Here is a 57,671-nt window from a genome sequence, read left to right as displayed (position 1 = left end):
GAAGACAATGGCATCGCGCATGGTGTTCCCCGGCTGGAATGAGCCGGACATCCAGTGGGCTGCCGATTCCCGCCACGTTGTGTATTCTGTGCAGGATCTCGACTTCAACTCCGACGTGTTCATCCTTGATGCGCTCGATCCGGACGCAGTGCCACAGAACATCTCAATGCATCCTGATCTTGATGAATCGCCGCAACTCAGCGCCGATGGCAAGGTAATCACATTCCTCTCGGACCGCGACTCAGACAACTTTTCGTTCAACGTCTACGCGGTCTACCTCGACAAAGAACTCGAGGGCATGACCGACTATGAACTTGAGGAGCACTTCGAGAATGCGGCAAAGGAAGCCAAGAAGCGAAAAATGATCGATCCGGTTGATTTCGATGCAGAATACGAGGAGCCTGACGCACTGACATTCGATACCGATGACGCGTATCTGCGCATTCGCAGAATCGTCTCGTCCTCATCATCCAACGGAAACCTTGCCATCCTGCCCGGCGGTGATCGCATCATTTTCTCCGAGGGTGGCGGATTGAACTCGGTCAACTATGCTGGTCGTGACCGCAAATCGATCGTGACAGGAAGCGCTGGCTCGGTCTCTGTTTCTCTTGATGGCTCAAAGCTCTTCTTCAACCGCTCTGGAGAACCAGCCAGTGTCGGATCCGGCGGCGGCTCTGTTAAGGCATACCCCATGTCGTTCACCGACTGGATAGACCTGACAGACGATCACAAACAGAAGTTCCGTGAAGCTGCTCGACTTCTGCGCGACGGGTTCTACCACCCCACGCTAAAGAATCTCGATTGGGATGGCATTTCCGCACGATACGCGGAACTGGCTGCAGGCACGCGCACGACTGCCGAGTTCAACGATGTGGTCAACATGCTCTTTGGTGAGCTCGACGGATCACATCTTGGTATTTCGGGTGGCAGTTCCGATTTCTCACCCCCAAACTCCCGCACAGGGTATCTTGGCGTGGATGTCAAGCCTGTACACGATGGCTATGAGATCGCACACATCGTCAAAGAGATGCCAGCCGACGAGGACAACGCAAACCTGAAGATCGGCGATGTCATCACCGCGATCGATCAGCGTGTACTTGCACCAAACGATGCTGGCCCGAATATCGATCTCGTTGCTGCAATGGAAGGCACTCTCGGACGTGAGATTCTGCTTGATGTGCGTCGAGGCGACACTGGTGAAGCCTTCCGCACACTGATTGTGCCCTCCTCGTATGGCGCAGACAGCGGCGCACGATACGAGGATGTTGTTGCTCGTAATCGGGCGCGCGTTGAGGAACTCTCCGGCGGTCGTCTCGGCTACCTCCACATCCAAGGCATGAACATGGCATCTGTCCGTGTCTACGAACGCGATCTTTATGCGGCTGCGCACGGCAAGGATGGGCTTATTATCGATGTGCGTGACAACGGCGGCGGATCCACAACGGATATCCTGCTCTCGTCACTCACTGCACCGAACCACGCGTACACCATCCCGCGCGGCGCAGATCCCAAATCCGTCCCGCGCGATGCCTACCCGCGCGATCGTCGCCTGATCTATGGCTACTCGCGCCCAATCAACGTGCTGATGAACCAGCACTCGTTCTCGAATGCCGAGATATTCTCGCATTCGATCAAGACAACCAAGCGAGGCAGACTGATTGGCACCGCGACATTTGGAGGCGTGATCTCGACAGGTTCAGCAGGGTTGATCGACGGCTCGCGTGTGCGCATGCCGTTCCGCGGCTGGTATCTGCCCGATGGCACAGACATGGAGAGCCACGGCGCCCAGCCCGACGTTGACGTGCCAGCCATTCCATCGGACGAGGTAAATGGCCGTGACGCACAGCTCGAAGCAGCGGTCAAGGACCTGCTCTCACAGATCAAGTAAGACCACATCCGACTGTTCAAAACCAAAAGCCCGGGGACTGCAATCCCTGGGCTTTTTATTCTCTGCATATTGCGCCAACAATCAGCGATGCAACCCACATCCCACATCCTCATTGCGGGCATCCCGTCAGCAAACAAAACCCTCTACCACCGAATCCGGTTTCTCGCGGGTGATCCCGCTGCGTATGTCGGCATGCGCCAATCCGACGGCTCGCTGAGATCAACACTCATGATCCGCGATATCGAGATGCATCGCGCAAAGCAGACCGCGCGCGTCGACAGTGTCATCTGTCCAGCGGACGTTGCGCCAACCACAGGACTCCCCAGCGACCGCGAGACCGCCACCGCCATCGCGACCGCCGAGTTCCTCGTCCGCAACAAGATCGACCGCGTCATGTCCGATCGCACGCTCCCGCTCATCTTCGCGCATCACATCCGGGAGCGCGGGATCACGATCGACTATTCCGAAACGCTCGGCGTCATCGACCGGCGCGCCAAGGACCAGCAGGAACTTGCGTGGCTGAAAGAATCGCAATCCGTCACCGAGCGCGCCGTGCAGATGGCCTGCGAGATGATCGCAAACGCAAGCGCCGACGACCACGGCGTGCTGCACCACGACGGTCTCCCGCTCACCAGCGAGCGCGTCCGCACCATGGTTGACGTCTTCTTCCTTGAGAACGGGTACGCCGACTCATCGTCCATCGTCGCGTGCGGCGTCCACGCGGGCGACTGCCACGATCGCGGCACGGGCACACTGCGCACAAGCCAGACCATCATCGTGGACATCTTCCCGCGCAATACAAAGACACAATACTGCGGCGACTGCACACGCACCGTCGTCCACGGCGACATCCCCGATGAGATCGTGCGCATGCACGCGGCGGTTGTCGCTGCGAAGAAAGCTGCGATCGACGCGACACGCGCCGGCACAACAGGCGACGCGGTGTATCAGGCAACCATCGATGTCATCACGCAGCACGGATACGAGGTCGGACTTCCGAAAGAGGCAGATTCTCCCTCAAGATGTGCAATGGTCCACGGGACGGGACACGGTATCGGGCTTGATGTGCACGAGCCGCCACTGATCGATCGCAACGGACCAGAACTTGTTGTCGGCGACGTCCTCACCATTGAGCCCGGTGTGTACCAGCCCGACTTTGGCGGCGTGCGCGTCGAGGACATGGTCGCTGTAACACAGACCGGCTGCGAAAACTTCAACACGGTCCCCGAGGGGCTTGAGTGGAAGTGACAAACACGTTGTTGAAGTTAACATTGTGCTTGCCATTCTGTGTGCGCAAGTACACTGAAAATCAAAGACCCAAGCAAAGAACCGGGAGTGCAGTACTCCCGGTTCAATCTTCAACGTGATCTCATTCACTTCATTACGGACATCCTGCTGCGTACGCATTCCCAAAGCAGATGTAATCAAAGATGCTGAATGTGGTATTGCCATCGCAGTTTGCATACGGCTCGTTGTTGGCGTAGGCGTTGCCGAAGCAGATGTAATCGAAGATGTTAAGTGTGCCGTTGCCATCACAATCGGCGTAGCAGCTGCTCGCTGGAGCCATCGTGAAGTTTATGCGTGAAGCCTGCCCGGTGTTCGCAGTTGGGGTGAATCGGCCGCCACTGTATGCACGGCTCGATTCGGTACTGCCATTGGCCCGCGACACAGTGAGTGTTGTAGCAGCTTCGTTCCCAACAACGATCGATACGAGCAGGTTGCCCTGAGACGGATCATAGATGAATGGTGTGCCAGCGAACTCCATCTCGAACTCTTCGGTACCACCGAGGACGATGGTATACGTCAATGGCTGGTCATAAAAGGTGGTCAACGCCCCAGCGACGTTTGGGGCTCCGCTCGGGCCTTCAACTGGGATCTCAAGTCCGCCCGAACCGGCAGCAACTCCGGGCATGGCATTTGTATAACCCATGCCGATCGTCACCTGACCAAGGTCGTATGTAGTGCCAGGACTAGCGGATGGTGCAAACGCGATGTGGCTGATCTCCACGGGGCCGCCGCTATTGACACCAGTAAACAACGACGCATCGAAGACTTGGTGCATCGTCGCGACACCGCCGGGAGTGCCCATACCGAACGGTATGAAGTTAAAGAAGGTATGCGGCAACGTTGGCAGTACCTGCCCGGATGCCACACCAGCAACCATCATCGCACCAACAGCACTGAACATTGAAACTCTCATCGGATGCTCCTCTCATTTCTAAAGGAATGCACGCCAGGTCGAACAAACGATCTCGGCTCGCACTATGCCTTTATTACATACACCCCTTTTACAGGATAGTCCTGACGCTGTCAAGCCCGATTCGACTCGAGAGCCGGAATCAAGTACATCCGCAGGCCAGAGAATCCCTCTGCCATGTTCGCACTCCATTCGTTGGCTTCTTCTAATAAGAGACTGACCAGATGCCTATGCCCGACCCACACGCTCCACCACCGAACACCTGATTGTGCGATGCGTGTATATGCGCGATGTCGATGCTGTATCACGGACACCCGGCTGCGTATGCATTGCCGAAGCAGATGTAATCAAAGATATTGAACGTGCTATTCTGGTCGCAATCTGCGTACGGCTCGTTGTTGGAGTAGGCGTTGCCGAAGCAGATGAAATCGAAGATGGTCAGCGTCGTATTTTCGTCGCAGTCGGCGTAGCACGGCTCGCACTCGTCGGGGATGCCGTTCATATTTACATCGGCGCTGCCGCCGTTTGCAGAACCAACTGCGATGTCGTACTCGTCTGGATACTCGTTCAAATTGCAGTCTGCGCCAAGATTGCCCTGCGCTCGAAGGACGCCGGCAAGCATCGAAGCGTCCATGCCATACGGAGCCGCGTCGATCGTGCCGTCGCCGTCAGTGTCGGTCGGGTTTGCGAGCCAGGCGATCATGTCGAGCGCATCGACAACACCGTTCTGATCGATATCCTGCGAGAACGATGGCACGATCATCGTTGAACTGGCAAAGCCGAACTGCGTTGTCGTGCCGATACTCACGTTCGCGCTGGATTCAACATTGCTTTGTATGCCTTCAACTCGAATGATGTACCTGCCCGGCAAAAACTCTCTTGTATCAAACTGCCAAATCTGATGCTGCCCGCCCCCCGCAGGATCCCACGTCACATCGATGTTCACCGGGTAGAAGATTTGTCCGACGTTGTGGACCGGCCCGAGCAGCCGGCAACGGACATTGTCTGTTGTTGCGCTTGAGTTTGGACTATTCCCAGTAAACACACTGAGGAATGAATCAGCGCTGATGTATGTGTCGATCACAAACAAAGCCTGTCCGAGCGTTTCTGCAGACCCTGATAGCAGAAACGACGGCTGGGCACTGCCGATGAGCAAGCCGCCTCCCATGTCGATTGTCATACTGGAACCGTTCGTGTTGATGCCGATATTGTAACTCGGACTGCCGCTACTCATTCCGTTCGGAGGACAGAAGGACTCGGAGTACGACTTACCGTACTGCCCCGGACCGTACGCATCTATCTGGATGTCGAATGACTTCGCTGTCGTGCAGAGTGCAGACTGGATACCCATTGAGCCAGTATTGTGCCCGATGACCTCTTCGACATGGAACGGATTGAGCTGCGCCGACGCACCCGACACACAGACAAAAAGCGACATGCCATGCCCGACCAACGTGCGTGCGACCCTTCCGATATGTTGATGCCTCATCCGTGTCTCCAAGCCGTTGTCACTGTGCGTATAAAGAGCAACCAAAACAACACGTTCTGCGCGCCATGTGCCATCACGGAGATGTAGCGCCACGTTGGCCACCAATATACTCGAAGCCATGCCCATGTGCAACACACAGTGCCACTGGCGACTCGCCCGCCAGTGTTCTTCAGCAAGGCCGGTCTGACCGAATCCTCGCGTGCTATACACCATGACGAAGCAGAGAAATGAAAACCACCCCGGATTTCCCGAGGTGGCGTTGTTGTTGTTATGCAGTTGTGAGACACTCCTTACGGGCAGCCACCCGCGTACGCATTGCCAAAGCAAATGTAATCGAAAATGTCAAACGAACAGTTATTGTCGCAGTTTGCATAGCCGTCCATGCCCGAATATGCATTACCAAAGCAGATATAGTCGAAGATGTTCAGCACGCCTGATCCGTCGCAGTCGGCATAGCAGGCATCAACAACACCTACAGTGAATCCGTGCCATTGCTCGTCGACATCAACAGAGAACGTAATCTGTGAAAATGTCCCCTGGAACTGGATCACGCCATGGCCCTCGAAGCCCTCAAGCACATCGCCCGGGAGTTCTGTCAGCGGCCCATTACCAAAGGCACCGGTGCCCTGGCTGATGATGTCAAACGGCTGATCAAAGTCGTATTGCACCTGGATCGGCCCCATGAAGTTGTCGCGTCCGAGACTGACGATTGCCATCACCGGGTTTGTCAGAGGTTGCGAGAACTGGATCACGTTCGGCGTTGTTGTCGCTTTGTGTGTCTGAATGATGTCGGTGCCGGTAGGGACATTTGAAACCAGCGTGCTCATATATGTCGCTGGGTAGTTCCAATAGTTCGTGCCACCACATGTTTGACCATCAAAGACCGGCCCGGTAAAACTGACTTGCACGTCACCGCCAGCAAGTTTCAGCGTACCACTTGCCGAGCCATTGGTGCCAAACTGTGAAACGGTCCAGTCCGTCCATGCGACAGGATCCGCGATCGCCGCTGTTCCGATCGCACACGCACACAGATATGTTGCCAACTGTTTCATTCTTCTCTCCATCAAAACACCGCTTGTCCGATGTTTCGCTCTCTTCACTCTCTCTTCATATGGCGGACAAACAACATCCACCTGTCCGCCAAGTGTACCCTGATTGCGGGATCGTTGCTCGCAAGCCTAGGTTGACCATATTTGAACGAATCTGATGCCGTATCACCAATGCATCACGGACATCCGATTGTGTACGCATTGCCAAAGCAAATATAATCAAAGATGTTGAGATTGCCGTTGTTGTCGCAATCGGCGTAGCATGGCTCGATATCAGGAACGAAGGCAACTGCGACCGCGCCGTTCGAGAGGCCGCCGGTACCCGGCGACAGATACGTGCCGAGAAACGTTCCCGTGTTTCTGTTAAACTTTAGAAACTGAGCAGTGCCACGGAATCCGACAGTGTAGAGTACATCAGGTTCTGGTCCGAGCGAGAGAAAGTACGGTCGATCAAGTCCTCCAACACCCGATGCGACAAACTGTGAGACGCCACCAGTCGTTAGATCTTTCACAAGCAGTTTATCGGAGATCTCAGAAGCAACAAAGAGTCGATTCTGTGGATCGACCACGCACCCAATCGGGCCGTCAAGCCCGAACGCCCCGGCAACAATCGCATCCTCGACATACGCACCTGATGCCGAATATCGAAGCACCCTGTCGTTGTTATAACTCGTGACATACCAGTCGCCATTTGATGCCTGCGCGAGATCGTGTGGGTTGTCAAGATTGTTCCCCGGCACAATAAAGTCGCTCACAACGCCCGTGTTCGGATCCCATCGTTTTACCCTGTCATTGGTGCCACTGCAGATGTACAGCATGTTGTCTACGCCGAAGGTCAACCCGAGCGGTGTAGAGAGACCACCGGCACCGGGCGAAATGATCTCACCCAGCGACTGGCCAGTCTGGCCATTGTATTTTTGGACATTGTTGCTCAAAGTTCCTGAAACATATAGATCACCATCCGGACCATACACAGCCTTGTACGGGGCATTGAGATTAGTCAAGCCAGTGCCAACAAAGTGGTCTTTGACCAGGCCACTGGGCCACTCGTACCTGACAATCTTATCTCCATCATAATCAACAACAAGAAACTCGCTTTGCCCAAACGTGCTGCTTGTGCACGCGGCGACACACACAGCCATACCGACGCACTTCCAACTTAATGCCATATCAACCTCCATCATTCTCTTTCTCTCAGGTATTACTCTGCGCCACATCAATGGCACACGGCCCCTTCAGGTGCCGACCATAGCCATTGGCGCACTCACATACGAGCACGAAACATGTCTCGCATGGTGGAAACGTGCAGAATACGTATTCTTCCTATAAAATAGACAAGCAACTTCTCGTCGAGCAAAGCCAAGCGAGAGTAAGTACATTAACTACTCTTGTAGACATCTCCTTTTGCTCGCGTGGAGACATTAAAAATACCGAATGAAGTCTCTGTGTCCAGTGCTTTCTTCCTCGTCTCTCGCTAGTACGATCTGCCCATGTCCGACCCAACACCCTTTTCCACCGAACGCCTGATCGTGCGGCACCTGCACACACGCGATGTCGATGCCATGCACGCGGTGTACAGCGACATCGACGCGATGCGATGGGTTGATGACGGCTCGCCGCTTGATCGCGAGACGTGCGTCAAGTGGATTGCAAAGACGCACGAGAACTATGAGCGGTATGGCTACGGCATGTGCGCGATCGTGCTCAAGGACCGAACAGATACAAACGAACCGATCGGGTTCATCGGGCTTGTGCATCCCCATGGGCAGGCACTGCCCGAGCTCAAGTACGCGCTGCGTGCAGCGCACTGGGGCAAGGGGCTTGCAACCGAAGCTGCGCGAGGCATGCTGGAGTATGGACATCGCACGCTCGGGCTTCCAGAGATCATTGCAACCATCGCGCCAGAGAACGCCCAGTCCATTCGGGTCGTGACAAAGGCGGGCATGACAGAGAGTTCACCACGCATTGAGGCAGACGGCACACGGACGCTGGTGTACAAGAGCACTTGAGAATCCTGAAGTTCTGGGTGTCAATTGCGCAACGTGATCCACTTGCATTATTTCATACAATCACCAATGACCATCCCACGACCACTCCGTCTGCTTGGCCTGCTCGCAGCATCATGCCTGCTCGGCGCGTGTTCCACCTCGCCGTGGAGCCAGTCTGTCCAGATCCCCTTCACCCACACTGTGGCGCTCGCCGACGGCATGACCGAAGAGCAGGTCACGCCGGATCAGGTGCATGTGCAGAACATCCCGTGGAAGCGGATGGATCAGGCGCTGCAGGTGTTCGACGATGCACTCACCGCATCTGATGTCCACGCGACCCAGTGGACGTATCAGGAGCAACTCGATCTTGGGAGTTCTTTGCGCACCATGCTCCAGCTTAGCGAGGACATGGCCATTGCCCCGGTCGGCATCACCCATTTCACCTCCACAAACGATCTGACAAATCCGCAGCAAATCGCGCTGACCGCAGCGACTCTTGGCGCGGATATCGCGGTCTGGTCTCGCGTCGACGCTGGCGAGACCGATGTCATTGTGCGCGAACCCATCACGGAGTACACCACGGGGTCGGTGAAGATCAACGGCAAGTGGGAGTCGTACACCGAGACATCAACAGCGTGGGTGCCCGTTCCATCCCGCGTGCGCCAGTGGAGGTACGCAGCGATGTTCCTCAGGACCGATCCGAGCATCGGCACAGCAGCCGCTTTTGAGATGCAATAAGCCCGGTTTTTCGGCTGAAAACAAGGATCACTTTCCTCTTTGGGTCAACCCTCCTAGTGTCACATGACCGGGAGTTGGGGCATCCCAAAGCCGAAACTCGCAAACTCTGCCCAAAGCCAGTCACAGGGGGCAGCCGGATGCGATCTGTCCCGCCGCATCCCAGCACAGGAAGAGTGCCATCACACCTTCATCCATGACCGAAGCCACCCAACCGTTCATGCTGGTGCGCGATGCCGAAACAGGCGAAACAGTTCAGGCGCACGAGCTTCTGATGCGAGCCGCCGAACTCGCGTCCCGCTTTGTTGATCGGTTTGCTGATCCAAACGAATGTGTCACAAAGAACCCATCGCCGGAATATATCCAGCAACTTGTCTCAATGACCGTTCCTGAAAAGGGGCGATCGGTCGATGCGATCTTCAATGACCTAGAAGCAATACTCGACCAGAGTGTGCTCACCGGTCATACGGGGTTCGCGAACCAGTTGTTCTCGGGTTGCAGCCCGTTCGCTGTCATTGGCGAGTGGCTGACTGCTGTCCTGAATACGTCGATGTACACGTACGAGGTTGCCCCGATCCTCACGATGATGGAGATGGAACTCGTGCGTGCGATGTGCGAGAAGATCGGTTTCGTCGAGGATGGCGTGCATGGTGAAGGCACGTTCACACCGGGTGGATCGCTCTCTAATCTCGTCGCCATGATGCTTGCCCGATTCAATGCACGCCCGGGCATAAACCGTCATGGGCTCGGATTCGGCGTGGGGAAGGGACCAAGGCTTGTTGCGTTCACAAGTAAGGACGCGCACTACTCGATCGAGCGAGCTGCCATCCTCCTTGGTCTCGGGCTTGCCTCAGTCCGCAGCGTGAATACCGACAGCGAAGGCCGAATGGACCCGGCTGATCTTCAGCACAAGATCGACGATGCCATCTCTCGTGACGAACAGCCATTCTTTGTCTCTGCTACCGCAGGGACAACGGTGCTTGCAGCATACGACCCGATCAATGCGATAGCTGACATCACCGAAAACCACGGGATTTGGCTCCACGTTGACGGCGCGTATGGCGGCAGCGCGTTGATGAGCGAGAGGCAAAGATCGCTGCTTGACGGTGTGCATCGTGCCGACTCCATGACGTGGTGCCCGCACAAGATGATGGGCGTGCCCCTGATGTGCTCTGCTCTGCTCGTCAAACGTCGCGGGCAACTTGCCGCGTGTACTGCTCTTAAGGCAGAGTACCTGTTCCATCAGGACGACGAGGATGCCTGCATGGATCTCGGCGACATGAGTATTCAGTGCGGCAGACGTGTCGATGCACTCAAACTCTGGCTTGCCTGGCAGGCACTAGGAGACAGTGGTTTTCATGATCGCATCGATACGATGTTCAGTATTGCAAAGGACTTACGCTCACTGCTGCGTGATCGCCCAGCGTTCAGGCTTGTCCGTGATCCAGATGCCCACTCCACACCTTGCGTAAACACTGTCTTTGATTATGTCCCTGTCCGCCTGAGGGACAGGCTCGCATCGGAGGGTGCAACAAAGGAACTCCGCAAGGAGCTGAGCCGGATCAACGTCGAGCTTCGCGCGAGGCAGAAGAAATCGGGCAGATTCTTTGTTAACTATGCCTCGGTTGACGGCTTCAACTCGTTCAGGCACGTCGCAGGCAACCCCCTCGTCACACATGACATGCTTGTCAACATGCTCGACGAACTCGAACATCTTGGCGCAAATCTCTGATTGGTGCGTTTTCATGTCTAGTAACATCTGCGGGAGTAATGACTTCCGCTTTTTTCTGTTGCAACACAACCCGTGGCACCACCTTCATATTGTTAAGAATGACACACGATCAACATCATCTTTGCTAGCAACTGACGAGTTTGTTTGCACAACACTGACTTTTCCTTAATGATTTATACACATGCCTACACACAATCTGCACGCTTTCTTTGCGCGCACTTATGTCGATCTGAACACGACAACTCACCACATTCCAATAGCATGTTCCCTCTTGAGTGATTATGCACTCGTGTCATTCGCACATCATGCGTACGAACCACAGGGGTAGAACTGAATGATTGACTCACACGTGTATCGCCGTAAGCGTTTCGGATTCACATTGATTGAACTGTTGGTTGTTATTGCAATTATTGCCCTTCTCATCGGCATTTTGCTCCCAGCCATTGGGCGTGCCCGCAAGGAAGCACAGGCAACGGTCTCAGCAAATAATCTGCGACAGGTGACGACCGCTGTCACGATGTACGACATGGACAACAAGTACTTCCCACCATCCTACGTGTACGGGCAGGACGACAAGTCCGGATTGTGGCGATTGCAGGACCAGCAGCAAACCAACCCGAATCTCGGGTACGGCTATATCCACTGGAGCTGGGCACTGTTTGGTGAAGGTCGTGTTGCTGGCAATGCCTTTGAAAACCCGGCAACGTCTGATCGTGGCGCACCACGCGCCAATCCCGGCGAAAAACCACAGGACTGGCAGTTCTGGCAGAAGAATGACCTTGGCAACGGACCTGGATCGGCAACCCCTCTTGATCGCCAGGTTCCCCGAATCGGCATCGCCGGAAATGCCGCCATTTTCCCGCGAAACAAGTTCAATGTCGGCTCTCTTCGAAAGAACCGTCTGGTTCGTGGCTCAAACATTCGACTTGTTGCGAGCACAATTCTCGCAACCGAGTTCCACGATTCAAATGATTGGAAATCTCTCGCTGATCCTGCAAACAGCATCGTCAAGAGCCACAGACCTATCACGCCTTTCATAGGTATTTCTTCAGGCTCGAATGTCTACAACGAGCCGCTTGCATCTGCACCAAAGGGACGATTCTCCTACCCATCTGCAGATGAAATCCTGCCTGCAGACAAGCTTGGTGAAAACCTGATCAACAACGGTCTAACCACGCTGAATGCTGTCAGCCGCAATCATCCCGGCGATACGGCAAACTTCACGTTTGTTGATGGACATGTACAGCGAATGAAGATTGAAGAATCTGTGAAGAAACGTCTGTGGGGCGACAAGTTCTACAGCCTGTCCGGTGATAACCGTGTCGATACTGAGCGAAATCCCTGGCCGAACTAACTTATCAACACAAACCCAGGCGAAAGCTCGGGTTTGTGCTTTGTTGACGGCATCCTGACCGCACCCCAAATGCACTTGTGCGTTGTGCGCGGTTTGTATGCGCTCGTTCGTCCATCCAGATCCTCCCTGTGGTGCGACATGCATCCCTCGCGCACCAGCAGTTCGTGAATGACAGAGGGAATCATGTTCGAAGAAGAGACTCGAAGAGTGGAGAAAACAAAGATGAGAAACGATACACGGATGATTCAGTTCATCGCTTGCGGACTCGCAGGCAGCGTCGCGTCCGTCGCGAGCGCACAGACAGCGCCGTTCCTGATCAACGGTTCTGGTGCAACGCTTCTGCAGGCGCTGTTCGAAGCACCCGCATCAACCAACGACTTCATCGATGTCGATGGTGACACCATCACAGGCGAGCAGCTCGCCCCGACCGATCTGTCGTTCCCTTGGCTGCCTGACCAGTACTGGCAGGTGACCTATCGCATCGTCGGCTCAGGTAACGGCCTTGCCGAACTGCGTGACTGGGGTTTCACCTACGCAACACTGCCCGACGGCGATCCCGGCAACGGCACCTTCAACTGCTCATTCTCTGACAAATCGATCTGGAACCGCGAGGCATTCTGCCTTCAGGGCGCTGGCCAGCCCATTTCAGTTGGCGCAAACCCAGGTGGCACACCCGTCCGCTCACTGATGGACGGCAGTTTCCAGGTCAGCACAAGCACTGATCCGCTGGTTGCTGGTCTCCAGATGAACTTTGCTGCTCTCGACGTGCCGGTTAGCTGGTTTGTCTCTCCGAACGGCCAAGAGCAGTACAACCGCGTTCCGGGTGCTCCTGGATACGGTCTCAATCCGCGCGTCGCTGTCAACAAGGACGGCACAGCAGCCTCACAGAGCAACAAGCTCAAGTCCCTCTCCGGTCTCAACGGCGACATCAACGTCAACACAGCAAATCCGGATGACCACACAGTCTTTGATACAGCAATCACACTCGCTCCGGTTGGTGCGATCGTGAACTACGGCGTCGGCATGAGCGAGATCGACATGTCCGATCTCCGCCATCTTGCTGCAACGGGTCGCCGTATCAACGGTGAAAACCTGATGAAGATCACCCGCGACTCCGGCTCGGGCACACGCAACGCCTTCATGAACGGCATCGGTCTCGATCCGTCGTGGGGCGTTGGTGAGAACATTGGTGACCGTACCGTCTCAAGCGCGAACGATCTGCTCGGTCCGGACTTCCAGCCGTCGAACAAGGGCAGCTCAGGTCGTATGGACAACACCACACTGAACCATCGTCTCGCGGTTGGTCATACCGGTACCGAGCGCGGCGAGTCATCGGGCTGGCTCATCGCTGGCAACATGGACTTCCTTGCAGTCCGCTCCGACATCAAGGGTGGTACCGTCTATGCACGTCCGACACTCACCAATCTGCTCGATGCTGGTGTTGACGGCTACAACATCATCGGTCCGGGCGGTATCGCCACCATGGGCGATCCTCGTTCTGATAGCGCCGCCACCGGCGGTTGGGGCTGGGACCCAAGCGAAACAGGCGCATACCCGAACCCTGTTCAGCCCCCTGCAAACCCGAATGTTTCCGCGTACGTGAACAACATCACACGCTCAACATCGGCATTCGTTGCGATCCCCGGTGGCTCACCAACCCTCTTCAGCCCAGGTGAGTATCTTGCATCACAGTTCCTCCTGTTTGCTGCAACAGACAACGTTCCGGTGATCAATCCCAACCCCGCATCGACCTACGTGCCGATCGTTGCAAATCCGGACAAGAACCAGGCTCTTCAGACCTACATCCTGAATCAGTCAGGAAACGTTCACGGTCTGCCTGCGTTCCAGACATTCAACACAAACACAGCTGGTCGCGTTCCCGGCCGTACAACCGGCGTCGTGTACTCTGACGGCGTTGCCAATGGCGACAACTACATCAATCAGGCTGGCAATACCGTGCTCTACGGCACATCACTCAACATGCGCAACAAGATTGCCTACGACTTCAACGGTGACGGCGTCCGCGATATCAACGACGCAGAAGAGATGATGAAGGCGTGGCACTCACGCAATGGCGGCCCAGCATGGGTTGCACCCGATGGCACAGGCTCCATTGCTGGTACACTCGGCTCAGAAGCAATCATCGAGGTTCTCGGTGATGGCAATGGTGACGGTAACTTCGATGCAGAAGACCTCCGCTACTGGGCAGACGGTCTTGTGATCGATGGGTCCACCGGTTGCGTCAACCGTGTCGCGGGCTTCACAGCTGTTGATAACGCGTCAGCCTCAGTCACAGGCAACGCAAACTTCTTCGGCACAACATGGGCGAGCGGCCAGACCTACGCCGCTGGTGACTCACGCTTTGATATCTCCAACACTGCTGGTCTGACAACCCGCGGATTCGCTCCGACAGGTGCAGACGGTGTTATCGACGCCAACGACTCAAACTACGTCATGGCGCAGTTCACCGGCAACCCATTCGTGACCGACGGTGAAGCAACATGGGACGACATCGCAGAAGCTGTCGGGTTTGACTTCTCAGCTGACATGAACGGCGACTGTGTTGTTGATCAGGATGACGTCGATGCATTCGGCGGCGTTTGCTATGCTGACTGCGATGGCAGCGGCTCACTCAACATCTTCGACTACATCTGCTTCGGCAATGCATACGCAGCTGGTCTGCCATACGCCGACTGCGATGGCAGCGGCTCACTCAACATCTTCGACTACATCTGCTTCGGCAACGAGTACGCGGCTGGTTGCCCGTAATCTCAGCCCCCTGTGACATGCACACACACGTGTGCTACTCGTTCGCCCACCCGATTCCAACCGAGTCGGGTGGGCTTTTCCTTGTTAAATCAGTCCAGCACCTCCGTCCAGCAGCATAATCACCTATCCTCTGCCCCGTATGGCAGGCCTTGCTGTCCAATCTCTGGCGATCGCAACAGGCGTTGGAGCAACGATCGTCGTCGTCTCCAACCGTTTACGTGTTCCACCGATCCTCCCACTGCTGCTCGCAGGCTTTGCCATAGGCAAGGTTGGCATTGTTGATTCTGACTCACTCGAAGCTGGACTGCTCGCGATTGTCAGTATTTCTGTCGCGCTGCTCATCTTTGAAGGCAGCCTTCATCTTGATCGAGACACACTGCACTCCTCACCAAAGGCGGTGCAAGGGCTTCTGACAATCGGAGCTGTCATCACGTGGGTACTCGCAGCGCTCGCAGCCCGATTTGTGATGAAGCTGCCGTGGGATCTTTCCATTTTGCTCGGTGCCATGCTGATCGTGACAGGCCCAACCGTGATCCAGCCAATCCTTCGTCGCGTCCCGCTCAAACCAAATCTGCACGCCGCACTCATGGCCGAGGGCATCCTGATTGACCCCATTGGCGTTATTGCGGCGGTTGCTACACTGGAGTTGGTCATCGCACGCCACTTTGCTGGGGCCGACGAAACAGGGTTTACAGCCGCGCTGCTTTATGTGAAGCCACTTGTCGCTGGCACTGTCTTTGGAGTTGCATCTGGATGGTTGGGTAAACACCTCATAAACCGAGTGCCAACAGCCTCACCGGGGCGTGACAGAACAATCATTCTGATCGGCATCGCGTGCTGCATGACTTCCGTGGGTCTGAGCGAGCTTGCTGCGCCCGAAGCAGGACTTGTTGCAGCAACACTGTGCGGCCTCATCATGGTTCGGGCAAAGCATGCCAACGTCGAACCGCTCCAGCACTTTGCGATCAACATTTCGACCGTGATGCTCGGATCATTGTTTATCCTGCTCGCGTCCCGGTTCGAGGTTGAGCGTCTCTTTAACATCAGTTGGCGCGAGATTGTGTTTGTTGCACTGCTGATACTGGTTGTTAGACCGGTATCAGCGCTCGGTGCAACGGTTGGCAGTGCGCTCTCGATCCGCGAGCGATGGTTTATTGCGTTTTTAGCGCCTCGAGGAATCGTTGCTGCCATGATGGCATCCATTGTTGCGCTGCAGTTCTCAACATACACAACACACGCGACATCGCACACGGACGCAGAAGCCATCACGGGTCACCCTGCAGTATCAGTAGACCAGGCAACACTGGATCATGTGCAGAATCTTGAGACGGTTGTCGTGCTGGTTATCTTCGTGACTGTTCTTCTCGGCGGGACGCTTGCAAGTCCGGTAGCCACACTCCTGAAAGTACGAGCAGGAAAGCCCAACGGCGTAGTCATCATTGGTGCGCATCAGGCCGGTCGTGAACTTGCGAAGGCCTTACGTGATGCTGGTGTACCTGTTCGATTACTCGACTCCAATGCTGCGAACATCGCAGAAGCAGCCGAGATCGGACTTCCTGCAACACGCGGAAACGCAACAGATCTTCGCTGGCTTGAATCGCAGGCAAGCCCGGATAGATTCGGCTGGCTGCTCTCGATTACCGACAACGCCGAACTTGATCATGATCTTGCGCGCTGGGGTGCTCAACGGTTCGGATCCGGACGTGGGTTTATATGGTCACGAAAACAACCCGAAAGTGGAAGTTCCGGCGTTGTTTTTCCATGGGGACGACCGCTGCGACATCTGCTCTTCCAGTTCGATCTTGGGCTTGCTCGCATCAAGGCATTTGAGGCGGACAATCGCAAGGGCATCAACGCCCCACTTGTGACCATTGCTCCTAACGGCGACACAAAGGTGGTCCAGGCTGACGCTGACCTCGATGATATACCGGAAGACTACACGATCATCGGACTTGCAATCGGCCCGCCAGACGATCAATAACTGCCGAACCTCTGACTACAGATGTCACCACGCGCATCTTCGTTATGAAACACCTCATGGTGTCTTTGTGTGTCAACATGTGTAAATAGCTTTGTATGAGGTTTCTGATGGCGAGATTTCACATTCATGGTGTTCAGTGTTTCTCGATACTATTGTGCTGTACTGTTCCTGCAGTGTTCGTTGGATGCACAGCAACACCACATACTAACCAATCGCACAGTCTTGATGCACTTAGCAACACAGAGAAGCAGACACTCATCGCCGAGTTGAAGGAAATCACACGCACCGATCAGCAGTATCGCCGAAGCGTCTCATGGGGCACAACAGACGAGGCCGAACTCACCCGTCTGACATCGCTTGATGATGATGCACAGATGCAGGAAATGATCAGGCGTCATCGCGAGGGAGTTACTCTGTCAAAGTCTGAAGAGCAGCATTTGATGTCATTGCAGACCGCTATTGATCGGAAGAACTTCGCCCGGATTGTCGAGATTACACGCGAGTTCGGATACCCACACGCAGCCAGACTGGGCGAGCAGGCTCCGGATATAACCGCAGTGCTGATCCATGCGCAGATCGACGATTTCACTCGGGAGCGTGGTCTATTCCATCAGGAGGTGCTTGCAGGGCGAATGCCAGCGAAGCAGTACGCGATGATGGTCGATCGAGCACTCCAGCATGACGGGAAGGCCCAGCTCTATGGCACCGCTATCCCATTTGATCCAGCCAAGGGAGGAATCCAGCCGCCACCAATAGAGAGCATCGAAGCCACCAATACCGCCCGTGCCGAGATCGGACTTCCGGCGCTCACTGAGTACACGATCATTGCCAAGCAATAAATTCCACATCCAGATTGCCGTGAACAGGCCCAATCCGCCCCAACCAACTGGTGCGGTTGGACGCGGAGATGGAGATCTGCTACAATCGCCGCTCACCAGAATCCGCTGGTGTGGTGGGCTGTCCGCTAGCGCGGGCAGTGGTTTGATGAATGTTTGGAGGAATGGCAGTGGTTCGCATCCGCATGCAGCGTCTTGGTCGCCGGAATCGCCCCTTCTATCGGATCCATGCGATCGATCAGCGCTCTCGTCGAAACGGTCGGTCTCTGGAACAGCTTGGCTGGTACGATCCGGTACGTGGTGACGACAAAGTCGAGATCAATGTTGAGCGCGTGAAACACTGGCTCTCCGTTGGTGCTCAGCCAAGTGAGACCGTTCGCGATCTGCTCGCAAAGCATGGCGTCGGTGACGTTGCTGCGTGGGAATCGGAGCGCAAAGCTGCCCGTGACAAGGTAGAAGCGAAGAAAGCCGCCGAAAAGGCCGCTGCCGAGGCAGCAGAAGCTGCAAAGGCAGAAGCTGCCCAGTAACCCCACAATCTGGGACCTCCGAGCAAACGTGTAGTAAAATAACAAACGCAGGAGCCATTCGGCTCCTGCGTTTTCTTTTCGGCTTGGCTCAAAGGCCGCGGTGGGATTCGAACCCACGTAGGCTAAGCCTGCGGATTTGCAATCCGCCCCATTTGTCCACTCTGGCACACGGCCGATTCAAAAAATCGTCCCTTTGCCAAGCCGAACCCCGCTGATACGGGCCGAAACTCTATGCCAACACACCCCTGGAAGCTACGAAATCGTGGTTTGCCGTTGGTTTTCTGACCTGATTTGAGCTTCCACGCATCCCATGGGTGACAGGCTCACATTCTGGTGTCTCAACTCTGCATCGGACGAACAATAGATCATGCCCAGTATCCAGAAACTTCTCCGAATCACTGTGTTCATGTTGCTCATCGTGATAGCTGCGCACGCACGAGCGCAGGATGGGTCCGAACCCGCTCAGCCCGATCCGACACCGGAAGTTACACTGCCGGGTGAGCAGCCGGTATATGAGTTGCCAAAGCTCCTCCCTGAAGGCACATTCGTACCAGCACGTCTCGGTCGCGTGGTCACGATTGCTACCGGCGAACGCCTCATCATCTTTGCGCGCGATGCCTCTGGCACCACACCACGACCAATGATCCTGCTGCCATCCCCAGGCTTTGATGTCATTCTCGAAACGATGAACGAGCAGGACACGCTTGCGCGTCAGTCCGGCGCTGCAACATCAAGTGCGCGGCATCATCTCTTCGTCTGCAGTGGCAGGGTGTATGTATACCACGATTGGAACTATCTGCTCCCGTCAACTGCGCGTCCCGCAACACTTGACGATATTGGTTCACCACAGCTAACCAATCAGGATGAATCGTCTAGTGATTTGGACAACATCGCATCGCCGCCAAACGTGCTCGACCCGGATGAACTTGATCCGAGTGTGGACTCACTGATCAAAGAACTTGAGCAGGCACAACGCGGTCCACGAGCGCTTGCAACAGATCCTTCGAGTTCTGATACATCCGGTTCAACATCATCCAGCACCGAAACCACCGCCATGCGCACCTACACAAAGGACCGGTCGCTTCTTCGTCGCACCGGGCGCGTGGGCCGGGTCAGTGGCGCATGGACATTCATGCTTGATAACTCCGGCAATATTTCTGAGGCTCCGTCTCTGTATGACCAACCGATCCCGATCCTCCCGTGTCAGGCACTCGAATCGATCGAAAAGGTTGTCGGGCAGTACGGCACAACAATCAAGCTGGAAGTCACCGGACTCGTCGTTCACACCCATCACAGGCCGATGCTCCTGCCAAGCTTCTTCCAGATTGTTGAAACAAACGAGTTGCGACCGCTGCAGTAGTATCATGGGAGAGGCTTGTACCTGTTGAATGTGCCCACAGGTAAAGTTACACGTTTGTGCGTGTGCCATATACTCTTCGATGCAGTCCAAAGCCACCACCGTCGCGCAGTACCTGAAGGAACTCCCGGCTGATCGCCGTGCCGCGATCGAGCAGGTGCGTGCTGTCGTTCTCAAGAACCTTCCGAAGGGGTACGAGGAGGGCATGCAGTACGGGATGATCGGGTACTTTGTTCCGCATTCGCTGTACCCCGCTGGGTACCACTGTGACCCGAAGCAGCCGCTGCCGTTCATGAGCATCGCGTCGCAGAAGAACCACATGGCGATTTATATGTGCTCGATCTACATGGAACCCGACAGCGCGATATGGCTGCAGCAGCAATGGGCCAAAGAGGTCGAGAAGGGCAACGCGAAGCGCCTGGACATGGGCAAGAGTTGCATTCGGTTCAAAAAGATCGAGGACATCCCACTCAACGTGATCGGCGCAGCGGTAAAACGCGCCCCTGTCAAGCAGGTGATCGCGTCATACGAAAACAATCTCGCGATGTACGGTTCCAAACGAGCATCAAAGAAGAAAACCTCAAAGAAAGCTCCTGCCACCAGAAAAACGAATACGAAGAAGGTTGCGAAGAAGACTGTCACAAAGAAGTCAACAACCCGCAAAGTGACAAAGAAAACAACGACAAAGAAAAGCACAACAAAAAGAGCTACAACAAAGAAACGATGATCGCTTCAGCAACTACACAACTTCTTCGACAGATAAGATCGCGAACGAGCCGGGATTACTCTTCGAGTCGGCTTGTGCAGTGAGTGTAAACGCGTTGTCGGCCCAGCAGATGTGTTGATTGGTCAACGTATTGCACAATCCTACAGAAACGTAGCACAACCCCTTCTCATGTGCACGCATATCAGGTCTCGGCAACTCAAGCCGAACTTTATAAAATGCACCTTTCCGAAGTTCGGCTTTGCATGTGTGGTTTCCTTCAGACACACACTTGTTGGAATACTTGATGGTGTACGAAACCGCACACTCCTGCAAGGAGTCGCTCGGTCGGATATACAAATCCACTTGAAGCGGCTCGCCGGACTTGGCTTGAACAGGCCTTGTGATGCTTGTTGCATTCCCATTTACACAAAGACCCACGATCTTCGCTTCGCCGGTGCCACTCATCGACCGCAATGGGATCTGGTGAAACTCGGACTTCTTTGACCGCAGTTCCAGAACATCCGATTCATACGTGAGCATCTCATCAATACTGACATGTGATTTTTGCACTATGCCAAGCCCGCATCCATCCGCATACACATTTTCGCTCGGCTGCATTGCGCATATGCGATTGAGACGCAGAACATCGATACGCCTCTTTCTCATCCACTCGTCTATTGCCCTCGGCGCTCCTCCTTGTCCTGTGATATCCCACTGTGCAGCAAAGTCACTCACGTCATGAAGGAACATCATGCCACCGGGCACCATTGCGTCGTACCACAGATCAAGTTCCTTGCACGTATGTTCGTACATGTGTGACGAATCGATAAACACACCACAGGGCGCCCCACCCATGCACGAAGATGCCTGCTCAACAATACCAGGAGCAACCGAATCACTGAGAATCAGTTTGACATAATCGTTCAGCTGAGCCTTATCAATCCATCTTTGCGTATATCGCGTGTACTGTCGGCCAATGTCAATGGATACGAGTCCGTTCTTGAACCCCATTCGGCGCATCATGAACCCAAGCAAGAGTGCGCTGTTCCCGTACGCATGCCCGCACTGCACCAAACGTCGAATCCCGCCCCCCATAATAAACCCAAGTATGGCACTCATCAGCGGCGGGCCCGCCTCGCCTCGATAGTTGTGCTTTGTCACATCTTCATACCACTCCAGCATCACCTGCTGTTCGTCGGCGGCAAGAAAACTGAACGAAGGCGGAACATGATTCGGATACCTTCCACGAAACCCAGGCTGTCGACTGAGCATGCTTTCCTTCAACTGAAGAAGCACGCTTCCATGTTCTGGTAGCAGTGAAGCTGTCTGCTCCGGCGGCTCAACACGTATTGGGCGTTGTGTCTCTTCTTTGTGACTAAGCATGTGGCTTCCTTCATCAGAACGGTTTCAATCAATACTAGCACATTCTACGACATTGGCAGGCAAGCTAGCTCATCCTGACGAAGCAGTCACGCAAAGGACAATTCGACTATATTTGCACATGCTGGCCAACCCACCTGACAGTGCCAAAGAGCATTGCCCGCCTCCCAAGATCACAATGAGTCTGCAAATAACTCGCAACGACTACGCAGCACTCACGCTCGCATCTTCGGTGCTGGTCGGCCACATGGATTCACTGGTGCTTGCGCGCAAGAAGCTCGGCATTATCTCCCTCGTGTGTGCTGCTGTTCTGTTTGTACTGCTACTGACGTTTGAGGATCTGACCCAGCAGAGAGTCTCAACGTGGCTTGTATTCTTTGTCATCGTTTTTCTCGGATTCAATGGGTTTCCCAATCTGTTTCGCTCTGATGCGGCCGTTGCTCAGACAATGCTCACGACGGCTCGTGCAATGGCTGAGAGGATTCGAGATATCGATCTCGGTCATACACAGATTACTATTTCGGAGGGACAACTCTGCTGTGTCCAGCCCACGCACACCATCATCTTTGGGCAAGGTGCATTTGAACGCATCGTGCTCTGGCCCAGTGAAGAGCTCATGATGTTCTCTCACCTGAATCTGAAACCACTTGACGAGGAAGCAGCGCTCATGCTCGACGGCACCGGCGTCGTGATCCGTATTCCCAAGCGCGAAACAAAGGATGAGCAGGAGTGGAATCAGGTCATAACGCTGGTGCGTGGCCTTGTGCGGAGTGGGCCAGATGCACCCGCAACATCGACATGATACTATGATGAGCAGTTGCAGATCCATTCCCATCTTGCAGACTTGACAACAGACCCTCACTTACAAGGAGCTTTTCATGAAGATAGTTCGAGTTATCACAGCATCGACGGTCCCTCTTGTTTTATTCGCAGGGTGCACGAGCACGCACAGCGTGGACACACTTGCAACGGGCGCTCGTGTTGCTGGCAAGCCAACACCCGAAGCCGCCGCCATGTTTGACCAGATCAAGGCACTTGAAGGTGACTGGTATATGACCGATGACAATGGTCAGGAACATCTTGCCATGGAGTTCGATGTCATTGCTGCTGGCTCAGCTGTTCGCGAGATCATGTTTCGAGACTCCGAAGCCGAGATGACCAACCTGTACCATCTTGATGGAAATAAACTCGTCATAACACACTACTGCGCAGCAGGGAATCAGCCTCGCATGGTTGCAACCTCAACTGCTTCAGATGGGTCTATCCCCTTCAAGTTTGAGAGTGTGTCAAATCTTGTTTCAGCCGATGGGAGCTATATGGGAAGCCTCGTGTTGCATATGCCAGACTCGAATACGCTCATCGAAGACTGGGGCACGTATATGGGTGAGAAACTGGATTCCAACCGTCACAGGTTCGATCTGAAGCGGAGGTGATCTTGCGCAACATACAGTTGCAAACCATGACGATAAGATTGAATCGAGTTCAGCGGGTGCTTGTGCTTGGCGCATGGGTACTCGTTTTCTGTTCCACGCTGTACCCGCCAGTGCTTGTAAAGGGTGTACCAAACGCACCGCACTTCAGGGGCAAGTTTATTCCCATTTACGAGGTCTTCTGGACAGCGTACTCATCTCCAGTACAGTTTCTTTATGTTGACCACGGGATAGACTGGTCAACGCTACTGCTCATCTGGACGTGGATTTTCCTCGGACTCGTTGCAGGATTGTGGCTGTTCAGAACACGAACAACCAAACCATAACTGCGCAGCACAACGCGCACCACACGGCGCGCTGTGCTGCATATATCGCAAAGCTACTGCCCGAAATAGTCGAGCGGGAACGCGGGCTGTGCCATTGGTCGCAGCGCGAGTGCGAGCAGCGTCAGAATGTGGTCATCCCCCGCGATACGATTGGCCCGAAGCACATTACATCCGGTGCATCGATGGACGATCGCCCACTCACCGTTATCACGGACTTCTATCGCGATCGGTTGCATGGACGATCGGCACACACTTCTCCGATCGCCGGGATGCTCGTCGAGGTGTCGCGACCACAGGCATAGTGGACAATGGTTTCGATGCTGTGTGCCCGATGCATAGCCAGAAATGTGGTTCTTACATTTGATACAGGTAAATCCGTCCGACTCATTGGGACGCTTGCGAGATGTTCGTTGCATTGGAATGAGATATCCATCAGCCAGCGAAAAGACCGCTGGGGAACTCAAGAAATCATCCTCGGCAGGTAGACACACACCAACAGCAGTCGCGAGCGGGCCGAGACAGGGGCTTCGCGAGACAGCTCTCAGATGGAGAGGCGGGTGCGTGTTGGATCAAGCAATGGGTGCCATCAGATAAAGTCTAGGCACGTTAGTCGTTGGCGAACCACTGAAATGTGTCAAGGTGTTCGCGGAGGTGCCGTGCCGTCGGAAAACGCTTGGCGATCATCGATCTTTTGAGCCCGCAAATAAGCCACTTGACCTCTTGACGCTGGGCCTGATACCAGCGCTGCCCGCCAAGCATGTCATAAAACAGCTTAATGGACTGGACAACATCCTCTCGAATGTTGGCAGCCGTCGGCCTTCCCAGATTGAACAGGTCGACAAGCTTCACATCAAAGTGCACGCCACGCCGCTGGATCAACACGTTCCCCGCATGTATATCGCCGTGGTAGTCACGGCGGGTGTGGATCTGCTCAAGCCCTGCTGCAAGTCCGTACAGCACATGCAGAGCCTCAAACTCGGGCAATCGCTTGCCTGGGCGTCCAGCAATGAACTTTGACAGAATCGTGCCTTCAACATACTCGCTGATAAGCACCGAGACCGGAGCCCCCTTGTAGCGCAGGGTTTCCTGATGGTGGTACTCAATGACGATCGGGCATCCACGGAGTTGCTCCAGCTTCTTCGCGTAGAAGTCGACTGCCTTGTCCCGCTCGTTGCGTTGTGGGAAGAAGAGCTTTGCAGCACGACGGGCACCGGTCCTGCGTTCGTTGACGCGATACACCTCGCCCTCCCAGCCACCACCAAGGCGCGACTCAACCACGTACTTGTTGCCGATAACACGACCCGGCGCAAGATCAAAGGTATAGAGTCGCGTGTCTCGTTCGTCCCTGGGCATGTGGCCTGCGTGCTCCTCAAACACTCTGCGAGCCGGCAAGCATATGTGGGATCAGACCAAAAGCATATCCAGCCCGTTACACATTGAAGAGGAAGTGGCACACGTCTGCATCGCGCATCACATACCCCTTGCCCTCGATGCGCATCTTTCCTGCCTCGCGTATCGCTTTCTCAGACTTGTGCTCAAGCAGATCTGCAACAGAGTAGATCTCAGCCCGGATGAACCCTCGCTCAAAGTCGGTATGGATCACACCTGCCGCCTGCGGCGCGCTTGCGCCCTGCTTCACTGTCCATGCCCTGATTTCCTTTGGTCCAGCTGTGTAGAAAGACTGAAGTCCAAGCAGGTGGTACGACGCGCGAGCAAGCTTGTTGAGTGCTGGCTCAGCAATGCCCATTGATTCCAGCATCTCGTTGAGTTCTTCGCCCTCAAGCTCAACGAGTTCGGACTCAAGCTTTGCGCACACCGCAACCGCCTCGCTTCCCTCAGTCTGGGCGTGTGTGCGAACACGGGACGCGTGCTCGCCAGCACCATCAAGATCATCCTCGTCAACATTCATCACATAGAGAATCCGCTTCCGCGTGAGCAACCCAAGCTGGCGCGAAACTTTCTCTTCGTCGGGATCATCCAGCGTGAGGGCCCGTGCCGGTTTCCCTTCATCAAGAATGTCTTTGACCTGGTTCAGGACCGAAGCCATTGCAACCGCCATCTTGTCCTTGCTTCGTGCAGCGCGTTCAGCCTTTGGTAGCGCGTTCTCGATCATCTGCATATCAGCAAGAATGAGTTCGGTATTGATCGTGTCAATGTCACGAACCGGATCGATCGAGCCGTCAACGTGAGTGATATCCTCGCCGCCTGGAGCCTTTGTAAAGCAACGCACGACCTGCACCAGGGCATCAACCTCACGCACGTGCGACAGAAACTTGTTACCTAGCCCCTCACCGGTGGCTGCCCCGCGCACAAGACCTGCAATATCCACAATCCGCAGGGAAGCTGGGATGATCTTTTCTGACTTGATATGTTCACGAATCTGTTCAAGCCGTGGGTCAGGAATCGGCACCACACCAACGTTCGGCTCGATCGTGGCGAACGGATAGTTTGCAGCAAGTGCCCCAGCTCTCGTCAGAGCATTAAACAGGGTGGACTTACCAACGTTGGGCAGCCCCAGCAGGCCTGCTTCCATACCGAATCTCCAGCATGACAAAATGGGTGGCACCCGTACTACATAAGCCCCAGCACGGTAAATTTGGGCCTCGATGATAGCCCAATACGAAACTGTGACCGAAAAAATCCATCGAAAATGGTCTGGAAGAATCAGTATTTTTATTGGACTATTAGAGTTCTGCGAATTGGACGTGTAATCCTCGAAAAATGTGGAAAAATGGTCAATTTCAGATGCATTCGTCGGGGTTTCGTGTAGACTTCGGCTGGCTAATACTCGCCAGTATGGGGGTAGCGGTCCCGGCGGCTCCGTTCGTGTCGTCGGCAGGTCATGGAAGAAAAGAGAAAGAGCGGAGAGAAATCATGTTTCGCGCAATGATCGTGGGTGCAGTAGCACTTGGTGCGGCTGCAAGTGCTGCTATCGCTGGTCCCGTGTACAGCTTCAGCGTTTCCGCAAATGCGCAGGGGCAACTCCCCTACGGCGGTAACAGCAATGCAGCTGGCAAGTTCAACACGGTGTCTGCAAGCTTCGACACAAACACAAACGAGTTCACACTCGACGTCTTGTTCGATGATCGCAAGACCGATGGTCTCTGGGTAGCCATCAATGGTGGCCCAAATCCAAAGGGACACGCTGGCGAGATGGCGATCCTGTACTTCGGCAAGAAGGCAGGCTCAAATCAGTTGGTTGTCTCTGCATACGCATACAACGGCGTGAACGGTGACACATCCTACAAGGATGGCAATGGTGATGGTTCAAGCGGTGATGCTGACTTCATCACAAACTCCATCGTCGATAACAGCTTCCTGCTCTCCGCAGGCATCAACGATGTCTCAGGTGGTGGACGTCGCGTCTCCTTCACCATTGATGCTGGCATCATCCAGAACCACTCACCAGCGAACCCCGGCAACACACCATGGACAGGCGTTGCATTCGGTGAAACTGCTGGTATCTGGCTGCACACCGTGAGTGGCTCATCGTTCCAGTTCGGCACATATGGCACCTATGACGACAAGCTCAAGAAGTTCACCTACTACAAGCAGGGCTGGTACGACGCGAACTTCATCCCCACAGATCACCCCAATGTTCCAATGCCAGCAGCAGCAGGTCTCGGACTCGCAGGTATGCTGACGCTCGGCTCACAACGCCGTCGCCGCACAGCCTGATATTATAAAATATCATTCCGCTTTGATCACCGATCACATGCATGTGCATGTGATCGGTTTTTCATTTGAGTCACGCCTACGGGGACTTACCCACCACCAATCAGATCCTTCAAGGCCCCATCAAGTCCCTTCTGAATGATCTGATCAGGACGCAGAAGCTGCTTACCAACAGATTCGATGAGCATCTTTTCATCGAGTTTGACTGATGGATCTGCAAATGAGCCCTTGACACGGAACGGCAGCGGCGTGATCTCGTCAAGGTTCAGCATCAGTTTGCTGAGATCGCTCCCTGCGGCCCCCAATGTTTCAGTCGCAACAGCGCCCAGCGGGAGATATGTCACAAGGTCCATTGTTCGATCCGCAATGTTAACGCTCCCGGAGGAACTGACCGAGAACTCACCCAGCGGCACGGTGTATTTGGGGTACTGAGCAATGCCGTTCTCAACGGTAACAGTCATAGAGTCGAGCTTCCTGCCAACGACTTTCGGGCCAGATCGGAGCTCGGGAAGTAAAAGGTTGCCGAGCAGCGACTCACCAGCCTGCACCTGCGCTGTCCCAGGATCAAAGAACATCGTCGCATTCAGCTTGTGAAGATCACCATCAAGCGGATAACGCACGTTCGAAATCTTCAGCACAGCTGGATCTTCGGAAGCTGACTTTGTAATGCCGCCAATCACAGGAACGCTACGGAACAGCGACTTGGTAAAAGCTGGTGAAAGTTCCTTCAACGTAAACGAGATTGGCTCGGTCGAAACAAATACACCATCGCGAATAACTCCGGCAAGATCGCCTGTTGCCCGCTCAGAACTGAGTTCGGCTGTCACCGAGCCACTGGTCGCGCTTGCCTCGCGCAGTTTCAATGTGACATACGCAAGCGGCCCGAGCGCCTCGGCTGCCATGTCCTTGCGACCAATCAGCGCGTCAACGAACAGCGTCGGTACTTTTCGCAACAGAATGTCGGCTGACACCTTTGCTGTGTCTGTAGTGACGATCCCCTGCGCATCTCGGAATCCGTCCAGTGTACCCCACAGGGCAATACCCTTCATGCCTTCTGCATTTGCAGGTTTGCCATCGATTAGTGCATTCCCTCGAAGCTCCAGCTGTCCATTCGGCTTGTTGTACAGATCCAACCCCAAATCGGTCACACGCATCTGGTGCGCAGGGCCGGGTATTGGGGCAGCATCCTTTGTCGCACCGGGCAGCATGCGCTGAGCCTTCAGTGACAGTGCCGGCGACGACACTGCCATATTCAAAGCAAAGACATCGGGCTTCAACGGCCCCACTGCTGGAATAGTTGCAACTTGCGCCTTCGGTCTTGAGAGCCTGAGCTTGCTCACATCAAGCTGTACCTGCGATGGTGCATCAATCGCGAGCCCCATTGACGCAGGTAGAAGCACCGAGCCCATTGCGGGCGTAATTGTCCACGCGAGATTGAAAGGCTGCGCCTCGATAGCGTCCTGATTCAGCGCAATCTTCACCGGTTTCACTGTCTTCAATCTGTTTGATGCCAGTGTCAGCGTGCCCGTCACCGATGCTGGCGATGAAACAAGATCCTCCTTTCCAGCAGGACCATCAATTCCGGGAGGCGGCACAAGCTCGAACGCACCATCCACATCAACCTGCACACCAACAAACGGACCAAGCGCTTCAACTGCACTGATCTTTGTATCAGGCATTGCAATATGAAGGAACCCATCGGCAAGCGCTGACGGCACATCCTTGATGCCGATGTTGAGCTCGAACGGTCCGTTCGGCTTCGACTTCGCAATCGTTGCAAACCCATCAATCCGCAGTGTGCTTGCGTTTGATGGAGACTGAGCTTGCTGCTGTACACCATCAACAGCCGCCGACATCGCAAGTGTCGCTCGTTGCTTTGATTCTTCTGTTATTGCGGCGGCGGGCATATTGAGCTTGATGTCAACACCACGAAGATCAACCGTTTCTGTTCTCTGACCGTTCGAAGCAGCTACCTGCATCGTCAAGTTTGAAGTTGTTGCTACAACACCGTCTTTGATACTCAGATCGAACGTACCCGCAGGCAATGACACTTTGCTTGTAGGGGAATCGGCTGATTCTCTTGAGCTCAGCACAACTGATGACGGTGTATATCGAATCGCAGCAGCGAGCGACTTTGACATACCAGCGACGGATAGATCCTCAGTTGGCACACGGGCGCTCAGTACCCGCACCTCGTGCGAGCCGATCTGTACAATCGAAAATGCGTCGCCCGTCCTGGTCTCGATGTCATCTGCGAAATGGCGCAATGGGGTGTAGTTTGCAATAGTCAGACCAGGTTCATTGATGACAACAGCATTGTCAGCAAGATGCAGTTCGCCCTTCATCATGCCACGCGGGGTTCCCCCGACCGAACCCGAGCTATCAATCACAACTCGCGTCGCGGGAAGCCCAAACACACCAACGGCGCTCTCTTCAGGAGTCAGGGACAGCTTGACCGTCACTCGATCGCCAAATCCCTGCAGAACATCCAGAGCAAACGTGTCAGCAAGGTGCGGGCGGAGCACATCAAACGCGAGCTGCTCGATCGACACAGAACCAGTCACTTTCGCGCTCGACACTTTGCCGATTGAGCCGTCACTTGTAAGAAGATCTGTCAGCTTCAGTTCTGTATTGATCAAGCTAGGCCGAGCGTTCTTCAGTGCCAGAGCGCCATCAACATCGATACTGACTCCGTCGCTGAGCTTTGTTGTGTGCACGCTCACTGTCGTTGGTTGGAGCGCAAAGGGGAGCGGCTGAACTGGTTCTCTTTGCGACACGGTCTCGTTCTGCACCAGTTGCATCGTGCCAGCGATCTGACCGAGCGTCAGTTTGACATCAGCTGATGTATCAGCAAGTGACATCAAACGTGAACCATCTGGCTGACTTGCAAAGCGTACCTTGTCAACCTCCAGAGCAAGATCAACCGAGCCCGCGCTCGTCAGATCAAGCCCGGTATCTCCAAGCATTGCGCGCAGTGCGGAACTCAGGCGTTTTACACGCATATGAGACCCCTTCGCAACCGCAATGCTGATTGGCTGCTGCGACTGCCCCTGAGAGAGCCCGGTCAACTGCACATTGATATCACTCGCGACATTGTCAGAGGCGACCGAAACCTGAACCGGAGTAGGCGTGTCTGCCTGCGGTGCCTGCGCTTTCAACGACATCGAAATAACTGGACCGATGTCGCGCGCCGCATTCAATCCACGCGGCGCCAGAAAGGGCTCAAGTATCGCTGTGTTCAGACCGTTCAATGCAACCTCACCCGAGATCAGCATATCGATTGGACTATTTACCTTGCCTGACGCATTCACAACGTGCGGCGCTTGCACGTTCAATGTGAGTGTGCCCGCATTCACGTTGTCCTTCTTCACGTTGGTACCGCCGGTCACACTTAAGCCATCAGCGAGTCCGGATGTCGTTGCCCGCACATTCATCGCGGCGACGTCATACGTACCAGCCTGAGTGCCCTCGCCGATGAGTTTCAGTGCAAAGGCATCAACCTGCGTTGTCATATCCAACACCAGTCCTGCAAGATCTGGCTTGCCCTCCTTGGCTGGTACCGAGAACGTGTTGATCGTCAGCGTCGCGCGGGGTGGTGAGGAAAGCTGTGCAAGATTCGGATCGATGAGCGGCTTGCCCGTTGATTGTTCGATCCATTCGATCAGTTCTGCAGATGCAACAGATGCTGTCGCAGGCTCCGTTAGTTCAATGCCTGACGCACTGCGTTTGATCTTCGCATCAAGTGAGGCATTGGGTGCGTTCACAGTTGCAACACCCATGCCATCAACGGCATCACCGGTGTACTGAATCTTCGCGTTGATAGTTTCTCCCACTGCTGCAACCACAAGCCCATCTGTTCCAGCGAGTGTGTCCGCCCAGATCGCACGCACACTATTCAGATCAATCGAACCAACATACGTTGCGCCAAACGGGTCGATGGACTTCGATGTTGGCATCAGATCCGTCGATCGAACATCGATTGTGATTGTGCCCGAACTCGGCGCACTAGTTTCCTTGAACGTCCCTGCAAGATCAACCACCGTTTCGTTCGCAGACAATGTCACAGTGCCCGTGAGTTCTGTTGTTGCGGTTCGGTGTGTGCCGGTATCACTCGGACGTTCAACATTGAGCACCAGATCTTTCACTTCGATTGTGCCAGCAATCGCAAGCGGGAGATCAATCGGCCCCGAGGGCGATGGCTTTGCAGGAGGACTCTTCGGAACCAATCCTGTCTGCCCGGGTTTCATAATGCGATCAATGGACGACGTGCCGTCGGCGTGGTATGAAACCGTCGCATCACCCTTCACCGTGACTGTGCCAAGGTTTACACTCTTTGCAAGCCAGCCACGCGCAAGGGACAGCAGGCCTGCATCAATGTGTACACTCGCATCCGCAACACGCGTGCCGTCGGGCTCATTCAGGACGACATGCTCTACCCTGATCGGCCCAAACCAGGAGAGACTGACGCTCCCCACTTCCGCACTCCCATTGATCTTTGCCCCGAGCGCAGATGCCACCTTCGACTTGACTATGCCCGATGCGATCGTCGGCACGAGTGCAAGCACGACGAGTCCCACAATAAGAACTGCACAGAGCACACCGAGGACGATCTTTGTACGACGCTTGAGTTTGCGCATAAGTCCACCTCCAACAAATCCAACGTGCGCCAGCGTAGGTCACATCTTTGAACACCGTGAGTGAGGATGCTCACATAAGAAAAACACGGTGTTTCGATGAAAAAACCGCGTCGTTGTGACACGGTTTTACTTTGATGTGACAAGATGAACCAACAGTGAAGTCGGAGTGATTTCTCGTTTACTCGCTACCAACCTTGGCGAGCTGCCACTCCTCGATCTCGATTGGTGCCTGTCGGCCGAAAATGGTGACAAGCACACGAACCAACCCCTTCTCGGGAAGCATCTCGTCGACGGTGCCCTCGTAGTTCTCGAATGGACCATCCTTGATCGTGACGTGCTCACCCTTGGTAAACGCGAGTTTGATATCCGGGAGTTCTTCGGGCTTCTTCGAGTCGATAAGCATCTTCTCGATCTCGTGTGATTTCATCGGTGTTGGTCGGCCGGCCGTGCCGACAAAGTCTCCAACACCCGTGGTTTCCTTGATGAGGAAGAACACATCCTGCGGGATTCGGCCATCCTCTTCCAGTTTCATCTCGACAAAGACATATCCCGGGTAGAGCTTTGTCTCTTGGATCTTCTGCTTGCCACTCTTGATGACCTTTGTTTTTTCGGTCGGAACAAGGATCCTCGCAACGAGATGGGTCATGCCTTCGATCTGCACCTTGCGCAGCAGCGTGTCCCGAACAGACGATTCCTTGTTTGATGCAACACGAAGCACAAACCAGTCCATACCCGGCGCTGAGCGCATCGCCTCCCCAGCAGGAATCATGCCCTCAATACTGGACTCGGTCTGAACGCTCGTCTGTTCCGAAGTGGTGTGCTCTTCTGTTGCCACAGTGTGGGTCTCCATACGGAGGGCCTTGGAATCGAACCTGAACATGAAAACACGGGTGGGCCGAGCCAGCGGGATCTTGCCAGCGGCTGCATATGGTAGGAGGGATATGGCAATCCGGCGAATGAAGCCCGAACGCCCTTTCCAGGCCCGGACACAAGGGAATAAGCCTACATCCGGCGGATTCGCATCGCGCTGAACAGCCACTCGAAGAAGAAATCAACGAAAAACAACGATGCTGCAATCGCAAACGACGCCACAATGACCACAACCGTCGATCTAATGACATCCTTGCGTGTCGACCAGTTTACGCGGCGCATCTCAATGTCCGTTGCGATAAGAAACTCGGACGACTTCTTGTGGACGCCAACGTAGTAATAAACGGCAATCGCTCCGATGAGAATCGTCAGAGCTGCCAGACCACCTGAGATAAAGATCGGCTCGATCACTGGTTTTCCGGGAATCACAGATGGCACTGCAGCGAAATCGTTCGGGCCTTCAATGCGCACAATCTTGTCGTTTGATACTTCCGCGCCAGCAGACATTGTGTCGATCAACAGGCTGCCTGTATCAGTCTTGCCCTGCACCGTTGCAGAGCCCGCTTCCTCAAGACTCCCATTCTCTCCCTCAATGAAGAAGTGAACAACGTCACCAACACTGGGCGTAACTCCATCGGGGTTTTCAAGATACACCTGCGAGGAGGCACGCGGCAGCACATTTGCCAGCGTGGTGCCTTCGTTGAAGAGCCACGCAGCACAGGCAAGGAACAGCGTGCCAATGAACACCGCAGTCAGGGTGCGTACCCAGTAGCCTTGTCCCTGCTTGTAAATGCCGAATGACATGCTGCTGTGTTCCTCGATCCTGTCCCAGACGTGTGGTGAAGGACCAGCGGGCCAAACTGTCCAACACGTCGGGAGGGACTCGAACCCGCAACCTGCGGATTTGGAATCCGCTGCTCTACCAAATTGAGCTACCGACGTTCGTGCTCACGTGGAACGGAGTGTTTCACGTGGTCTCACCATCAGCAGACAGCAGAAACGCTGCCCTTGTTGCTGGGTATTACTTGCGTTTGATTTTGTGGACCGTGTGCTTGCGAAGCGACGGCGAGTACTTCTTGATGCCCTCTTTCATCTTCTCGGGCAGACCGCCCTTGACATTGACCTCGGTGCGGTAGTTGAGCAGCCCGGTCTCGGTGCATTGCAGCCACACGTACTCGCGGGCATCATTCTTTTTCTTGGACTTGGCCATTGCGGATCGGCTCCTCACACTTCCCACCACATCGATTGGGCAAGCCGATCGAGTGGAATCGCATTGATGAAAATCGCTCCCCAGCCGGTAAGCCAAGGGAGCGGGGTCTTATTTGAGCAAACTACTCAATGATTTCGATGACGGTGCCTGAGCCGATGGTACGGCCACCCTCGCGAACAGCGAAGCGGAGACCATTTTCCATCGCGACGGGCTTGCCCATCAAGTCGATTTCCATGGTGATGTTGTCGCCGGGCATGCACATTTCTGCCTCGGAACCGTTCTCACCGATCAGCTTCAACACCGAACCGGTCACGTCGGTTGTGCGGAAGTAGAACTGCGGGCGATATCCCTTGAAGAACGGCGTGTGACGACCACCCTCGTCCTTGGTCAGCACATAGACCTGACCCTTGAACTTGGTGTGTGGCGTGATGGAGCCGGGCTTGCAGATCACCTGGCCGCGCTCGATGCCGTCCTTGTCAACACCACGGAGCAGCGCGCCGACGTTGTCGCCCGCACGACCTTCTTCCATGGACTTGTTGAACATTTCGATACCGGTGATAACTGTTTCGGTCGGCTCTCCACGGATACCGACGATCTGCACCTTGTCGTTGATCTTCGCAACACCGCGCTCAATACGACCGGTTGCAACCGTACCACGACCCTTGATGGAGAACACGTCCTCAACGCTCATGAGGAACGGCTTGTCCTCTTCACGCTCTGGTGTCGGGATGTAGCTGTCGATCGCCTCGAACAGCTCATCGATGCACTTGTTTGCTTCATCGTCGGACGGATTCTCGATCGCGGGCTTTGAGCAGCCACGGACGATCGGGGTGTCGTCTCCGGGGAAGTCGTACTTGTTGAGCAACTCACGGATTTCCATCTCGACGAGGTCGAGCAGGTCCGGATCGTCAACAAGGTCGATCTTGTTCATGAACACAAGAATGTAAGGCACACCCACCTGACGTGCGAGCAGCACGTGCTCACGTGTCTGCGGCATGGGGCCGTCAGCAGCGGACACGACAAGAATCGCGCCGTCCATCTGTGCAGCACCGGTGATCATGTTCTTCACGAAGTCGGCGTGGCCTGGGCAGTCCACGTGCGCGTAGTGACGATTCTCTGTCTCATACTCTGTATGCGACGATGCGATCGTGACCGTCTTGTTGGAGTCACGAACGGTGCCGCCCTTTGTGATTTCAGCGTATGTCTTCGCTTCGCCGCCGAACTTCACAGCAGAGCGAGCGCTAAGCGCTGCGGTCAGTGTTGACTTACCATGGTCGATGTGACCGATGGTGCCAACGTTCACGTGTGGTTTTGTTCTCTCAAAGACGCCCTTGGCCATGGCTTGATTGCCTCCAACAACTACGTTTCTTCCGATGATTCCGCGTTCGGGTTACAGATAAACAACTGCATCCCACGAACAGTGGCGATGATTCTGGTGTTGAGCCCCCGGTCGGGCCCTGTGCCCTCACCGCCGAACCGACCACCAACTGACCTGAACTCTCGTCCGGGTCGTGCTCCCACGCACACCAATACAGCACCGGTACGCGATGGGCTCTGATTATTGTCATGCTGCAAGGAAAAGGCACGCCGAGACGCAGGAAAAGCCTGCCCGGCTCCGCTTCATCGGCATCAATCCATCCGCCGATCTGCCATTGCCCGCTGCAATCCAAGAAAGCCGTTGATGGGATTTGAACCCATGACCTCTCCCTTACCAAGGGAGTGCTCTACCACTGAGCTACAACGGCACAAGAGTCTGTCAGCCCAATGGGATGTGACAATGCACACCAGACAAAGGCCTATCGCTTGCCGAACATGCTCGGCAGAGCCTCGATCGTATCAAAACTGAACAACCGGTCAAGAGACCGAACGCGCTCCAGCAGGCTTACAGCACCATTGCCCAGCCCCCTGAATACGCCATCATTTTCGGTTTGTCAGTTGATGCGGATGTAGTAGTACACAGCGACGTTATTGGGACGTGTTTCAACACCGCCGGTCCCCTTTGTTTTACCTCTTAGGCTCGCATCGTCTGTTTGGGTTGAAGACCAGATTTCATACGACTCGCCATGAATAGGATCTGTACTTTTCGCTCCTGGCGGATGGAAACTCCTGGCATATGCCGGAAGCGATTCGTTTCCAGCACCCAAGTTATTGGCACCTGCTCCTTTCGAACCCCCAAACATCCAATGTTGATGTGAAGCAAAAGCATGCCGCTGAAAACTTCCCGCTGCTCTCTCGCCATCAGGATCTTCGAATCGATCTCTGCCTGCGTTGATTCCTCGCAAAAACACGCCGCGAAGATCAGGCACTGAATTCTCCTTTCCAGGTTCCATGTAGATTTGTTGACCTTGCAAAAGCTCCTTTGCAATGCTCGCATATGTCGAGCCTGCTACGTTTTGGCCATCTGCAAGCACCCACTGTTTCTTGTTGATTGACTTTTCAACGTCACCAACTAACGACGCGAACTTATCAGGAGGAAGCATTGAGGCAATAACAGTTCCCACTGGAACGGGCATGTATGAAGGATTTTGCTTTATAAAATCATCAAGTATTTGTACATCTATTTTGTCTTTGCTTTTTTTAAGATGTAACTCAATAACCCTGTTTCCTTCTGTTTTTAAAAAATCAGATATCGATTTTTCAACACCAACAGCAATCAACTCACTTTTTGTCGTTTCTATAACTACTTTTGTTGCATCATCGCGTAGATCCTTTGTAAATGAATAAAACTGTTCCTGGCTCTTTTCTACATGCTTTGCTGTCGAGTCCATGTAATCACGAAACTTATTGCGCTCTGAGTTCAACTCAGAACAAGAGGTTATTTGTGTTACCGAAAACAATGTTGTCAAAACAAAAGTTCCAGCTCCAACAAAGACTTTTATTGCTGAATCCCTGGATTTTGTCGATTTAATAATAAGCCTTGCGTGGTCTTCGTACTTTTTATTTAAATCATCTTTATGGCTGCTAGCCTGATTGGCTAAGTGCTCGCGATACTTCTGAACCTCCTCCTCAAGCGATTTCCGAATTTCTGTTACGAGAGCTGTTGGGTCTGGTACTGACATCGTATTTTTCCTTCTTCATGCACAAGCGCATACAACTCGAGAATAGGCAACAGCAAAAACACTCCATGACTAGGAGATATCCGTATTTATACGAACACAACAAGACACGACAGTGCCTTGCTAATGTTAATAACTTGCTTTCCAACTTAGGCTGCGATATCGAAATCATCGCCCAGACTGTGCGGCTCAGTCAGAGACCCCCACTTGTCCTTGGGCAGATGGCGATGGTGCACGCGAACGACCCGGGCAAGCTGCGATCCGACCAGCGTCGCTACCGGCTCGATCAGTTCGACCAGCTTTGTAGAAAATGGGCACTGTTGATCCTGGAAGAACGCGACCACAGCCAGCACCTCGCCATCCGCTCTGCACGGCGCGAGTAGCATCTGGCGATCGCCCATCCACACATCACTGATCCCGAGCTCGCGCTGAATCTCGCTCGCGCTGCGGAGATGCAGTTGATTCGGCAGATGATCCACATGGGCACCAACCGCATCTGAAATCTCATCCAGCAGCATGTCCAGATGCTCTGGGTTCAGATCGTTGTTGACGTATGCACCGAGTGAGAAGTCGCCGCTCGTGCCCGGTAGAAATACAGCTGTGTTGCACGCACCCACACACGCGAGTAACTGCTGGAGCGCAGTGCGGAGCACACCCTCAAGATCAAGTTCTTGCCGAAGCAGCGTCTGGAACTCAGTCAACTGCTTTGTTGTATCGAGTGTCAGCGACATCTCGTCGAACATGTCGACAAGCCCGTCGACCAGTGCGCCGAACGATTCGTCCGGACGTTCTTCCGCGTTATCCTGCGCAAACTCGCCGTGCTCACCGCAGAGTGCCCAGAGTGTGTCGATGTGGCGCTCGTGCGTGCGCTTCGATCGGCCCGCGTTCAATGCATCGATGAGACGTGTTGCGATTGTGTTCTTTGCAAGCTCACGATCGATGACATCTATCACACCGCCACGAACCGCAGCAAGACTGTCCTCAAGTCCGGGCTTTACCATCAGCACAGCAACGCCGATGCCGGGCCAGAGTGTGGCAACCTCAGCTGCGCGCTCCATGCACCCTGCAGACTTCGCATCAACGATCAGCAGAACGTAATCATCAGGGTCATACTGCACGATCGCTTCGCGAACTGAGCCACAGCGAACGATCGATGTTGTGTGCGGGGACAGCGTCTGATTGACGAACTCCCACACGCCCTTGCGACCAGTCACGACCAACACTCGCCCCTTTGAGCGCGTGCCAACCGGGGGTGTTGTCCCTGCGTCGTTGTCGCGATTGTCTGACCCGAACAGCTTCATCCGTGACTGCTCCAGCGATGTCATCGGTGGCTGCAACGTCCGTGTCACAGCACAGAATCGCGGGCGAAACGCAACCCGACCCCCGTGCATCGGTTGCAAAGGTGCGTCGCTTGAGTCAGTTTGTGTGGGTTGTGCGAACTGCCTGCTGGGGCGCAACGCTTGCCGAGGATCCCTCTCCCCCCACATCGCCAGCCAGTTTTTCCGTTCTTTCACGCAAAAGTTCAAGAACCGCGGAGACTTCGTTCGCCGCAGCACAAATTGTGCGCGCCACAGACTCCACATGCACGTCGTTTGTTGCGTGTGCAAGTTGATCTGCGCGATACGCGATCACAGAAACCGGCATCTCGACCTGTTCCATCACAGTTGCGGTGTCCTTGCCGAGTTCTGCCAGCATTGATTGCGAACGAATCTCATCCTGCATCGACGTAAGTTCGACCATGGATGTTGCGTGATGCGATGACTGCGACTGAAGCTGCTGCATCTGCGACCACGCGACAATGCGCGAACCCCACACAGTCGACAATGCACGAAGCAGTTCCACTCTCTTTGCCGCATCATCAAATGCACGTTTGTGCACAAGCAAGGCGCAACAGCCAGTATCAGAATCGAACACAAGCGGCATCACACGTGCGGACGCATCATTCTGATACATCTCAGACAACCACGGCGCAGCACTGATCGGGAGTCTGCCCAGCATGGCTGGATCGGCAAGCTCAATCCAGCCTGTCATGTCCTGCTGGAGTGATGAATGCTGAATATCGAGCACGCGCGAGGCAATCGGATGTGTGTGCTTTGTCAGCTCGTCCTTGTTCTGGCGCAGCGCAATCCACGCGTTGCCGAAGGTCGGTCTGACAAACAACGTGTGGTCGTCCGACCCGAATAACGCACCCGACGCTTCAAGGATTGACCCAGCAACAGCATGGATGTCGGCCGACGACGAACTCCGCTCGATTGTGCGCGTAACAGATGCCAGCACGTTCATCGCACGATGGGCGTGTTCTGCGTGGGCATCTGCAATCTCATGGTGCGACGCAATCTCGCGATTAGCTCGCCCCACCGCGTCGATCATCAACTCTGTGTCTGTTGCTTCCTCAATCCCGAGCAGCGCGGCACGCTCTGCAACAATCGCAGGGAGCTTCCGTGTGATCTGATCGCACAAGTGCTCGGTGATGCCCATGAACCGATGGGTCTTTGCTGGGCTCGTCAGTTCGTCGTACTCGCCGGAAAAACCCAGGTGGCACGAGCGCGCAATCATCTGCGCACAGTGCAGAATGAAGGCAACCGCATCAACCTGCTGTTCTGTCTTTGGATCCGCAGCAGATGCAATCGCCCCTATTGCTGACGCATCCTCATCGGGCAGATTCCATCGCGTGCAGAGATGGGCGGACGCTTCGAGATTGTTAATTCCGAGCACTTCCGTCTCAGCTTGGGTTGCCGAACTCAGTCGCATGCGAGCAAGCGCGAGCACGCGCGTGTAACTCTCGGGAAGCACAATATCGAGCGCGAACTTGCCGGTGCTCGCCATCAGTCCCATGACAAACGCCCGACTTGATTGCACATGCATTGCTGGGAGCGCAATCGCGAGTTGCTCGGCCGCACAGGCAACCGCAACCGTGTGACGCCAGAGCCCTGCCCAGTCGAGTTCCGATCGCACGAAGGGTGATCGCTGTGACTTCGTTGATGATTCGTGATCGTTGCGAGCCTTTGCTTCCGCCCGCTCGCGTGCTGCTTCGATCGAGTCGTACACACTCACGGCAAGCACCGCATCGCGGACCGGCTCAAGCCCGAGCATCACAATCGCACGGCGGAGCGATGGGATCGCTTCGAGTTCATCGCGTTCTGTCTGTCTTAGACGATTGCAGACACTCAGCACACGAAGGGCGAGCGCTTTGTCTGCTTCCAGAAAACGCACAATGTCGTGAAGATCGATGTCACTGGCACGCGAGACGCGGAACAGACGGGACAGTAGCGCCGACGGCGGGACCATTGAGTCGATCGCTGCGCGCACGCGTGCTGCACGCGCCTCGGGCGTGTGAGCGTTGGCGGTTGTTCTTCGCGTCGTGGTTCGTCGCGCCAAGCCGATCTCCTGTCAGAACAAGGATTCCCAGCTCGTATCGACGAAATGAGGCCAGGCGCAGTCATCAGCGGGACAGGGTCATGCCCGGACACCACCAAACGATGACAACCGCGCAATCTTTGCGCACACGCTTTGCACACATGGTCATACTTCGCGTTGCTTTGCTTCGTGCTCCACCTTCGCTTGCCACTGGGTCACCGCATCCGGGTCTCGTCCGTAGATCGGCACGAGCGACTCGGGGCTCACGGCTGGCAGATGCGGGAGCAGATCGAGCATTGCAACAGGACTGATCAACGGATGCACAAGCGTTACGCCGCGTTCGATCGCGCGTGCGCGCAGCTGCTCAGGGAAGTGCGAATCAGCAATGAGCGTGTCCGATGTCATCTGATCGAATGAGTCAGCATCGATCACCTGAATATTGGTCACTGTGTAAGGCAGCACAATCGTCGTCACATGCGCGCTCGCTGGCTCCGTGCCATATTTCCATGTGCGTTCATTCTTCGATGCGAGCGCAACAGAGACAGTGGCAGGCAGCGAACAGGCCTTCGCTGTTGCAGCGACAACCGACAACGCGGACGGAACTGGGATACAGATCGCATCGTTCAGCCAGCACACCATCTTCGCGCACGTGATCGCGATACGTAACCCCGTATACCCGCCGGGTCCGACCGAAACGCCGACAAGCTTTACATCGCCTGGGTTCACACCGGCCCGCTCGCACAGGCGCGCGATAGCTGGCATGAGTTGATCGTCGTGGCGATCGATCTGCGACCCCGCTCGCCGACGTGGTGTTTTCTCACCCTGTGTCCGAGCCTCAAAGATTTCCACAACAACGAGTTCTATCTCGTTGGCACCCGTGACCTTCCCCAGCGCGACACCCGACCCACACGCAAACGACACAACAGAATCAGTGAGCGCAACGATGGACGGATTCGATGTCTCGATCGAGAGGACAAAGGAGCCGGCTGGAAGGGAGTGGGTCATTGGGGCAGACAGCCTATGTCGCTGATCCCGCCAGAGCGATCCCGAGATGACATCCGCGTCGACAGGATGCTGACAGATTCACGTTTTCAGGCCCGAAATCGAACCCGACGGGCCATCCCTGCGATATGATCGCCCAATGGACCACGCACCAAAGGACGACAGCGGACTGGGGATCTTCTACGCCGACCGGCGGGTCATCGTGACCGGGGGCGCAGGGTTCATCGGTGGGCATCTCGCTGAGCGCCTCGTCGAACTCGGTGCGAGCGTGGTCGTCGTCGACAACCTCGCGAACTCGACCGACACCCTCCCCCGCAGGCTGGAACGGGACTTCGGCAAGCGGTTCTGGTTTGTCCGCGGGACCATCATGTCCACCGAGACCATGCGGATCGCGGGCAACGCCCTCGGACGCGGGGCAAAGCCGATCGTCTTCCACCTTGCTGCGATGGGATCTGTCATCAGGTCGGTCGAGCAGCCCGAGATGACGATGGAGAACAACGTCATGGGCACACTCCGCGTCCTGGAGTTTGCCAAGGCGATGGAAGCCCATCGCGTCGTGTTCGCGTCCAGTTCCTCCGTCTATGGCGACGACCCGGCCCAGCCGAAGGTCGAGACTATGACACCTAAGCCCATGTCCCCCTACGCCGCATCAAAGCTCGCGGGCGAGGAACTTTGTCGGACGTGGTCACGCACCTACGGTCTCTCAACCGCGTGTCTTCGGTTCTTCAACGTGTTCGGCCCGAGACAAACCGCCGAGTCGCAGTACGCTGCGGTTGTACCCGCATTTACCAAGTGCCTGCTTGGGGACAAGCCACCAACTATCTACGGCGATGGCGAGCAGTCACGCGATCTCACCTATGTCGATAACGTCATCGAGGCGCTGCTCCTCGCGGGTGTGGTCGAGCAGGATCCCAGGGGTCAGGCAATCAACATCGCGTGCGGCGGATCAACATCCATCAACGAACTGGCGCGCATGATGGGGTCCATCCTCCGCAAAGCAAACATCAAGCCGAAGCACATGCCCGAGCGCAAAGGCGAGGTAAAGCATTCCAGCGCCGACGTGTCACTCGCGAAGAAGATGCTGGGGTTTGAGCCAAATATTGGTGTCGAGGAGGGGCTCGAGCGCACACTCGCGTGGCGGACGAAGGACATGCCCGAGATCGTCACGATCACACCGAAGCGCAGACCTGTCGTTACAACACCTGCTCCCACCAAACAAACTCAACCTGCAAAGCCAGCTCCAAAGCAGACCGCAACCGCACAAAAGCAATCGACTCCGAAACCGGAATCCCCCGCTGCGAAGGAACCATCGAACACATCGAATAACGAGGATCCCGCTTCGCAAACAAAGCCTGATGCAGAATCGGGCGAATCACTCTTCCAGAACAAGCCCGTGTCGCTGGCACGCAACTCAAACAAGAACAAACGCAAGGGTTCCCGTGGCAGGCCGGTGGCAGGATCAGAACTGGGATCAAGCACACAATCGCGTGTTAATCCGCAGCCCGTGACAAAGCCCGTGCAATCAAAGCAGACCAACTCAAGCGGGAGCAATGATTCATGACGCGTCTGTGGTCTCTCGTCATGGGTTGTTTTATGCTGCTGGGCTTGCTTGTTCGCACGGGGTTTCGAACACGAGGCCCGTACTGGCGCTGGCGCATCGATACAGCCTTCGGTCGTGGCATGCCGGAATCCAGACGGGAACGAATCCACACCACGCTCGACTACGGCGCGTGGATGTGGCGCATGCGCAGGCTGTGAACGATTGTGACTGATCTGATTTCTTTGTTCGTTTCTTTGGAACATCGCACGAATGACGCACACACCGATCTATCTCGACAACGCATCTACAACGTGGCCCAAGCCTCCCGAAGTCGCAGACGCGATGGCAGACTTCATCCGGACTGGCTGCGCCTCGCCTGGTCGTGGCGGATACAGAATGGCAGTCCGCAGCGCCGAGTACGTCTCACGACTGCGCTCGCATCTGTCGAGGATGATGAACGCACCCGCAACTGAGCGTGTCGTTATTACACCCGGCGCAACAGACTCAACAACTATGGCGATCATGGGTCTGTTTGCACATCTACCAAAGCCGACAAAGCCAATGCGTGTCGTCTCGACAGTCCTCGAACACAACGCGGTGCGCAGGCCCTTGTATCTGCTTGATCAGATGGGCATCATCGAATGGGTGCAGGTGCCATGCGACAACGACGGCCTCATGCGCACAGAAGACGTGCTCGCGCACGTAAACGAGAGCACGGTGCTCGTCTCGATGATGATGGCGAGCAACGGCGTTGGCACACTGCTGCCGGCACTCGAAGTGTGTCGCGCGTTGAAAGACACACGCCCCGAAGTACTCACGCTCGTTGATGCATCACAAACGATGGGTGTCATCCCGATCGACGTGCAGGCTGACAACATCGACATGCTGCTGTTTCCCGGTCATAAAGCTCTCATGGGCCCTACCGGGATTGGTGTGCTGTACCTGTCAGAGCGCGCGACGGGTGAGACACCTGTCAGCACGGGACTGCGTGTCGAGCCGACACGTCTCGGCGGAACGGGTGGCGACTCGGGCAAGGACTCCATGCCAACGAAGATGCCCGCGCGCTACGAGGTCGGGACGCACAACACTGTCGCATGCGTGGGTTTGCTCGCAGCGATCGAAGCGGACGGATATCCCAAGGGCCACGACGCGCTCGCCCACGAGCGAGCGATGTGCAAGCGCATCATCGACCATCTCACGGACCATCCAAAGGTGCGCATTGTCGGCACGCACGATGTGAGCAACCGCGTCGGCGTTGTTGCGATCTCAGCAGAAGACTGGGCACCGGGCGATCTCGCAGCTGCGCTCGATGCAGAAGCGGGCATCTGCGTGCGGAGCGGGTTCCTGTGCGCTCCCGGCGCACACAAAGCACTCGACACATTTGCAACCGGTGGCACCGTGCGCATGAGCCCGGGTGTGTACACAACAGATGCGGAGATCGACGTGCTGCTGAAAACACTCGACACGCTCATCACTCGATAACCCAGCGAGGTGTGCAATGACAACATCGCGCGCACAAGCACTTCGTATCGCGGCGCAGGCTGCAGACACATCGCGCAGGTTCGGCGTCGACTTTGTCCCTGTCTCGTCTGAGGCGCGATCATTTGCAGCAGAAACCAGCTCGAGTGGTGTAACCGAGGACAATCGGCGCGTCATCGAGACAAAGCCAGAACCAGCAATCAACGTTGTTGTGCGCACAGATGGACACAGCACGGAGCACCTCACCACCGACATGCCACGCACATCAAAGAAGACGAAGCAGGCGCAGCTCGATGACATCCTCGCACGGTACATAAAGGATGAGCCGCACAAAGGATTCAACACAAACTTCAAGAACATCGTCTTCGGCGAGGGGAATCCGGATGCTGATCTGATGTTTGTCGGAGAAGCCCCCGGCGCAGACGAGGACGAGCAGGGCAGGCCGTTCGTCGGCAGGTCGGGGCAGTTGCTCGACAAGATGATCGCAGCGATGGGACTCAGCCGAAGCGACGTGTACATCGCGAACGTGCTCAAGACGCGTCCCATCAACAACGCAACACCCACGCTGGACCAAGCAGAGAAGTGCTCGCCGTATCTCTTTGATCAGATACGCGTGATCAACCCCGGCGCGATTGTGACGCTGGGCAAGCCTGCTGCGCACCTGCTTCTCAAGTCAGGTCTTGCGATGGGGCAACTCCGCGGTCGCTGGTGGACTTTCCGCGACGATCGACTCGGTCTCGATCCCGTCGAGTATCAAGTCATGCCGACCTTCCACCCCGCGTACGTTCTAAGGAACCACACGCCCGAGACGCGAGGGAAGGTCTGGTCGGACCTCCAGCAGGTCATGAAGAAAATAGGGCTTCCAGCCTAGAGCCCCAGGACATCCTCGCGCTCGACATTCATTCAGCCAGAGACGAATAATCATGCAATTTTGCGGATTTTCAGCCTCAAACCGGGGGCTTCCGCCCCAGATTTTTTTTCACTTGAATAGGAACTCAGACAGATTGTCAGCGAATAATACTTTGTCTCCGTGACCAGAGCGGTGACGGTACAACCATGCCCCCACGAGACCCGGTACTCGGCGATTCCGCTGGGTGCTGGGTTTTTTCATGATCATTTCTGACTCAACCAGAAAAACCCACGAACCATGATCCGTGGGATTATGCAGCGGACTGAATATACATCATCGCGTCTATTCGCCGCCCTGATCATCACCGTGATCGTGTTCTCCGGAAATGCGTGACGGATCAGCCTTCCCGAACACCAGTTCTGTTTCAGTTGGAAGTTTCTCGAGCTTTGTCACAAAGTACCCCCACGGCTCACGGGTGACCGTGAAATCCATTGACACTTTGTCGCCGACAACAAACCCATCGAGACTTACGTGTTCGCCAAGCGGGAACTCCATCGTCATGGAGTTCATCCCCTTCATGTCTCCCTTGCTGTTCACGAAGTTGTGGATAGCTTCGTGATGCACGCGAAATGCGGACATCGGTGCATCGGCTGAGGGCATCTGATCAATCTCGCCTCGCACGGTATACGTGTACTCATCCTGGATATGCAGTTGCTCGGTCGAGACATCCGTACCATGATCATGGCCATCGTGGTTGTGGCCTGCGTGCTCATCCTGACCGCTCGGGGTCGGATTCGATGCTGGCTTTTTCTCACATGCAGCAATTCCACTCAGCAGTCCGAGTGAAATCAATCCTGCGACGGCAACGCGGATGTGTGTGTGTGTTGTTTTCATGCATCACTGTATGCGCGTTATACAAGACTCGACATCACCGCGCAGAACGTCTTATGAGAGGAGCATTTATTCACCTCTCTGCGACTTTGGCACAGCCGCGAGCACCTCCCGGAACAGATCGCCACGAATGAAAATTGGTGTCGTGCTGGTGTGGGCGATCATCCCCACATAGGTCTCACCGATTCGCTGTGACAGGAGTTCATCGAGTTCACCCAGTTCGTGCGGCGTGTATGAAACGATTCGGTTATCGTCCACCTGCTTGAATGCCGCAGCAGAGTTTGTATCCGGAAAGACCGGACACACCACACCCTTAGGATGCTCCATCATTGCGATCTGGCCCTCCGCAGTCTGGACCATGTACAGAACATCCTGATGCGCGAGCACCTTGTACGCGTCTGCAAACATCTGCGGATGCCCTGCTGCATTGATCGGACCTGCCATGCGACCAAGACACGCAACCGGTGGAATGAATCCAAAGTGCGCGTACATCGCTGGAATAACGTTGAGTTCTGTGCCGAACCCCTGGCACACACCGGGTACCTCGTCAAACAGCACATGCTGGATACCCTGATCCATGCTGCATATGAAACCAAGTGCGTTGCGCGTTTCCATGCCCAGCACAGCATGATCACCCGGGTTCCCTGCATTCTGTTCAAATCTCGCGGCCGCCTGTGATGCACGCTCACGTGTTGAGAAGAAAGCGACCATGTTTCTTTCCTGACTGTTCAATGTGAGCACAGGGGGAAGCGATCCCTGAGCAAGAGCTGACGTATCTGCCCTTGAGGCAAAGTACCACTGTGGCAGACTGCACACAGCTTCCCAGAAGCGGATCATGTTCTCGCGAGTATTGTCACGAATCACCGCCTCCCGTCTCTGGTCGAGTTCAGCAAGCGTGCTGGCGCTGACAGATTCGGGCTTTCCATCCTGCGCGGCTTCAGGGAACCTCGCATCATTCACTGCAGCATCGTGGAACATTTGCTCCTGTTCAGGAGCCGGTGGAGTGACTTCAGGCTCAGGAGCTGCTGAGGGTCCAGGAAGATGTGCAGATTCAGTCGTTGTTTTCTTCTTCCTGCCAAATCCGAACATGGTGCATCCCTTCTTCTGATGAGTCTGTCAACTGACGTGGCATCGTACCGGATTAGGATCTGTACGCGTACAGATCTCAGTTCAGATGATGAAAAGATCCATGCGAAATGAAAAAACCGAATCCACTGAGGATTCGGGTCTTGATGATCTGGTTTTACATATCACATGAGTTCAGGCCTTAGCCACATCGATGTAGCTGGCAACACTCTTGAGATCATTTGCAAGCAGGGGCGAGTAAACCATGCTCCATGATTCGCCGGTTTTCACCTGCGCGATGTTGGGGCACTTCTCACGATCGGTCCAGTCGCGGTTGCCACGAACATAGACATGGAGATTGGTACGACGACGCGCCTGAGAGACACGGAGTCCCTTGCTGATTGCGGGATCCATCTGCATCAGACGGCGGATTGTCTTCTCAGAGGCAAGCCGACGGGGCTCAGCCTTGATAGTGCAGCGGATTGTCTGGCCTGCTTCAAGCGAATCGATCATCGTCATATCTCCATACCGGCACAAACGCCACATCCAAGCGGGCAAAGTGCGGCCCCAAGTCTAAGACGGCTGGTGCAGTAAGTCCAAACTTCGTCTACCCAACCCGGAATCAGACGCAATAATGAGGGTTCCACGTCTTTCCGTGCGGTCGAAACACCGTCTGTCGGCCGATGTAGAGTCGAAGAACGTCTGAGAATCCCCTCCCCGGCTGTGCAGAGGCAAGCCGAGGTTGTTGTCAGAGCCGCTTATCACAACGGCTCAGCCATGAATCTGTGATCCCCAAGGAGTGCTCAATGCTGACCTTTTTCCGTTCTGCAGTACAACCCCTTCAAACGCGATTGAGTGGAGCGGGCTTGGGTCTCGCTACATGTGTGCTGCTCGCAGGATGCAACGGCGACGGAAGCACAACAACCCCATCCAGCAGCACAAGCACCAATCCGACGACAGCGGCTGTCGTACATGTTGACGGCGACACCAGTGAGTGGCCTGCAAGCGATGTTATTCAAGCAGATGAACACTACCTCTACCTCCGCGTCAGACCGAGCGCACAACCCAGAACACTGCAATCGTTTGACGGGATGCTGCGCCTTGTCCTTGATCTTGATGGTGATACACAGACAGGACTTGCAACTTCCGGACCAACAGTACGAGATGCATCCGGCAATGAGGGAATGATCGGCGCTGAAGTAGAGATCGTGTTCTCGCCCAGCGAAGATGGAGCACAAGGGCGCGGCGTGGCGTGTGCACGATTGAACGCAGATGGGTCAACAGCACCCATCTCTAATGGCGACGTCGGCTTGATGTTTGCGCCAACCTATGCGGATAACTGGTACGAGATGCGCATACCCCGCGAAGCAGCAGCCCTTCCCGAACTGCGTGAACGTGGCAAGCGCGTTGTTGGTGTGTTTGAAATGCTGAACCTGAACGGCGAAGCCATCGGCGCAACGCCGATGTTCTCCGCTCGTCTCCCCGCAATGCAGCCCGATCTCGGGGTGGAGATGGGATTGCCAACGCGCGGATTTGGACAAGTGCGCGTGATGTCGTACAACGTCCTGTTTACATCACCCGTGAAGAATCCCAATGGGTTTTCGGCACTTATTCAGGCGGCAGATCCGGACATTATCCTGTTCCAGGAATGGCACGACGGAACCGCAGAAGATATTGAGAACTGGCTTGCTGCATTTGCTCCAGGCCCACAGCCATGGCGCGTCATCAAGGGTGAGCAGACCGGCGTTGCGATTGCATCTCGCTACGCGATGACAGCTGCAAGCGTCTCTGACGCACCAATGAGTGGCGGAAGTTCGCCGCTTCGCGTGATTGCTGGCACAATCTACTCACCCATCGGCCCCATCTCCGCTGCGAGTGTCCATCTGAAGTGCTGTGGGTTTGCTGGCAGCCCCGAAGACCAGAAACGAATGGCTGAAGCGGAAGCGATCAACCAGCGCCTTGCCGCTGCATGGGACACGGGCAGCGATCGCGCACGCGTCATTGCGGGAGATCTTAATCTCGTTGGATCCCGCCCTCCGCTTGACATACTGCGTGCTGGGCTTGATCACGATGGTACATCACTTGAGGTTGCGGATGCACGCGTGCTCGGCGACGGCAGCACATACACATGGCGCGACTGGGAATCAGACTTCACACCGGGCAGGCTTGACTGGATGATGGTTGGCGACGCACGCGCATCTATCGCGCGCAGCTTTGTCATCGATCCATCTCGTTTGAGCGATAAGGCACTCGCAGCCATAGGCATTACCGCTGACGATGCAAATGGAAGCGATCACCTGCCGGTTGTTGCAGATATCACAGCAAACCGTTAATACACGGGTTCGATGCCATACCCGTACGGTTGATCATCAACGTACTCTGGTTGATCTTCGGCTGGCGCGTCTGGAATTTCCTGGGTCAGATTCAGCCGGCGGAACACACCCCGCGCAAACAGCATTATGAGATAACTCCCCGCAGTCGCAATTGTTGCTGCAGCAAAGAACGTACCCAACTCGCCTCTCGGCAGCGCGATGATTTGTCCAATAGCAACGCCGCACGGCATGATCGCCAAAGAACTGTATCTGCCGTATGTTGTCATATTGTCGAGCAGACGGATAGAAAACGCCAGAATCAGCACATAGGGAATGAACGAAATCCATGGATTGTCATTGACAATGTGCCCAACAAGCCCCGGACCAACGTTGTACTCCTTGGCTTTTTTGCGAACATTCAGCTCTCGCGGAATAGTAATCGCAAGCCCCTCGGGCTTGTCGGGATAAATTGAGCGCGGTATCGGAAGTGTCAGCACGAGCTTCACAGAGTGGAGCAGATCGTACTGCTTTGATTCAAATCGCTCCTCAATCAGCCACATGCTGAACGCCGGAGCATACTGGCCCGAGAGCAGGTTCAATACACCTGATTTGATGTTGCCACCAGCAAGTGCCTTTGCAACACCAACACCGCTGAGGTCTCTGAAATCAGCATTTCTCACCGATGTGTACGAGGCAAGCAACGCAACCCCTGCCATACCTACAATCATTAATCGGATACAGGCCTGACGAAACCCGAGGTGTTGCCAGGCGCTGTGATATGCGCCCCAGATGCACGCAATCAGCACACCAAGAATAAATCTTCGACCGAAGCTCTGCGACATCGAACCGAGGCCAGCGATCCCAATAATTGCAGCAGCGGGGAAGGCTACAGCAATATTCATCAGCCTGGGAGCCCACGCCCATGCTGCAAGACCCGCTGCAAGTGCAAAGAAGCCGACCGAGAGGTACATGAAGTTTGCACCAATAAAGGGCAATCGAATAAAAATAAAACGACATGGAATTGCAAAGCCGAGAATTACAGCCGCAAGAATCAGTGTTGCGTTCAGCCCGATCGCTGGAAAACGATGCACGAGCCTGTAGGCAATCCTCTCACTTCGAAGCCCGTGCTTGTACAGCATCAGGAAAAAGACGAGGAAGAGAACCAGTATAAAGAGATAGATTGTCGCAGCCTTGCCCACATTGCCCGGCGGGGGGCAATCGTGGTATTCGCCTGTCAGAAGCGGGACTGTTGTCGCGGTGACCTGGAAAATGATGAAGCCAACAAGGAAGAAGTTTCGCACGCTGAGCAGGTCAACTTCACCGCGCGCAGCCTGTCGCCACATCATGCCGATAATCAGCAGCGCAAGCAGCACACATGTCAGCACCAGTATTGAGATCACCCGTTATACTCCAACGATACTGCGACCCTTGATTCGGCTGAATTGATGGCGAGAGAAAGCGATCTCCCAAACGCTGGCGCGGATGGTAGCACTCTGGCCCACATCATGAAGTTCTCGGAACTTCTCCGGGGAAACTATCGGGCACCAGAAGGCTCATTCTCCGGTGAATCGTCGTACGCATCGCTGCTGGTCACTGTTCGAAACTTCCTGCCCTGCATCTTTGCAAGTTGCTCGCGATTCGCCTTCATCGCCTGACGAATAAACCTGACAAAGCCAGAGAGTAAACCGAGCACTGCCCATGTGATCAGGCCCCACGGCTTTGTACCCAGGAAGTAATCGAAGACAAAGCCAATAAGGACACCGGCAACCACACTGGCGCCAAAGTCGATAGCGATCGACCATACCTTGCCGGTATCGCTGATTGTCTTTGAGACTGAGTTGTCCTGTCTTTTTCGCTCACGCTGCTGATGTTCTGTAATCATCTGCTGCTCTTCAGCAGACGGAGCACGGAGCACTTCGGGGAGTTCTGGTATGGTTCGCCGAGTGCGATCTGATGGTGGTGTGTCATCGTTCATGCAATGTCTCAGTGTGCTGGCGTGATCGTTGGCGGTATATACCCTGACGACTGGTTCTTGTGTGGTGCAGCTATGAACTGCCCCGTCCCAAGTTGCAATGATCCATCCGCCGAGAGCCCTGACGGCATCCTGCGAATCGGGTCGCTGGGGAGCAACGGGATGTTCCACTCGATCGTGTCGTAGGCCTCTTCGAGAATGTCGTAGGCAAGCGTGCGAATCGACGCGATGCTGGTAAAGTGCTGGATCTGGCCGCGAGAAATATTCGCAGCACTCAGCCATGTGCGGAGTTGCTCAAGATGCTCAAGTTGCTTTGCACGCTGGGTGGAATCAACGGGAAGTTCGAGTGCCTGCGTCTGAGCGTTAACCAGCTTTGTCTCGATCCGATCGGCCTTTCTAGCGAGTTGCTGCTCACGGCTGACCGCACAACCAGTCAATAAAGCAAGCAGCGCAGCGAAAAAGCAAAGGACAATCAGATTCAAGCGATGTTGATTCATAAGCGAAGTGTATCACGTCATATCCGCTGCTGAGTTGAGGGAACCAGCGAGCCGTTTGCCACACTCTGGACATGGGAGGTCTTCTGCGATCCCTTCGCGCGAGTACCCGCAGTTCACGCACAGATCAATGCCCATATCGCGCAGGGCACGCCTGTACGGCTTTGCGTAGAACCGACCGTACATGAACGCGCTCCACGGCCAGACCAGAATCACCGCAAACGCGATGATGAGCAGACCGGCGTTGCTTGGCATAATGCCGAGTAACGCAGCAACCCAGCGTCTGGTCTGCATGAGTATCGCCATCGCGACAAAGATCGGCAGCACCACCGCGAGCAACGTAAACGACCAGAGTGAGTTTTTCAGATACGCCTCATGAACGATCTTCAATGCCTGCTTTCGCTGAGCACGGGTGAGCCGAAGCTGTGGATCCTCGAACCGGTTAACGAGCCAGCCCCAACGCATGTTCGCTCCTTCGCTGCGAAGAACCATGTGTGTCGAGCTCTGGTTTCTGTCCCTCGACATTCCAGATGACCCGAAGAAATAGTATCGAACCTTTGTCGTTCTACGATCTACAGGCTTGGCTTTTCATGCCTGCCGCTGTCGCACCATCCATTTTGGGGAAACACATCATGCATACTCGATCCGTCTGTATCGCTCTGGTTGCAGGTCTTTCGATCTCCTCAGCCGCGCTTGCCCAGCAGGACCCCCCACGCGGACCCGGCGGACCGGGAGGTGGCGGCGGGCGAGGAAACTTCGTCGAACGCATGATGGAGCGCGATGCTGATGGGGATGGAAAGGTTTCAAAGGCAGAGGTTGAGGGCACATTCTTTGAGCGATTTTTCGACAACGCCGATGCCAACAAGGATGGCTTCGTGACACGTGAGGAAATCGAAAACGCCCCACCACCACAGCGCGGCCCGGGCGGAGGCGCAGGCAATGGCGGAAATGCAGGCGACGCCCCGTCATTCCACGAATCGATGGAGTCCGCGGGCGCAGCATTCAGGCTCCTCCAGCGCGCAGATTTCAATGCGGAGGATCAAACTCGAACCTATGCAGCAATCGACAATCTGCAACGCGCGCTGATCAACGCAAAGACACAGCTTGGGAGTGCGCCACTTGCAAACGCGGCGAAAGAAAAATATAACGGCGATGAAGCAGCAATCCGCCTCGCAATACGCACGTCACTTGTCGAAACAATAGAAGCATCCATCGTGATGGAGAAGGCCCTGCTCGCAGGCGATAACGCAAAGGCCTCCGAGCAGGTCGCCGTGCTGCGAAGGTTGCAGAATGTCAGCCACGACACCTTCGAACCGAAGCGCGGCGAGCGTCGCGGCTCTCAGGCACTGCCCGTCGCGCCGGAGCAGATCAAACTCGCCATGATGCACTATTTCGTGCATGTCGGCAGGCAGATCGAATCTGAAGCCACCGTGATCGCGCGTGCGAACGAAGAGTAAGATCATCGTCATGGCTGACAAAGAAACCAAAGTATCATCATCGCCATCGAGATGCAGTTGCCGCTGGCAGTTCCTTGTGCTTGCGCTGCTGTCGTCGATCGGACTGATCGGCGAGCTTCTCCTCATGGAGCACACAGGCGAGTTTGTGCAATGGATCCCTGTTATCGTGTGCGGCGCTGTCGCATTGTGCTCGGTCGTCCTTCTCATTGCCAGACGATCACCAGCTCCACTGAGAATCATCGCGGTTCTCATTGGATTGGTAACTATTGGCAGCGGCGTGTTTGGCACATACGAGCACTTCGAAGAGAACAACGAGTACGCGAAGGATGTTAACTCTCTCCTTGACCCAGCAGACAGAACTGTTCTCAGGGATACCTTTGTCGCTGCACGTCATCCGCCACTCGCACCCGGTGCAGTGTCGTTATGTGGATTACTGCTCGCATTGGGTGCGATGAAGCGGTAACGGCACGCAGCCAGTTCTGCAACAACCCAGTCAACAACAGAGCCCGGGGATCCAGTCCCCGGGCTTTCCTGTTGCTTGTCCCTCAACATCTCCGGACGAGGTCATCAGATATCAGATCAACACCGAACTGAGCAGGCTGATCGAACCCATTGGAATACCTAGATTTGTCACGCCTGTGCTCTGCCCGATCGGATCCCAGTGTTCGAGCGATGCAACAACAGGGCCTGTCGCCACAACGCGAGCGGTATAGGCAAGCCCGCCCGCTGGCAACGCCAGCAGGTCGAGCCTGCCATCGGGGTCTTCCACCTCAAGCGGGTCGAGACTCTTCGTCTCAGTCACCGTTTGCCCATTCGAGAATGTCCATGTCACCGTGACACTGATACTTGATGCGGATGGATTAAATAGATACACGTCCTCGGTGCGAACCTCATTCCCGCGCAGGCGATCGATCTGCCCCTGCGTGAACACCCATTCTGTCGCAGCACGGGTTTCGGGTGTTGTAAACACGAGGCTGCTCTGGCGTTCCGTCACAGCTGATGCGCTCACGGATGTATTTGATGCATACACCAGTGAGAAGTCATCATCTGCTGAGGTAAATCCGAGCCCGCGGAGCGAGACCGTTGTTGATTCACCAGCGGTGACATTGACAGTGAACGTCGAGGGTCCGCCCAACAGTGTCGATGAGTCATGCAGAATGGTCCTGAAATCGACAATTGCATCCGTAGAGCCGGGATTCAGTATGGTGATAAGTGTGTCGTCGTTCGGACTGGAACCGCCATCGAACTCTGTTGACAGAAACGCGCCCGCGAGCGCTACGTTCGCGGTTTGGGTTGCAATCGTTGCGCTTGCATTGATGAGGTCGTAGCTCGTGCCGCTGACAGCGATGCTTCGCGTGCTCGATAGCTTCGCGGTGTATGTTCCATTCGCAAGCGTATCCATCTGCGAGATGTTCCATCCTGCGCGACGATGCCCCTCCACCACCTTCACAAAGGTGAATGTCATGCCATGCTCGTTCTCGATCTCAAGTTCGACCTCCGCGCTGTCATCATTGGGGTTGTAGACCAGCACAAAGTCACGGGCAGATGCGTCATCTTTCACAATGGAGGGGAGCGCAAAGTCTGTTCCCGAGTCATCTCGGAAATGCTCGCCTGCTCTTGATCCGAAATCGTCGTGCCTCAGCACCGCACGAACGGAATCATCTGTCGAGAGCAGTTCGAGGGCGTACGGCGTGTTCTCACGGACAACAGGAGATGAGCCGACGCTGCTGATTGCGATCATCTCGCGCTCACCGCCAGTGGTTGTGCCGCTGGCGATCATCTGATCCCGCGCGCCTGTCTCGTATCTCGCCCAGAGCTCCCAGTCAGACGACGAAGAGTCGATATCAACAATCTCGACAGACTCATTGATCGACGACGATCCGAACCCCTCCGGTATAAACAGGGCGTTCGGCAGATGCGATGTGAGCAGTTGGCGCGCTTCCAGTCGTTCAAACAGACCCATGACATTTCTCCGGTATGCGAACAGATGTTGCACATCCGAAGATGCAAACCCAATGCCAACACAACGTACCCCTTCGTATTCGATGGGGAGCAGCGTGCGCATCCATATCTCTGGCCAGTCACATGCGTACTCACCATCGCATCTGGCCAAGTCAGGCCAGTCGCAGGACACAATGCGTCCTGATAACCCCGGAGATATGCCGATTCTGGTGTCTCGTTCTCCCTGACAAGTGAAACACAGCACCTGCCTGCGGAGTTGGTTATCATGATGACTGCTCCGACACAGTCCAGAGCGCTCCTCGTCGTCCCCAGCCCGGATCCATACCCATGAAATCTGATCAATACCGTCATCTGTGGTTTCTCTGTGCAGGTTCATGCGCAGCACTGTTCCTCGCAACAGCAGCAATCGCCCAGAATGAAGAACCGCCGCCAGGCAACGCGCTCCCCGATGAACCGAATCAGGAAGAAGTCGGCATTCTGCAGAAGGGATTTGGGCGGGGTGGCCTGACCCAATGGCAGACCGAGGGCGAGCTTGGTGAGATGCCAGCACCCGAGCATGTTGTCAGAGCGGTCACCGACACAGTGCGCGCCATGGAACAGACCGTGCGTGCAGGCGACGCTGAGACATACCTCACCTATGTATGGTCTGGCGATCCCGGGTTCCGGCGTGAGCAGGAGCAATGGGCGAAAGACATCAATCATCGCGCGCCAAAGGCATTCAAAGTCACTATCGATTCGGAGCATGTCACGATCGAAGATGCGATTGCATCAACAGAGATCACCTGGAACTGGACCACTGACGGCTTGCCTCAGTCACTGACATTTCCGGGCAGCTTTTTCAGAATCACAACGGATTCAGGTGAGCAGTGGCTGTATGCCGGCGAGAAGTTCCGCGCTCGCGGCGGATACCGTGAAAACATCTATGCGCTCGAAGAAAATAGTGGTTTTCAACGCACTGTTGGTCGTGCGATGCGCGATGTTCGCAGGCACGTTGAACGTGGCATGGGAACGCGCATCGACAAGATGGTGCCGATCAGAATCTACCCCAACGAGAAGCACTTTGCATTTTCAAATGGTCTTCTGAAGCACGAGACACAACCTTGGCAGATCGACCCTGCTCAACCTGTGAAACTGATTGCCAACGACGAGATTGAGGAAGACGCACTGAAGGCCGATCTCGCCCGTCGATTCACTATGCTGACACTGCACGAGATCGGCTCGCACGCCGATCAGATGCCTTGGTGGATCGCAACTGGGATTGCCGAGTTTGCATGTGAAAAGTTTGAAGATGATCTTGAGCCGAACATGGAGAAGGTCCGTGGTCCATTGAAGGCTGGTGATCTGCCAAAGTTTGCCTCACTCAGCAACGTCTCCTCGCTGTCCGATACCGACCGCATGCTTGCGATCGAGATGGGGCACAACCTTCTTGGATATATCGCAGACTCATACTCGCGTGAGCAGCGCCAGGACTGGGTGAAGATGCTGGCCAACGGCAGCTCTCTTGAAGCTGCAACCCGCGAGACATTCGAGATTAGTGCAGACGAGTTGGAAGCCAAATGGGCTGCCTGGCTCAGTGAGTCTGGAGAATGAAAACCGCAATGCGACTCGATGAAGTCGCTTCGGCTTTTGTACAGCACAGGGTTCATTGTCGCCAGACTGCGCCGGCCTGCGATTTCTTGACCCAAGTAGCGGTACGCCTACACTTGCGGCCCGGGTGACCGGGTGCTGGACGGGTATACTGAGCCAGCAAACATCCGAGGGGCGGTAGCTCAATTGGTTAGAGTCCCGGACTGTCGATCCGGTGGTTGCGGGTTCGAGTCCCGTCCGCCTCGCTTCCCAAGCCCTGCACTTGCAGGGCTTTATCATTTTTGTCGTCGGCGTCTTCGGGCTCGGATTCGGGAGGTGCGTCTGAAGTGCGTCTTGACTGCTCAGTCTCGCCCGGCGTCAGGAAGTCGCTCAGGGTCTCACGCGCCACATCGGCATCGCGCGTATCGGCTGCGAGGTAGAACGTCTGGGTCGTGTCGATCTTCGAGTGCCCCATGTACTCCTTGAGCACGTGGATGGGAACGACGCGTGCCATGTGCGTGCCGTAGGTTCG

At 55.2% G+C, this 57,671-nt stretch carries 50 protein-coding genes and 4 tRNA genes (1 of these 54 running past the window's edge); 26 read left to right on the top strand and 28 right to left on the bottom strand.

Annotated features, from left to right (window positions below):
* On the top strand, positions 1–1,888 hold the 3' portion of the coding sequence (locus H6815_10850; GenBank protein ID MCB9860933.1) for a PD40 domain-containing protein. Its footprint begins 1,694 nt before the window's first position; 1,888 of the gene's 3,582 nt are visible here — the last part of the coding sequence; its start codon lies off the left edge, out of view; its stop codon occupies positions 1,886–1,888.
* Positions 1,889–1,975: 87 nt separating this feature from the next.
* A complete protein-coding gene (locus tag H6815_10845) occupies positions 1,976–3,136 on the top strand; it encodes an aminopeptidase P family protein (GenBank protein ID MCB9860932.1) in 1,161 nt (386 codons plus the stop codon).
* Positions 3,137–3,269: 133 nt separating this feature from the next.
* Here H6815_10845 and H6815_10840 read toward each other — a convergent pair whose 3' ends face one another.
* The 4 genes from H6815_10840 to H6815_10825 all read right to left on the bottom strand — a co-directional run bounded on the left by H6815_10840 (position 3,270) and on the right by H6815_10825 (position 7,792).
* Positions 3,270–4,088, bottom strand: a complete 819-nt coding sequence (locus H6815_10840; GenBank protein ID MCB9860931.1) for a hypothetical protein — start codon at positions 4,086–4,088, stop codon at positions 3,270–3,272.
* 301 nt (positions 4,089–4,389) lie between these two features.
* On the bottom strand, positions 4,390–5,574 hold the full coding sequence (locus H6815_10835; protein MCB9860930.1) for a hypothetical protein: 1,185 nt from the start codon (positions 5,572–5,574) through the stop codon (positions 4,390–4,392).
* A 290-nt stretch (positions 5,575–5,864) separates the two neighbouring features.
* Entirely contained in the window at positions 5,865–6,626 is a 762-nt protein-coding gene (locus tag H6815_10830) for a hypothetical protein (GenBank protein ID MCB9860929.1), read from the bottom strand.
* 173 nt (positions 6,627–6,799) lie between these two features.
* Entirely contained in the window at positions 6,800–7,792 is a 993-nt protein-coding gene (locus H6815_10825) for an NHL repeat-containing protein (GenBank protein MCB9860928.1), read from the bottom strand.
* Positions 7,793–8,113: 321 nt separating this feature from the next.
* Here H6815_10825 and H6815_10820 point away from each other — a divergent pair, with 321 nt between their 5' ends.
* The 8 genes from H6815_10820 to rpsP all read left to right on the top strand — a co-directional run bounded on the left by H6815_10820 (position 8,114) and on the right by rpsP (position 18,545).
* The gene (locus tag H6815_10820) at positions 8,114–8,632 is read left to right on the top strand and encodes a GNAT family N-acetyltransferase (protein MCB9860927.1); all 519 of its coding nucleotides are present in this window, start codon (positions 8,114–8,116) and stop codon (positions 8,630–8,632) included.
* 66 nt (positions 8,633–8,698) lie between these two features.
* Entirely contained in the window at positions 8,699–9,349 is a 651-nt protein-coding gene (locus tag H6815_10815; GenBank protein MCB9860926.1) for a hypothetical protein, read from the top strand.
* A gap of 193 nt (positions 9,350–9,542) precedes the next feature.
* Positions 9,543–11,078: a glutamate decarboxylase gene (locus H6815_10810; protein MCB9860925.1), complete on the top strand. Its 1,536-nt coding sequence runs from the start codon at positions 9,543–9,545 to the stop codon at positions 11,076–11,078.
* Positions 11,079–11,412: 334 nt separating this feature from the next.
* Complete coding sequence (locus tag H6815_10805) at positions 11,413–12,432, top strand: prepilin-type N-terminal cleavage/methylation domain-containing protein (GenBank protein MCB9860924.1); 1,020 nt, start codon at positions 11,413–11,415, stop codon at positions 12,430–12,432.
* A 222-nt stretch (positions 12,433–12,654) separates the two neighbouring features.
* Complete coding sequence (locus tag H6815_10800; GenBank protein ID MCB9860923.1) at positions 12,655–15,201, top strand: hypothetical protein; 2,547 nt, start codon at positions 12,655–12,657, stop codon at positions 15,199–15,201.
* Positions 15,202–15,340: 139 nt separating this feature from the next.
* A complete protein-coding gene (locus H6815_10795) occupies positions 15,341–17,182 on the top strand; it encodes a cation:proton antiporter (GenBank protein ID MCB9860922.1) in 1,842 nt (613 codons plus the stop codon).
* Between the two features lie 107 nt (positions 17,183–17,289).
* Complete coding sequence (locus H6815_10790; protein ID MCB9860921.1) at positions 17,290–18,021, top strand: hypothetical protein; 732 nt, start codon at positions 17,290–17,292, stop codon at positions 18,019–18,021.
* Positions 18,022–18,188: 167 nt separating this feature from the next.
* Positions 18,189–18,545, top strand: coding sequence for a 30S ribosomal protein S16 (rpsP, locus tag H6815_10785; GenBank protein MCB9860920.1), 357 nt, complete (start codon positions 18,189–18,191; stop codon positions 18,543–18,545).
* A gap of 92 nt (positions 18,546–18,637) precedes the next feature.
* Here the strand turns inward: rpsP and H6815_10780 are convergent.
* Positions 18,638–18,719, bottom strand: a tRNA-Cys gene (locus H6815_10780).
* Between the two features lie 193 nt (positions 18,720–18,912).
* Between H6815_10780 and H6815_10775 the strand changes: the two genes are divergently transcribed.
* Both H6815_10775 and H6815_10770 read left to right on the top strand, forming a co-directional pair.
* Positions 18,913–19,905 (top strand): hypothetical protein, encoded by a 993-nt coding sequence (locus H6815_10775; GenBank protein MCB9860919.1) that lies wholly within the window; start codon positions 18,913–18,915, stop codon positions 19,903–19,905.
* Positions 19,906–19,984: 79 nt separating this feature from the next.
* A complete protein-coding gene (locus H6815_10770) occupies positions 19,985–20,629 on the top strand; it encodes a DUF1801 domain-containing protein (GenBank protein ID MCB9860918.1) in 645 nt (214 codons plus the stop codon).
* 12 nt (positions 20,630–20,641) lie between these two features.
* Here H6815_10770 and H6815_10765 read toward each other — a convergent pair whose 3' ends face one another.
* Positions 20,642–21,991, bottom strand: a complete 1,350-nt coding sequence (locus H6815_10765) for a class I SAM-dependent methyltransferase (protein ID MCB9860917.1) — start codon at positions 21,989–21,991, stop codon at positions 20,642–20,644.
* A gap of 118 nt (positions 21,992–22,109) precedes the next feature.
* Between H6815_10765 and H6815_10760 the strand changes: the two genes are divergently transcribed.
* The 3 genes from H6815_10760 (at position 22,110) to H6815_10750 (ending at position 23,744) form a co-directional block, all read left to right on the top strand.
* Positions 22,110–22,790, top strand: a complete 681-nt coding sequence (locus H6815_10760; protein MCB9860916.1) for a hypothetical protein — start codon at positions 22,110–22,112, stop codon at positions 22,788–22,790.
* Between the two features lie 76 nt (positions 22,791–22,866).
* The gene (locus tag H6815_10755; GenBank protein ID MCB9860915.1) at positions 22,867–23,421 is read left to right on the top strand and encodes a hypothetical protein; all 555 of its coding nucleotides are present in this window, start codon (positions 22,867–22,869) and stop codon (positions 23,419–23,421) included.
* 26 nt (positions 23,422–23,447) lie between these two features.
* The gene (locus tag H6815_10750) at positions 23,448–23,744 is read left to right on the top strand and encodes a hypothetical protein (protein MCB9860914.1); all 297 of its coding nucleotides are present in this window, start codon (positions 23,448–23,450) and stop codon (positions 23,742–23,744) included.
* A 53-nt stretch (positions 23,745–23,797) separates the two neighbouring features.
* Here the strand turns inward: H6815_10750 and H6815_10745 are convergent, their stop codons facing one another.
* The 3 genes from H6815_10745 to ychF all read right to left on the bottom strand — a co-directional run bounded on the left by H6815_10745 (position 23,798) and on the right by ychF (position 26,277).
* Positions 23,798–24,160, bottom strand: a complete 363-nt coding sequence (locus H6815_10745) for an RNHCP domain-containing protein (GenBank protein MCB9860913.1) — start codon at positions 24,158–24,160, stop codon at positions 23,798–23,800.
* A gap of 190 nt (positions 24,161–24,350) precedes the next feature.
* Entirely contained in the window at positions 24,351–25,097 is a 747-nt protein-coding gene (locus H6815_10740) for a protein kinase (GenBank protein ID MCB9860912.1), read from the bottom strand.
* A gap of 76 nt (positions 25,098–25,173) precedes the next feature.
* Positions 25,174–26,277, bottom strand: coding sequence for a redox-regulated ATPase YchF (gene ychF, locus H6815_10735; protein ID MCB9860911.1), 1,104 nt, complete (start codon positions 26,275–26,277; stop codon positions 25,174–25,176).
* 341 nt (positions 26,278–26,618) lie between these two features.
* Here ychF and H6815_10730 point away from each other — a divergent pair, with 341 nt between their 5' ends.
* Positions 26,619–27,422 carry a hypothetical protein gene (locus H6815_10730; GenBank protein MCB9860910.1) on the top strand — a complete coding sequence of 268 codons (804 nt, stop codon included), beginning with the start codon at positions 26,619–26,621 and terminating at the stop codon, positions 27,420–27,422.
* An 86-nt stretch (positions 27,423–27,508) separates the two neighbouring features.
* Here the strand turns inward: H6815_10730 and H6815_10725 are convergent, their stop codons facing one another.
* From H6815_10725 to H6815_10675, 11 genes are all read right to left on the bottom strand, one after another.
* On the bottom strand, positions 27,509–32,056 hold the full coding sequence (locus H6815_10725; GenBank protein MCB9860909.1) for a hypothetical protein: 4,548 nt from the start codon (positions 32,054–32,056) through the stop codon (positions 27,509–27,511).
* A gap of 178 nt (positions 32,057–32,234) precedes the next feature.
* The gene (gene nusG / locus H6815_10720) at positions 32,235–32,906 is read right to left on the bottom strand and encodes a transcription termination/antitermination factor NusG (GenBank protein ID MCB9860908.1); all 672 of its coding nucleotides are present in this window, start codon (positions 32,904–32,906) and stop codon (positions 32,235–32,237) included.
* A gap of 152 nt (positions 32,907–33,058) precedes the next feature.
* Positions 33,059–33,730 carry a preprotein translocase subunit SecE gene (gene secE / locus H6815_10715; GenBank protein MCB9860907.1) on the bottom strand — a complete coding sequence of 224 codons (672 nt, stop codon included), beginning with the start codon at positions 33,728–33,730 and terminating at the stop codon, positions 33,059–33,061.
* 64 nt (positions 33,731–33,794) lie between these two features.
* Positions 33,795–33,868 (bottom strand) — tRNA-Trp (locus H6815_10710).
* A gap of 79 nt (positions 33,869–33,947) precedes the next feature.
* Entirely contained in the window at positions 33,948–34,136 is a 189-nt protein-coding gene (rpmG, locus tag H6815_10705; protein ID MCB9860906.1) for a 50S ribosomal protein L33, read from the bottom strand.
* A gap of 121 nt (positions 34,137–34,257) precedes the next feature.
* Positions 34,258–35,475, bottom strand: a complete 1,218-nt coding sequence (gene tuf / locus H6815_10700; GenBank protein ID MCB9860905.1) for an elongation factor Tu — start codon at positions 35,473–35,475, stop codon at positions 34,258–34,260.
* Positions 35,476–35,809: 334 nt separating this feature from the next.
* Positions 35,810–35,881: transfer RNA gene (locus tag H6815_10695), tRNA-Thr, on the bottom strand.
* 186 nt (positions 35,882–36,067) lie between these two features.
* Positions 36,068–37,195: a hypothetical protein gene (locus H6815_10690; protein MCB9860904.1), complete on the bottom strand. Its 1,128-nt coding sequence runs from the start codon at positions 37,193–37,195 to the stop codon at positions 36,068–36,070.
* A gap of 146 nt (positions 37,196–37,341) precedes the next feature.
* Entirely contained in the window at positions 37,342–38,517 is a 1,176-nt protein-coding gene (locus H6815_10685) for a hypothetical protein (protein MCB9860903.1), read from the bottom strand.
* Positions 38,518–38,608: 91 nt separating this feature from the next.
* A complete protein-coding gene (locus H6815_10680; GenBank protein ID MCB9860902.1) occupies positions 38,609–40,570 on the bottom strand; it encodes an HDOD domain-containing protein in 1,962 nt (653 codons plus the stop codon).
* A 144-nt stretch (positions 40,571–40,714) separates the two neighbouring features.
* Positions 40,715–41,554 (bottom strand): hypothetical protein, encoded by an 840-nt coding sequence (locus H6815_10675; GenBank protein MCB9860901.1) that lies wholly within the window; start codon positions 41,552–41,554, stop codon positions 40,715–40,717.
* A gap of 136 nt (positions 41,555–41,690) precedes the next feature.
* Between H6815_10675 and H6815_10670 the strand changes: the two genes are divergently transcribed.
* From H6815_10670 to H6815_10655, 4 genes are read left to right on the top strand one after another with little or no spacing between them, the layout of a single operon-like run.
* Positions 41,691–43,112 carry an SDR family NAD(P)-dependent oxidoreductase gene (locus H6815_10670; protein ID MCB9860900.1) on the top strand — a complete coding sequence of 474 codons (1,422 nt, stop codon included), beginning with the start codon at positions 41,691–41,693 and terminating at the stop codon, positions 43,110–43,112.
* Positions 43,109–43,309: a hypothetical protein gene (locus tag H6815_10665; protein ID MCB9860899.1), complete on the top strand. Its 201-nt coding sequence runs from the start codon at positions 43,109–43,111 to the stop codon at positions 43,307–43,309. Before H6815_10670 ends, H6815_10665 begins: the two co-directional genes overlap by 4 nt.
* Positions 43,310–43,361: 52 nt before the next feature.
* Complete coding sequence (locus H6815_10660; protein MCB9860898.1) at positions 43,362–44,573, top strand: aminotransferase class V-fold PLP-dependent enzyme; 1,212 nt, start codon at positions 43,362–43,364, stop codon at positions 44,571–44,573.
* A 16-nt stretch (positions 44,574–44,589) separates the two neighbouring features.
* Positions 44,590–45,441, top strand: a complete 852-nt coding sequence (locus H6815_10655; protein ID MCB9860897.1) for a uracil-DNA glycosylase — start codon at positions 44,590–44,592, stop codon at positions 45,439–45,441.
* A 321-nt stretch (positions 45,442–45,762) separates the two neighbouring features.
* On the opposite strand, the gene H6815_10650 is transcribed toward H6815_10655, so the two are convergent.
* The 3 genes from H6815_10650 to H6815_10640 form a co-directional block, all read right to left on the bottom strand.
* Positions 45,763–46,314, bottom strand: a complete 552-nt coding sequence (locus tag H6815_10650) for a copper-binding protein (GenBank protein MCB9860896.1) — start codon at positions 46,312–46,314, stop codon at positions 45,763–45,765.
* A gap of 66 nt (positions 46,315–46,380) precedes the next feature.
* The gene (locus tag H6815_10645; GenBank protein ID MCB9860895.1) at positions 46,381–47,271 is read right to left on the bottom strand and encodes a hypothetical protein; all 891 of its coding nucleotides are present in this window, start codon (positions 47,269–47,271) and stop codon (positions 46,381–46,383) included.
* 300 nt (positions 47,272–47,571) lie between these two features.
* Positions 47,572–47,889 carry a hypothetical protein gene (locus H6815_10640; GenBank protein MCB9860894.1) on the bottom strand — a complete coding sequence of 106 codons (318 nt, stop codon included), beginning with the start codon at positions 47,887–47,889 and terminating at the stop codon, positions 47,572–47,574.
* 353 nt (positions 47,890–48,242) lie between these two features.
* On the opposite strand from H6815_10640, the gene H6815_10635 reads away from it, so the two are divergent.
* Complete coding sequence (locus H6815_10635; protein ID MCB9860893.1) at positions 48,243–49,709, top strand: endonuclease/exonuclease/phosphatase family protein; 1,467 nt, start codon at positions 48,243–48,245, stop codon at positions 49,707–49,709.
* Here H6815_10635 and H6815_10630 read toward each other — a convergent pair.
* The 4 genes from H6815_10630 to H6815_10615 all read right to left on the bottom strand — a co-directional run bounded on the left by H6815_10630 (position 49,706) and on the right by H6815_10615 (position 52,619).
* Positions 49,706–51,088 (bottom strand): hypothetical protein, encoded by a 1,383-nt coding sequence (locus H6815_10630; GenBank protein ID MCB9860892.1) that lies wholly within the window; start codon positions 51,086–51,088, stop codon positions 49,706–49,708. The genes H6815_10635 and H6815_10630 overlap by 4 nt on opposite strands.
* A 134-nt stretch (positions 51,089–51,222) precedes the next feature.
* Positions 51,223–51,663 (bottom strand): AtpZ/AtpI family protein, encoded by a 441-nt coding sequence (locus tag H6815_10625; GenBank protein ID MCB9860891.1) that lies wholly within the window; start codon positions 51,661–51,663, stop codon positions 51,223–51,225.
* Positions 51,664–51,671: 8 nt separating this feature from the next.
* Positions 51,672–52,157 carry a hypothetical protein gene (locus H6815_10620; protein ID MCB9860890.1) on the bottom strand — a complete coding sequence of 162 codons (486 nt, stop codon included), beginning with the start codon at positions 52,155–52,157 and terminating at the stop codon, positions 51,672–51,674.
* Between the two features lie 12 nt (positions 52,158–52,169).
* The gene (locus H6815_10615) at positions 52,170–52,619 is read right to left on the bottom strand and encodes a hypothetical protein (GenBank protein ID MCB9860889.1); all 450 of its coding nucleotides are present in this window, start codon (positions 52,617–52,619) and stop codon (positions 52,170–52,172) included.
* 167 nt (positions 52,620–52,786) lie between these two features.
* Between H6815_10615 and H6815_10610 the strand changes: the two genes are divergently transcribed.
* Both H6815_10610 and H6815_10605 read left to right on the top strand, forming a co-directional pair.
* Positions 52,787–53,611, top strand: a complete 825-nt coding sequence (locus H6815_10610; GenBank protein ID MCB9860888.1) for an EF-hand domain-containing protein — start codon at positions 52,787–52,789, stop codon at positions 53,609–53,611.
* Positions 53,612–53,621: 10 nt separating this feature from the next.
* Positions 53,622–54,074 (top strand): hypothetical protein, encoded by a 453-nt coding sequence (locus H6815_10605; GenBank protein ID MCB9860887.1) that lies wholly within the window; start codon positions 53,622–53,624, stop codon positions 54,072–54,074.
* Between the two features lie 111 nt (positions 54,075–54,185).
* On the opposite strand, the gene H6815_10600 is transcribed toward H6815_10605, so the two are convergent.
* Complete coding sequence (locus H6815_10600) at positions 54,186–55,574, bottom strand: hypothetical protein (protein ID MCB9860886.1); 1,389 nt, start codon at positions 55,572–55,574, stop codon at positions 54,186–54,188.
* Positions 55,575–55,626: 52 nt separating this feature from the next.
* On the opposite strand from H6815_10600, the gene H6815_10595 reads away from it, so the two are divergent.
* The 3 genes from H6815_10595 to H6815_10585 all read left to right on the top strand — a co-directional run bounded on the left by H6815_10595 (position 55,627) and on the right by H6815_10585 (position 57,405).
* Positions 55,627–55,800, top strand: a complete 174-nt coding sequence (locus tag H6815_10595; GenBank protein MCB9860885.1) for a hypothetical protein — start codon at positions 55,627–55,629, stop codon at positions 55,798–55,800.
* A gap of 100 nt (positions 55,801–55,900) precedes the next feature.
* Positions 55,901–57,163, top strand: a complete 1,263-nt coding sequence (locus tag H6815_10590) for a hypothetical protein (GenBank protein ID MCB9860884.1) — start codon at positions 55,901–55,903, stop codon at positions 57,161–57,163.
* 168 nt (positions 57,164–57,331) lie between these two features.
* Positions 57,332–57,405, top strand: a tRNA-Asp gene (locus tag H6815_10585).
* Positions 57,406–57,671: the final 266 nt, after the last annotated feature.

Source organism: Phycisphaeraceae bacterium (genome assembly GCA_020639155.1).
In the GTDB taxonomy this organism is placed as follows: domain Bacteria; phylum Planctomycetota; class Phycisphaerae; order Phycisphaerales; family UBA1924; genus JACKHF01.
This window is presented reverse-complemented; position numbering and strand designations above follow the sequence as displayed.

What these genes read in the sequence shown, in the direction of transcription:
- H6815_10770 (MCB9860918.1), top strand. Translation starts at nt 19,985, where the DNA reads ATGCAGTCCAAAGCCACCACCGTCGCGCAGTACCTGAAGGAACTCCCG.
- H6815_10760 (MCB9860916.1), top strand. Translation starts at nt 22,110, where the DNA reads ATGCTGGCCAACCCACCTGACAGTGCCAAAGAGCATTGCCCGCCTCCC.
- secE (MCB9860907.1), bottom strand. Translation starts at nt 33,730, where the DNA reads ATGTCATTCGGCATTTACAAGCAGGGACAAGGCTACTGGGTACGCACC.
- H6815_10830 (MCB9860929.1), bottom strand. Translation starts at nt 6,626, where the DNA reads ATGAAACAGTTGGCAACATATCTGTGTGCGTGTGCGATCGGAACAGCG.
- H6815_10600 (MCB9860886.1), bottom strand. Translation starts at nt 55,574, where the DNA reads ATGGGTCTGTTTGAACGACTGGAAGCGCGCCAACTGCTCACATCGCAT.
- H6815_10675 (MCB9860901.1), bottom strand. Translation starts at nt 41,554, where the DNA reads ATGACCCACTCCCTTCCAGCCGGCTCCTTTGTCCTCTCGATCGAGACA.
- H6815_10725 (MCB9860909.1), bottom strand. Translation starts at nt 32,056, where the DNA reads ATGCGCAAACTCAAGCGTCGTACAAAGATCGTCCTCGGTGTGCTCTGT.
- H6815_10820 (MCB9860927.1), top strand. Translation starts at nt 8,114, where the DNA reads ATGTCCGACCCAACACCCTTTTCCACCGAACGCCTGATCGTGCGGCAC.
- H6815_10625 (MCB9860891.1), bottom strand. Translation starts at nt 51,663, where the DNA reads ATGAACGATGACACACCACCATCAGATCGCACTCGGCGAACCATACCA.
- H6815_10650 (MCB9860896.1), bottom strand. Translation starts at nt 46,314, where the DNA reads ATGAAAACAACACACACACACATCCGCGTTGCCGTCGCAGGATTGATT.
- H6815_10605 (MCB9860887.1), top strand. Translation starts at nt 53,622, where the DNA reads ATGGCTGACAAAGAAACCAAAGTATCATCATCGCCATCGAGATGCAGT.
- H6815_10660 (MCB9860898.1), top strand. Translation starts at nt 43,362, where the DNA reads ATGACGCACACACCGATCTATCTCGACAACGCATCTACAACGTGGCCC.
- H6815_10615 (MCB9860889.1), bottom strand. Translation starts at nt 52,619, where the DNA reads ATGCGTTGGGGCTGGCTCGTTAACCGGTTCGAGGATCCACAGCTTCGG.
- rpmG (MCB9860906.1), bottom strand. Translation starts at nt 34,136, where the DNA reads ATGGCCAAGTCCAAGAAAAAGAATGATGCCCGCGAGTACGTGTGGCTG.
- H6815_10840 (MCB9860931.1), bottom strand. Translation starts at nt 4,088, where the DNA reads ATGAGAGTTTCAATGTTCAGTGCTGTTGGTGCGATGATGGTTGCTGGT.
- H6815_10690 (MCB9860904.1), bottom strand. Translation starts at nt 37,195, where the DNA reads ATGTCAGTACCAGACCCAACAGCTCTCGTAACAGAAATTCGGAAATCG.
- H6815_10810 (MCB9860925.1), top strand. Translation starts at nt 9,543, where the DNA reads ATGACCGAAGCCACCCAACCGTTCATGCTGGTGCGCGATGCCGAAACA.
- ychF (MCB9860911.1), bottom strand. Translation starts at nt 26,277, where the DNA reads ATGGAAGCAGGCCTGCTGGGGCTGCCCAACGTTGGTAAGTCCACCCTG.
- H6815_10825 (MCB9860928.1), bottom strand. Translation starts at nt 7,792, where the DNA reads ATGGCATTAAGTTGGAAGTGCGTCGGTATGGCTGTGTGTGTCGCCGCG.
- H6815_10800 (MCB9860923.1), top strand. Translation starts at nt 12,655, where the DNA reads ATGAGAAACGATACACGGATGATTCAGTTCATCGCTTGCGGACTCGCA.
- H6815_10755 (MCB9860915.1), top strand. Translation starts at nt 22,867, where the DNA reads ATGAAGATAGTTCGAGTTATCACAGCATCGACGGTCCCTCTTGTTTTA.
- H6815_10730 (MCB9860910.1), top strand. Translation starts at nt 26,619, where the DNA reads ATGTTTCGCGCAATGATCGTGGGTGCAGTAGCACTTGGTGCGGCTGCA.
- H6815_10685 (MCB9860903.1), bottom strand. Translation starts at nt 38,517, where the DNA reads ATGACATCGCTGGAGCAGTCACGGATGAAGCTGTTCGGGTCAGACAAT.
- H6815_10750 (MCB9860914.1), top strand. Translation starts at nt 23,448, where the DNA reads ATGACGATAAGATTGAATCGAGTTCAGCGGGTGCTTGTGCTTGGCGCA.
- H6815_10845 (MCB9860932.1), top strand. Translation starts at nt 1,976, where the DNA reads ATGCAACCCACATCCCACATCCTCATTGCGGGCATCCCGTCAGCAAAC.
- H6815_10590 (MCB9860884.1), top strand. Translation starts at nt 55,901, where the DNA reads ATGAAATCTGATCAATACCGTCATCTGTGGTTTCTCTGTGCAGGTTCA.
- H6815_10655 (MCB9860897.1), top strand. Translation starts at nt 44,590, where the DNA reads ATGACAACATCGCGCGCACAAGCACTTCGTATCGCGGCGCAGGCTGCA.
- H6815_10640 (MCB9860894.1), bottom strand. Translation starts at nt 47,889, where the DNA reads ATGATCGATTCGCTTGAAGCAGGCCAGACAATCCGCTGCACTATCAAG.
- H6815_10745 (MCB9860913.1), bottom strand. Translation starts at nt 24,160, where the DNA reads ATGCAACGAACATCTCGCAAGCGTCCCAATGAGTCGGACGGATTTACC.
- H6815_10775 (MCB9860919.1), top strand. Translation starts at nt 18,913, where the DNA reads ATGCCCAGTATCCAGAAACTTCTCCGAATCACTGTGTTCATGTTGCTC.
- H6815_10790 (MCB9860921.1), top strand. Translation starts at nt 17,290, where the DNA reads ATGGCGAGATTTCACATTCATGGTGTTCAGTGTTTCTCGATACTATTG.
- nusG (MCB9860908.1), bottom strand. Translation starts at nt 32,906, where the DNA reads ATGGAGACCCACACTGTGGCAACAGAAGAGCACACCACTTCGGAACAG.
- H6815_10620 (MCB9860890.1), bottom strand. Translation starts at nt 52,157, where the DNA reads ATGAATCAACATCGCTTGAATCTGATTGTCCTTTGCTTTTTCGCTGCG.
- H6815_10665 (MCB9860899.1), top strand. Translation starts at nt 43,109, where the DNA reads ATGACGCGTCTGTGGTCTCTCGTCATGGGTTGTTTTATGCTGCTGGGC.
- H6815_10610 (MCB9860888.1), top strand. Translation starts at nt 52,787, where the DNA reads ATGCATACTCGATCCGTCTGTATCGCTCTGGTTGCAGGTCTTTCGATC.
- H6815_10670 (MCB9860900.1), top strand. Translation starts at nt 41,691, where the DNA reads ATGGACCACGCACCAAAGGACGACAGCGGACTGGGGATCTTCTACGCC.
- tuf (MCB9860905.1), bottom strand. Translation starts at nt 35,475, where the DNA reads ATGGCCAAGGGCGTCTTTGAGAGAACAAAACCACACGTGAACGTTGGC.
- H6815_10805 (MCB9860924.1), top strand. Translation starts at nt 11,413, where the DNA reads ATGATTGACTCACACGTGTATCGCCGTAAGCGTTTCGGATTCACATTG.
- H6815_10765 (MCB9860917.1), bottom strand. Translation starts at nt 21,991, where the DNA reads ATGCTTAGTCACAAAGAAGAGACACAACGCCCAATACGTGTTGAGCCG.
- H6815_10595 (MCB9860885.1), top strand. Translation starts at nt 55,627, where the DNA reads ATGCCAACACAACGTACCCCTTCGTATTCGATGGGGAGCAGCGTGCGC.
- H6815_10740 (MCB9860912.1), bottom strand. Translation starts at nt 25,097, where the DNA reads ATGCCCAGGGACGAACGAGACACGCGACTCTATACCTTTGATCTTGCG.
- H6815_10795 (MCB9860922.1), top strand. Translation starts at nt 15,341, where the DNA reads ATGGCAGGCCTTGCTGTCCAATCTCTGGCGATCGCAACAGGCGTTGGA.
- H6815_10835 (MCB9860930.1), bottom strand. Translation starts at nt 5,574, where the DNA reads ATGAGGCATCAACATATCGGAAGGGTCGCACGCACGTTGGTCGGGCAT.
- H6815_10815 (MCB9860926.1), top strand. Translation starts at nt 8,699, where the DNA reads ATGACCATCCCACGACCACTCCGTCTGCTTGGCCTGCTCGCAGCATCA.